The sequence below is a fragment of the Allorhizobium sonneratiae genome, assembly GCF_023700755.1.
GTDB lineage: Bacteria > Pseudomonadota > Alphaproteobacteria > Rhizobiales > Rhizobiaceae > Allorhizobium > Allorhizobium sonneratiae.
In genome coordinates, this window is sequence record NZ_JAMKOJ010000001.1 from 343,746 (window position 1) to 400,965 (window position 57,220).

The 57,220-nt window shown below is 58.1% G+C and carries 53 protein-coding genes and 1 pseudogene (1 of these 54 running past the window's edge); 31 read left to right on the plus strand and 23 right to left on the minus strand.

Annotated features, from left to right (window positions below):
• Positions 1–367: the 5' portion of a response regulator transcription factor CtrA gene (ctrA, locus tag NAC44_RS01455; RefSeq protein WP_250937108.1), read on the minus strand. It extends 335 nt beyond the left edge of the window; only the first 367 of its 702 coding nucleotides appear in the window; it begins with the start codon at positions 365–367; the stop codon falls past the left edge of the window.
• Positions 368–813: 446 nt separating this feature from the next.
• On the opposite strand from ctrA, the gene NAC44_RS01460 reads away from it, so the two are divergent.
• Complete coding sequence (locus NAC44_RS01460; protein ID WP_250937109.1) at positions 814–1,164, plus strand: flagellar export protein FliJ; 351 nt, start codon at positions 814–816, stop codon at positions 1,162–1,164.
• 836 nt (positions 1,165–2,000) lie between these two features.
• On the opposite strand, the gene sciP is transcribed toward NAC44_RS01460, so the two are convergent.
• The 5 genes and pseudogenes from sciP to cysC all read right to left on the minus strand — a co-directional run.
• The gene (gene sciP / locus NAC44_RS01465) at positions 2,001–2,276 is read right to left on the minus strand and encodes a CtrA inhibitor SciP (RefSeq protein WP_250937111.1); all 276 of its coding nucleotides are present in this window, start codon (positions 2,274–2,276) and stop codon (positions 2,001–2,003) included.
• A 719-nt stretch (positions 2,277–2,995) separates the two neighbouring features.
• Positions 2,996–3,676: a sugar transferase gene (locus tag NAC44_RS01470; protein ID WP_338022046.1), complete on the minus strand. Its 681-nt coding sequence runs from the start codon at positions 3,674–3,676 to the stop codon at positions 2,996–2,998.
• 278 nt (positions 3,677–3,954) lie between these two features.
• Positions 3,955–4,992 carry a DUF2793 domain-containing protein gene (locus tag NAC44_RS01475; protein WP_250937114.1) on the minus strand — a complete coding sequence of 346 codons (1,038 nt, stop codon included), beginning with the start codon at positions 4,990–4,992 and terminating at the stop codon, positions 3,955–3,957.
• 130 nt (positions 4,993–5,122) lie between these two features.
• The gene (cysQ, locus tag NAC44_RS01480) at positions 5,123–5,905 is read right to left on the minus strand and encodes a 3'(2'),5'-bisphosphate nucleotidase CysQ (RefSeq protein WP_250937115.1); all 783 of its coding nucleotides are present in this window, start codon (positions 5,903–5,905) and stop codon (positions 5,123–5,125) included.
• 160 nt (positions 5,906–6,065) lie between these two features.
• A pseudogene (gene cysC, locus NAC44_RS01485) lies at positions 6,066–6,647 on the minus strand (adenylyl-sulfate kinase); the annotation flags it as partial.
• Between the two features lie 428 nt (positions 6,648–7,075).
• On the opposite strand from cysC, the gene NAC44_RS01490 reads away from it, so the two are divergent.
• The 9 genes from NAC44_RS01490 (at position 7,076) to minE (ending at position 15,184) form a co-directional block, all read left to right on the plus strand.
• On the plus strand, positions 7,076–7,978 hold the full coding sequence (locus NAC44_RS01490; RefSeq protein ID WP_250937117.1) for a branched-chain amino acid ABC transporter permease: 903 nt from the start codon (positions 7,076–7,078) through the stop codon (positions 7,976–7,978).
• Between the two features lie 3 nt (positions 7,979–7,981).
• Positions 7,982–9,397: a high-affinity branched-chain amino acid ABC transporter permease LivM gene (gene livM, locus NAC44_RS01495; RefSeq protein ID WP_250937119.1), complete on the plus strand. Its 1,416-nt coding sequence runs from the start codon at positions 7,982–7,984 to the stop codon at positions 9,395–9,397.
• Positions 9,397–10,272, plus strand: a complete 876-nt coding sequence (locus NAC44_RS01500) for an ABC transporter ATP-binding protein (protein ID WP_250937120.1) — start codon at positions 9,397–9,399, stop codon at positions 10,270–10,272. Before livM ends, NAC44_RS01500 begins: the two co-directional genes overlap by 1 nt.
• The gene (locus NAC44_RS01505) at positions 10,272–11,000 is read left to right on the plus strand and encodes an ABC transporter ATP-binding protein (RefSeq protein WP_250937122.1); all 729 of its coding nucleotides are present in this window, start codon (positions 10,272–10,274) and stop codon (positions 10,998–11,000) included. Before NAC44_RS01500 ends, NAC44_RS01505 begins: the two co-directional genes overlap by 1 nt.
• A gap of 10 nt (positions 11,001–11,010) precedes the next feature.
• Complete coding sequence (locus NAC44_RS01510; RefSeq protein ID WP_250937124.1) at positions 11,011–11,364, plus strand: DUF6867 family protein; 354 nt, start codon at positions 11,011–11,013, stop codon at positions 11,362–11,364.
• Positions 11,365–11,589: 225 nt separating this feature from the next.
• The gene (locus NAC44_RS01515) at positions 11,590–12,708 is read left to right on the plus strand and encodes a branched-chain amino acid ABC transporter substrate-binding protein (protein ID WP_250937125.1); all 1,119 of its coding nucleotides are present in this window, start codon (positions 11,590–11,592) and stop codon (positions 12,706–12,708) included.
• A 533-nt stretch (positions 12,709–13,241) separates the two neighbouring features.
• Positions 13,242–14,012, plus strand: a complete 771-nt coding sequence (gene minC, locus NAC44_RS01520) for a septum site-determining protein MinC (RefSeq protein WP_250937126.1) — start codon at positions 13,242–13,244, stop codon at positions 14,010–14,012.
• 99 nt (positions 14,013–14,111) lie between these two features.
• Positions 14,112–14,927 carry a septum site-determining protein MinD gene (minD, locus tag NAC44_RS01525; protein ID WP_250937127.1) on the plus strand — a complete coding sequence of 272 codons (816 nt, stop codon included), beginning with the start codon at positions 14,112–14,114 and terminating at the stop codon, positions 14,925–14,927.
• A complete protein-coding gene (minE, locus tag NAC44_RS01530) occupies positions 14,924–15,184 on the plus strand; it encodes a cell division topological specificity factor MinE (protein ID WP_250937128.1) in 261 nt (86 codons plus the stop codon). Before minD ends, minE begins: the two co-directional genes overlap by 4 nt.
• Positions 15,185–15,250: 66 nt before the next feature.
• On the opposite strand, the gene NAC44_RS01535 is transcribed toward minE, so the two are convergent.
• Positions 15,251–15,676 carry a GFA family protein gene (locus tag NAC44_RS01535; protein WP_250937129.1) on the minus strand — a complete coding sequence of 142 codons (426 nt, stop codon included), beginning with the start codon at positions 15,674–15,676 and terminating at the stop codon, positions 15,251–15,253.
• A gap of 60 nt (positions 15,677–15,736) precedes the next feature.
• Here NAC44_RS01535 and NAC44_RS01540 point away from each other — a divergent pair, with 60 nt between their 5' ends.
• Positions 15,737–16,141 carry a nuclear transport factor 2 family protein gene (locus NAC44_RS01540; RefSeq protein WP_250937130.1) on the plus strand — a complete coding sequence of 135 codons (405 nt, stop codon included), beginning with the start codon at positions 15,737–15,739 and terminating at the stop codon, positions 16,139–16,141.
• Positions 16,142–16,150: 9 nt separating this feature from the next.
• On the opposite strand, the gene NAC44_RS01545 is transcribed toward NAC44_RS01540, so the two are convergent.
• Complete coding sequence (locus NAC44_RS01545; protein WP_250937131.1) at positions 16,151–17,071, minus strand: response regulator transcription factor; 921 nt, start codon at positions 17,069–17,071, stop codon at positions 16,151–16,153.
• Positions 17,064–20,429, minus strand: a complete 3,366-nt coding sequence (locus tag NAC44_RS01550) for a hybrid sensor histidine kinase/response regulator (RefSeq protein ID WP_250937134.1) — start codon at positions 20,427–20,429, stop codon at positions 17,064–17,066. The genes NAC44_RS01545 and NAC44_RS01550 overlap by 8 nt, the downstream gene beginning before the upstream one ends.
• Positions 20,430–20,786: 357 nt before the next feature.
• Here NAC44_RS01550 and olsC point away from each other — a divergent pair, with 357 nt between their 5' ends.
• Positions 20,787–21,617: an ornithine lipid ester-linked acyl 2-hydroxylase OlsC gene (gene olsC, locus NAC44_RS01555; protein ID WP_250937135.1), complete on the plus strand. Its 831-nt coding sequence runs from the start codon at positions 20,787–20,789 to the stop codon at positions 21,615–21,617.
• A gap of 133 nt (positions 21,618–21,750) precedes the next feature.
• Here the strand turns inward: olsC and NAC44_RS01560 are convergent, their stop codons facing one another.
• On the minus strand, positions 21,751–24,345 hold the full coding sequence (locus NAC44_RS01560; protein ID WP_250937136.1) for an HWE histidine kinase domain-containing protein: 2,595 nt from the start codon (positions 24,343–24,345) through the stop codon (positions 21,751–21,753).
• Positions 24,323–24,850 (minus strand): biliverdin-producing heme oxygenase, encoded by a 528-nt coding sequence (locus NAC44_RS01565; RefSeq protein ID WP_250937137.1) that lies wholly within the window; start codon positions 24,848–24,850, stop codon positions 24,323–24,325. Before NAC44_RS01565 ends, NAC44_RS01560 begins: the two co-directional genes overlap by 23 nt.
• A gap of 292 nt (positions 24,851–25,142) precedes the next feature.
• Between NAC44_RS01565 and urtA the strand changes: the two genes are divergently transcribed.
• The 6 genes from urtA to NAC44_RS01595 all read left to right on the plus strand — a co-directional run bounded on the left by urtA (position 25,143) and on the right by NAC44_RS01595 (position 32,468).
• A complete protein-coding gene (urtA, locus tag NAC44_RS01570) occupies positions 25,143–26,432 on the plus strand; it encodes an urea ABC transporter substrate-binding protein (protein WP_250937138.1) in 1,290 nt (429 codons plus the stop codon).
• 175 nt (positions 26,433–26,607) lie between these two features.
• A complete protein-coding gene (urtB, locus tag NAC44_RS01575; protein WP_420839852.1) occupies positions 26,608–28,206 on the plus strand; it encodes an urea ABC transporter permease subunit UrtB in 1,599 nt (532 codons plus the stop codon).
• Positions 28,203–29,351 (plus strand): urea ABC transporter permease subunit UrtC, encoded by a 1,149-nt coding sequence (urtC, locus tag NAC44_RS01580; RefSeq protein WP_250937140.1) that lies wholly within the window; start codon positions 28,203–28,205, stop codon positions 29,349–29,351. Before urtB ends, urtC begins: the two co-directional genes overlap by 4 nt.
• 3 nt (positions 29,352–29,354) lie before the next feature.
• Entirely contained in the window at positions 29,355–30,110 is a 756-nt protein-coding gene (urtD, locus tag NAC44_RS01585) for an urea ABC transporter ATP-binding protein UrtD (protein ID WP_250937141.1), read from the plus strand.
• A 2-nt stretch (positions 30,111–30,112) separates the two neighbouring features.
• Positions 30,113–30,808, plus strand: a complete 696-nt coding sequence (gene urtE, locus NAC44_RS01590) for an urea ABC transporter ATP-binding subunit UrtE (RefSeq protein WP_250937142.1) — start codon at positions 30,113–30,115, stop codon at positions 30,806–30,808.
• 427 nt (positions 30,809–31,235) lie between these two features.
• Entirely contained in the window at positions 31,236–32,468 is a 1,233-nt protein-coding gene (locus NAC44_RS01595) for a CE1 family esterase (protein ID WP_250937143.1), read from the plus strand.
• Positions 32,469–32,543: 75 nt separating this feature from the next.
• Here the strand turns inward: NAC44_RS01595 and NAC44_RS01600 are convergent, their stop codons facing one another.
• The 11 genes from NAC44_RS01600 to NAC44_RS01650 form a co-directional block, all read right to left on the minus strand.
• Positions 32,544–34,013, minus strand: a complete 1,470-nt coding sequence (locus tag NAC44_RS01600) for an NAD-dependent succinate-semialdehyde dehydrogenase (protein WP_250937145.1) — start codon at positions 34,011–34,013, stop codon at positions 32,544–32,546.
• The gene (locus tag NAC44_RS01605; RefSeq protein WP_250937146.1) at positions 34,010–34,780 is read right to left on the minus strand and encodes a sulfite exporter TauE/SafE family protein; all 771 of its coding nucleotides are present in this window, start codon (positions 34,778–34,780) and stop codon (positions 34,010–34,012) included. Before NAC44_RS01605 ends, NAC44_RS01600 begins: the two co-directional genes overlap by 4 nt.
• Positions 34,781–34,782: 2 nt before the next feature.
• Complete coding sequence (locus NAC44_RS01610; protein WP_250937148.1) at positions 34,783–36,774, minus strand: alpha-glucosidase; 1,992 nt, start codon at positions 36,772–36,774, stop codon at positions 34,783–34,785.
• 75 nt (positions 36,775–36,849) lie between these two features.
• Positions 36,850–37,614: an SDR family NAD(P)-dependent oxidoreductase gene (locus NAC44_RS01615; RefSeq protein ID WP_250937149.1), complete on the minus strand. Its 765-nt coding sequence runs from the start codon at positions 37,612–37,614 to the stop codon at positions 36,850–36,852.
• A gap of 11 nt (positions 37,615–37,625) precedes the next feature.
• A complete protein-coding gene (locus NAC44_RS01620; protein WP_250937151.1) occupies positions 37,626–38,510 on the minus strand; it encodes an SMP-30/gluconolactonase/LRE family protein in 885 nt (294 codons plus the stop codon).
• A gap of 11 nt (positions 38,511–38,521) precedes the next feature.
• Positions 38,522–39,322 carry an HpcH/HpaI aldolase family protein gene (locus NAC44_RS01625; RefSeq protein WP_250937152.1) on the minus strand — a complete coding sequence of 267 codons (801 nt, stop codon included), beginning with the start codon at positions 39,320–39,322 and terminating at the stop codon, positions 38,522–38,524.
• A gap of 113 nt (positions 39,323–39,435) precedes the next feature.
• Positions 39,436–41,181, minus strand: a complete 1,746-nt coding sequence (gene araD, locus NAC44_RS01630) for an L-arabinonate dehydratase (RefSeq protein WP_250937159.1) — start codon at positions 41,179–41,181, stop codon at positions 39,436–39,438.
• Positions 41,178–42,038 carry a carbohydrate ABC transporter permease gene (locus tag NAC44_RS01635; protein WP_250937161.1) on the minus strand — a complete coding sequence of 287 codons (861 nt, stop codon included), beginning with the start codon at positions 42,036–42,038 and terminating at the stop codon, positions 41,178–41,180. The genes araD and NAC44_RS01635 overlap by 4 nt, the downstream gene beginning before the upstream one ends.
• Entirely contained in the window at positions 42,035–42,973 is a 939-nt protein-coding gene (locus NAC44_RS01640) for a carbohydrate ABC transporter permease (RefSeq protein WP_420839853.1), read from the minus strand. Before NAC44_RS01640 ends, NAC44_RS01635 begins: the two co-directional genes overlap by 4 nt.
• An 83-nt stretch (positions 42,974–43,056) precedes the next feature.
• Positions 43,057–44,292: an ABC transporter substrate-binding protein gene (locus NAC44_RS01645; protein ID WP_420839833.1), complete on the minus strand. Its 1,236-nt coding sequence runs from the start codon at positions 44,290–44,292 to the stop codon at positions 43,057–43,059.
• A gap of 36 nt (positions 44,293–44,328) precedes the next feature.
• Positions 44,329–45,405, minus strand: coding sequence for an ABC transporter ATP-binding protein (locus NAC44_RS01650; RefSeq protein ID WP_250937164.1), 1,077 nt, complete (start codon positions 45,403–45,405; stop codon positions 44,329–44,331).
• Between the two features lie 240 nt (positions 45,406–45,645).
• Here NAC44_RS01650 and NAC44_RS01655 point away from each other — a divergent pair, with 240 nt between their 5' ends.
• The 13 genes from NAC44_RS01655 (at position 45,646) to ureG (ending at position 56,070) form a co-directional block, all read left to right on the plus strand.
• Positions 45,646–46,680 carry a LacI family DNA-binding transcriptional regulator gene (locus NAC44_RS01655; protein ID WP_250937165.1) on the plus strand — a complete coding sequence of 345 codons (1,035 nt, stop codon included), beginning with the start codon at positions 45,646–45,648 and terminating at the stop codon, positions 46,678–46,680.
• A gap of 418 nt (positions 46,681–47,098) precedes the next feature.
• Positions 47,099–47,932 carry an urease accessory protein UreD gene (locus tag NAC44_RS01660; protein ID WP_250937168.1) on the plus strand — a complete coding sequence of 278 codons (834 nt, stop codon included), beginning with the start codon at positions 47,099–47,101 and terminating at the stop codon, positions 47,930–47,932.
• 24 nt (positions 47,933–47,956) lie between these two features.
• Entirely contained in the window at positions 47,957–48,259 is a 303-nt protein-coding gene (locus NAC44_RS01665) for an urease subunit gamma (protein ID WP_250937169.1), read from the plus strand.
• A gap of 5 nt (positions 48,260–48,264) precedes the next feature.
• Positions 48,265–48,519 (plus strand): DUF1272 domain-containing protein, encoded by a 255-nt coding sequence (locus NAC44_RS01670; protein ID WP_250937170.1) that lies wholly within the window; start codon positions 48,265–48,267, stop codon positions 48,517–48,519.
• 15 nt (positions 48,520–48,534) lie between these two features.
• Positions 48,535–48,840, plus strand: a complete 306-nt coding sequence (locus NAC44_RS01675; protein ID WP_250937173.1) for an urease subunit beta — start codon at positions 48,535–48,537, stop codon at positions 48,838–48,840.
• Positions 48,837–49,268: a lysozyme inhibitor LprI family protein gene (locus NAC44_RS01680; RefSeq protein ID WP_250937174.1), complete on the plus strand. Its 432-nt coding sequence runs from the start codon at positions 48,837–48,839 to the stop codon at positions 49,266–49,268. Before NAC44_RS01675 ends, NAC44_RS01680 begins: the two co-directional genes overlap by 4 nt.
• Before the next feature lie 2 nt (positions 49,269–49,270).
• Positions 49,271–49,921: a Urease operon accessory protein gene (locus tag NAC44_RS01685; protein ID WP_250937176.1), complete on the plus strand. Its 651-nt coding sequence runs from the start codon at positions 49,271–49,273 to the stop codon at positions 49,919–49,921.
• 2 nt (positions 49,922–49,923) lie between these two features.
• Complete coding sequence (ureC, locus tag NAC44_RS01690) at positions 49,924–51,636, plus strand: urease subunit alpha (protein WP_250937178.1); 1,713 nt, start codon at positions 49,924–49,926, stop codon at positions 51,634–51,636.
• Positions 51,637–51,946: 310 nt separating this feature from the next.
• Positions 51,947–52,483: a peroxiredoxin gene (locus tag NAC44_RS01695; protein WP_250937609.1), complete on the plus strand. Its 537-nt coding sequence runs from the start codon at positions 51,947–51,949 to the stop codon at positions 52,481–52,483.
• A gap of 733 nt (positions 52,484–53,216) precedes the next feature.
• Positions 53,217–54,023 carry a GGDEF domain-containing protein gene (locus NAC44_RS01700; RefSeq protein ID WP_250937179.1) on the plus strand — a complete coding sequence of 269 codons (807 nt, stop codon included), beginning with the start codon at positions 53,217–53,219 and terminating at the stop codon, positions 54,021–54,023.
• A 197-nt stretch (positions 54,024–54,220) separates the two neighbouring features.
• Positions 54,221–54,724, plus strand: coding sequence for an urease accessory protein UreE (gene ureE / locus NAC44_RS01705; protein WP_250937181.1), 504 nt, complete (start codon positions 54,221–54,223; stop codon positions 54,722–54,724).
• Positions 54,725–54,731: 7 nt separating this feature from the next.
• Positions 54,732–55,403 carry an urease accessory protein UreF gene (locus NAC44_RS01710; protein WP_250937182.1) on the plus strand — a complete coding sequence of 224 codons (672 nt, stop codon included), beginning with the start codon at positions 54,732–54,734 and terminating at the stop codon, positions 55,401–55,403.
• A gap of 55 nt (positions 55,404–55,458) precedes the next feature.
• Positions 55,459–56,070, plus strand: a complete 612-nt coding sequence (ureG, locus tag NAC44_RS01715; RefSeq protein WP_250937189.1) for an urease accessory protein UreG — start codon at positions 55,459–55,461, stop codon at positions 56,068–56,070.
• Positions 56,071–56,142: 72 nt separating this feature from the next.
• Here the strand turns inward: ureG and NAC44_RS01720 are convergent, their stop codons facing one another.
• Positions 56,143–56,826, minus strand: coding sequence for a Crp/Fnr family transcriptional regulator (locus tag NAC44_RS01720; protein ID WP_420839834.1), 684 nt, complete (start codon positions 56,824–56,826; stop codon positions 56,143–56,145).
• Positions 56,827–57,220 lie beyond the last annotated feature (394 nt).

The following is a 57,220-nucleotide window of genomic DNA, read 5'->3' on the forward strand; positions in this document are numbered from 1 at the left end:
CATGCCCCTTGGAACGGCGTACGATCGCATGAATACGGGCAACGAGCTCGTCCTTGTGGAACGGCTTTGTCATGTAATCGTCAGCGCCGAAGCCGAGGCCGCGGACCTTGTCCTCGATGCCGGCCATGCCGGACAGAATGAGGATCGGAGTTTTCACCTTCGACAGGCGCAGGGTGCGCAGAACCTCATAACCCGACATGTCGGGCAGGTTCAGGTCGAGGAGAATGATATCATAGTCATAAAGCTTGCCGAGATCGACGCCTTCTTCGCCAAGATCCGTAGTGTAGACATTAAAGCTCTCGGACTTGAGCATCAACTCGATGCTCTGCGCCGTCGCGCTGTCGTCTTCGATGAGTAGAACCCGCATAATTATCCCCTTTACCGCCGCCGAAAGGTCAAGATGGCCCCCTACGCGATACGGATCCAGTCGTTGCCTGATTTGAAGGCTGCCATCAAATGGTTAACAAATTCTGATTCCCTCTGGCAAGGTCTATCGAATCTATTAAGTTTCATGGTGAACCTCCTGCTTCACTCTTTGGTTTCTCATCGCCACAGATGAATTCTTACGGAAAAAAGCCCCGGTAAGTGATTCATTTGACTTATCATTGTCGAAGTCCACGTTTTTGGACCCTGGCATTTACCGACCCTTAAATGATCCTCCTTATCATTAACGATGCCCGTAAACGAAAGGTTACCAAAGGTAGTTTTTTGTTAACGTCCTCAAGATTTTTTCGGGGTGATTCGTTTTAATGTCCGCGGGCGATGTCATTTTTAAGTGAAAGCGGGGCGTCTCGCATCACGGGAGTATTGCGTATGAAGTCGCGTGAGAGCCTGGTTCGCCTGAAGGCATTTCAGGTAACTGAGAAACGCCGTCAATTGCAGCAGTTGCAATTGATGATGGGCGAGTTTGAAAAAATGGCAAAAGAGCTGGAAAACCAGATTTTGCTGGAAGAGAAAAAAGCAGGGATTACCGATCCCGGCCATTTTGCCTATCCGACCTTTGCCAAGGCGGCGAGACAGCGCGCTGACAATCTTCAGACCTCCATCCGGGAACTGAAGATTCAACAGGACGCCGCCGAACTGGCCCTGGAGGAGGCGGTTGCCGATCACGCCAAGGCCGCAGCGCTTGAAGAGCGGGATGGCCAGCAGCGTCAACGGGCATGAGCCCTCAGGATTTTTAAGGTCTGCTGGATGATTTTGACCTGAGAGCGCGTTTCGATCAGATATGATCGGACCGGCGCGTTTGGCTTTTCTGTTTCAACGCAGGTCGTTATGGAAACCAACCCTAACAGTCTTGAAGACCAGGCTTTGTATTCAGAACGACCTACCGCATCTCTTCTCTATTTTATAAATCGTCTGATGCTGTAAAACTTATCGCGCAAACCTTATGAACGGGTTTGCCGTAAAGACATGTGACAAAACATGGACTGAAAGCACTATGATGGCGGCTGAGGAGTCAGAGCGCTTCTATACGAAGAAGACCGCCAGCATAGGATTGTGTTTTAAGCGAAATTCTGCTGGGCAGTGGGTGAGATAAGTTGCGCTGCGGTATCGGCAGATTGGATAAGTTTGGCACTCCAACAGCCTGACCGATGCAAAAAGGGGAGGGGCAGGGCTTCGATCCGACAAATACCGTTCGCTTATGAAAATCTATAAGGCTAAAGTACGCTGTGGTTTGTCAGCCTGATGCACGGTGCTTTAAATCTTTGATGTGTCGCATGTACGGTATCGTTTCATTGAGGGCAATGAAACGCAACGTGCTTTGGTGGTTTGATTATGAGATTTGCTAATCCATTTGCGGAACGCTGGAGAGCAATGTCAGGATCATGAAAGCCACGAGCAACTTTATGATGATTGTGGAATTCAAAGAATTCGATATTTGAGTGCGGCGCCTGAGGAAACCGGGACTCAATTGTTAAAGTCATTCTACAAGAGCATTGTCCCGATAAAAGCTCTCATGGCGACCGCCAGACCAGCGATCGCCTTCGTTTTTCGTCAGATCAATGACGATATTGCTGAATACGTGTTGTTCTGAGACCCGGCAGGCCATGGTCGTTAATCGAGGATTGCCATGAGAGAAATTCCTCGACTGTCAGCGTATAGCGCTCACAGGCTTCTTCAAGGCTGAGCAGGCCGCCGCGAACGGCAGCAACCACTTCAGCCTTGCGGCGAATGACCCAGCGGCGGGTATTGGCAGGCGGCAAATCAGCAATTGTCAAAGGGCTGCCATCGGGGCCGATGACATATTTTACACGCGGACGAATTGTTTCGGTCATTGGACTCTCTAATACATACTCAAGACCACAGACCCGAAATCTAACGCGGCACATTTAAAAATTACCTAAGCCCCAAGTAAGAATTTGATAAGAATTTTAGCTATTTGCCCCCGAAAACAAATTTTTTGCATGAAGCCGCCATTTTTATCGTCCTGCTCAGACGCTTCGGTGTGGGGTCTTTTCGAAAACCGGGCGCTTTATAGGCATTCCAGGAAAAATACGTAGCGATGATCGGCTAGAAATTCGTAAAAACAATAAATTAGTGCATCGTGCGATCAATGTGATGCATTCTGTTTGCTGAAACTTGCCGTCCCACAAGGCGGATGGCTGAGCGCGATGCTTTTGTCATCGGGCACGCCATCCAACGTAGTGGGGGGCAAGTTTCAGCAAACCCGAAGGGCCGCATGTCTTTACGTCCTGATCAAGATTTTTCCCTCGGACGTACCAAGCGGTATGCCCTTCAGCAAAAATCTTGATCAGCCCATAAATTCATTACGGCGGAATGCGTCATATTGATCGCACGGTGCTCTAAAGTCTTTCACTGTTTCCGTGAGTGCGGAAAGGCTTTTGAGTATGGTCTCAGTTTTTGTTGACGCATCGGATATATCCGAAAACCGGTTCACGCTTTTGGGCCGACGCTTTAGAAAAGTGTGTAGCGTTTCCTGTGAAGGCAATAAAAACAATAGCTTGAGATGCTGGCGGGACAATGACAGGGCTATTCAAAATCCCTTGCCATGCATCAACTCGGATTTGATTGTTCCGAACAGAATCTGCAGGTCGAGCCAGATGGAAAATGTCTCGATATAAAGAAGATCGTGATCAATTCTGGCTCTTGCCGTGACCGCATCATGGGTCGGACCGCGCAACCCATGCATTTGCGCAAGGCCGGTTAGGCCCGGTCGCATGCTGTGCCGGGCATGGTAATCGGGCACGAGTTGCTCATATTCTATGCCGCCAGCGAGCATACCAATGGCATGGCAGCGCGGGCCAATCAATGACATATCACCCCGTAAGACATTGAAAAGCTGCGGCAATTCATCGATATTACTACGGCGTAGCACTGCACCGACCGCGGTAATGCGCGGGTCTGAGGGAATGGTTTGCCGCACACCGCTTTCATCGCAGCTGTGAGAATACATGGTGCGAAACTTCAAGATCCGGATTTTCCGCTGATTTTTTCCCCAGCGTGTCTGGCGAAACAGCACGGGTCCGGGTGTTTCCAGTCTGATCAGCGCCGCTACGGCCAGCAGGAAAGGCAGAAGCATGACAAGTGTAGACGCTGCCAGAACGATATCCATGGCTCTCTTGAGCATCAGGTGCAGACGCCTTCTGCCATAGTCTGTCCGCTTTGTGCGCACGGTTGATGAAGTCGGATATTCATTCATTCGAAACATACCCATTCCATCCTCGCAGATGTTAAGGCCATGACGATCCCGTTTTTCGAGAGCAAGGACCGGTGCGATATGCGTGATGCGGAAGCAACGGCAGAGCTGCCTTTACTCTCGAGCCGGTCTCAGAGCCTATTTATGGACGCTTATGTAACGGTTATTTTGGCGAACGTCATTGTTTAACTTAATAAATGGTTAAGGTCCCGGAATGAAATGCTTCGTTATGGGAGATTGTTCTGTAACTGTTGTGTTTGGAATGTTTTGAAACAGTTTTTTCTCTATATTGAACGTCAAAGCCGGATCATCACCAAGCGTGCGCAGAGACTGCTATATCCAAAGCTTGCCGAACCGCTGTGTATTATCATCACTTCATCACCGGCGGTGAGTGAGCTTAGGCTGCTCTGTTCACTGGAGGTAAAGGAACTGACCGTGCCGAAAAACTGCCCTAGAAGCCCGCTACCATCGCTTTTAATCAGCTTGAGGCTGTAATTGCTGGAATTGGTAATGCGGATGTTCAGGGAAATAAGGTAGATGCCGCTTGCTGGAATTTTGATGGTGCTGCCATAGCCATTGGTGAGTGCCGTTGAGAGGGCGAAATTGCCCTGATTGAGATTGATCACATTGAAGCCTGTGGTCGTGCCCTCTGAAACGTTAAAGGTGGGAACGTTATACGATATTTGCGCATATGGTCTTTGCGGCTGGTCGATGATGCCGTCCGTCGAAATTTGCAGGGCAGATGTCCAGTTGCTGCCGTCGCCGCTGACCTTGATGCCCAGGCTGTCGCTGCCGGAAAGACCGATTTCGGCCCGGCCTGACCAGTTGGTCTGATAAAGCAGGGATGCGGTATCGGTTACGGCAGATTTGTTCAGTTTGAGTTGACACCCGTTGCCAGCATGATTGAACAAGGCTGCGTCCGACGAAACGGAGAAACGATTGGTGCTGTCAGGGCTGGCATTGACGCCGAGGGTGGAAAAAAGGCCTTCGGCGGGCAGCGGCAAATCAGACCATCTGCTGCCGTCAAAAACCAAAAATTTTCCACTGCTGGCCAGATAGGCACGCCAGCCAGTCAGAGGTTTGAGATAAGCCCAGGCGCCGTCTTGGTACACGGCGATCTTGCCATCTTGATTGACCCACTCTCCCGTTGCGCCTGACAGGACGCCGTAACAGGCGCCATCGACCGCAGAGGCTGGCGGCGCCGTGAGGGTCTCCGCCAAAACCAGTTGGGTCACGGCGTCCAGAACCTGCAGAGCCTCGTTGTGGGTCACATGTTTCTGGGCCTGCGATGGCAGGATGTAGGGAAGGGACAGTTTTGGTGTCGTGTCGCTCATCGGTGTCTCCATCGGGTTGAGATGGAAGTATCGCCGATGGCGGCAGCAGGGGAAAAACACCAGTCAATTTTGTTGTAAACATGGAGAAAAAGGCGATTTTTCTTCACAGGATCCAGGTGTTTTCCCGTGTTCAGGCAGCCTGTTCGCCCCATGCGATAAAGAAGGGGTTGGCAAAATCGCTGTCATGCGGCTGGTTGCGCTTGCCATAAAGCAGAGGTGTGCCTTCTATGGTTTCGGTCATGCCGCCGGCAGCGCGCAAAACCGCATCACCGGCTGCCGTATCCCATTCCATGGTGCGGCCAAACCGAGGGTAAACATCGGCATTTCCTTCTGCAATCAGGCAGAATTTCAGGGATGATCCGACAGACCGCGTATCGGTTATGCCTTTTTGCCTGAGAAAATCCTCTGTCTGCGGGCTCATATGCGAGCGGCTGGCAACGGCGACGGGTTCGCTTGTCTGACTGCGGACATGAATGGGTTGGCGATCTGTGACTGTAAAGGTGTTGTCAATGCTGAGCCGCATCGCCCCCGTTTCCGACCCGATATAGGCCTGTCCGCGGGCAGGGGCATAGACAATGCCCATCACCGGAGCACCATTGCGCACGAGGGCGATATTGACGGTAAAATCCTCACTCTTGCGGATAAATTCCTTGGTTCCATCCAGCGGATCGACAAGTATGAAGGGTTCGTCGGTGGTTGTCGGTATATTGCCTGCGGCAACGGCTTCTTCGGCAACGACCGGAATGTCGGGAAAGGCTTCCTTCAGCAGGGCGAGAATAATTTTTTCCGCCTGTTCATCCGCTTCGGTTACGGGAGAAAGGTCTTCCTTGGTGCGAATGTTTGGCCCCGAATGGTAAATTTTCATGATTTCGCGGCCTGCCAAAAGCGCGGCCTGTTCAAAAACAGCAATCACGCATCACGTCCTTTCCCATTCTTTGCCCGATTAAGGCACGGATATGGTAAAAGGATGAAGAATTTTATCGTCCTGGCTCGTCATTTTATCGTGAACCCGTTGGTTTTTTTGCCGGACTGAAGGCATCGGCCTGGTGATGCAAACAGGCTTGTGTTTGGGTTCAGGAGAGCTTGATGCCCATATGATGGGCAATCCTGGTTGCCATGTCATAGGCTGTTCCTTCTTCGGTGCGAAGATGGACTTCCGGTGCAAGTGGCATCTCATAGCTTGAGCTGATACCGGTAAATTTCTTGATCTCTCCGGCAAGTGCCTTGCGGTAAAGACCTTTTGGATCGCGCCGGATACATTCCTTGAGCGAAGTGTCGATGAAGACCTCGATAAATTCCCCGGGGCTCATCATCTTGCGCGCCATATCGCGATCGGCGCGAAAGGGGGAAATGAAGGAAACGATGACAATCAGGCCGGCATCGGCCATCAGTTTTGCCACCTCTGCCACCCGGCGGATATTTTCAACGCGGTCTTGGTCGGAAAAGCCCAGATCACTGTTCAGTCCGTGGCGGATATTGTCACCATCAAGGATATAGGTGTGGTAGCCAGCTTGGTGAAGCTGGGCTTCCAGGGCATTGGCGATGGTGGATTTTCCCGCACCCGAAAGTCCCGTCAGCCAGATGACACGCGGGCGCTGACCTTTGATGCTGGCGCGTTCCTGACGTGAAATCTGAAAGTCCTGCAGAACGATATTGTTGTTTTGCACGGCGCCTGCCAGTTCACTCGCATCGGGCATGGTGTGTGATCCGGTTGTCGCCGTCGAATCGGCGGATGTCGATAATATTGTTGTTCAACATAATGTGTAATGACGCATGTGCAAGCCTGTATGCGTCATGATGCTTACTTGTGATTGTCCATCCCCAGACTTTTTTCGTTCTCCGGGTGGACGCGCCCATCAGCGCAGACATGGCGTTCTTGCATAGCGTTTACGCAATCTTCTGCCGAAAATCGCGAAATAAGCACAGAAACTGCTCATGAAATATGCTTCTGGTAGAAAAATGTCCGCTGCAAAACTTTTGTGCTTCACATTTTTGCCGAAAACGATATCAATCGCCACAACACGAAGAACCCGAACGGGACAAGACAAGGAAGACACCAAAGGCGATCTTCCAGGGGATATATATGATATATTTCATCCAGCAACTTATAAACGGGCTGACGCTCGGTTCCATCTATGGTCTGATCGCGATTGGCTATACCATGGTGTATGGCATTATCGGCATGATCAACTTTGCCCATGGCGATGTGTTCATGCTTGGTATTTTCGCGGCCCTGATCGTGTATCTGCTTCTGATCAGTCTGTTTGCCGGTATTCCGGCGGCCATTGCGCTCTTCATCATGATGGTTGTCGCCATGCTGATGACCGGATTGTGGAACTGGGTCATCGAGCGTATCGCATACCGGCCTTTGCGTGGTTCTTTTCGCCTTGCGCCTTTGATTACGGCGATCGGCATGTCGATCACGCTGGAAAATTTCATTCAGGTGGCACAGGGTCCGCGTACCAAGTCCATCCCCGACCTGGTGAAGTCGCTTTACACCTTTGATAACATTACTATTTCATTGAAGCAGATCATCATCGCCGTGGTGACCATGGTTCTGCTGGCCGTCTTCTGGTATATCGTCAACAAGACACCGCTCGGTCGCGCCCAACGGGCGACGGAACAGGATCGCAAGATGGCGGCTCTGCTTGGCATCGACGTCGACCGCACCATTTCGATCACCTTCGTCATGGGGGCGGCGCTTGCTGCCGTGGCCGGAACGCTCTATCTGATGTATTATGGCAGCACCACTTTTATGGATGGCTTCATACCCGGTGTGAAGGCCTTTACCGCAGCCGTCCTTGGCGGCATCGGTTCGCTTCCGGGGGCTGTTATCGGTGGTGTATTGATCGGTCTGATCGAATCGCTCTGGTCGGCCTATTTCACCCTTGCCTACAAAGATGTCGCGACCTTCTCTCTCCTGGCCTTCGTGCTGATTTTCAAGCCGACCGGTCTTTTGGGCCGTCCCGAAGTCGAGAAGGTGTGATCCATGTCCGCAAGCAGTAAGTCTTCGACAGCAGACACCGGAACGTTTGCCCGCGCGCTTCGGGAAGGTATTTTCGCTGGTCTCGCCGCTCTTGGCATGTTCATCCTGTTCATCGGCATCAAGACCGATCAGGATATCAACAATCAGTTGATCTGGTTGCCGCGATTCGGGCTTCTGGCGATTTTCGTCGCCATTGCCGCAGTCGGCCGTTTTGCCATCGTTGCCTTTTATGGGCCGTGGGTGAAGGCACGAAAGGAAAAGGCGTCTGCTGTTCCCGTTCATGAGATCGAGGCGTCGCCCTCCTTCTTCAAACGGAATTTTCCGAAAATCGCCATCGTCTTTCTGATTTTCTATCCGGTGATTGTTCTGGCGTTGATGTATGCATCGAGCGGTACGCTGCGTGGTGCGTTGCAGGGCTCGCTGAAATATGTCGATAATTTTGGCATTCAGATCCTGATTTATGTGATGCTGGGCTGGGGTCTGAATATCGTTGTCGGCCTGGCCGGCCTTCTCGATCTCGGCTATGTCGCCTTTTATGCGGTCGGGGCCTATTCCTATGCGCTTCTGTCGCAGGATTTTGGTCTGTCCTTCTGGGAACTGTTGCCGGTGTCGGGCATTCTGGCCGCGCTTTGGGGCATTATTCTCGGTTTTCCGGTCCTGCGTCTGCGCGGTGACTATCTGGCCATCGTTACGCTGGCCTTCGGCGAAATCATCCGTTTGGTGTTGATCAACTGGTCGGATGTGACGCGCGGCACCTTCGGTGTTTCGGGTATTCCCAAGGCAACGCTCTTCGGCATGGAATTCGATGCCTCTGCGCATGGCTTTGCCAAGACCTTTGGCCTGCCTATGTCTTCGGCCTATTACAAGATCTTCCTGTTCTATCTGATCCTGGCGCTCTGCCTTTTGACCGCCTATGTGACGATCCGGCTGCGCCGCATGCCGATCGGACGGGCCTGGGAAGCACTGCGCGAGGATGAGATCGCTTGCCGGTCGCTGGGTATCAATACGGTGGCAACGAAGCTGACGGCTTTTGCCACGGGTGCGATGTTTGCCGGCTTTGCCGGGTCGTTCTTCGCCGTACGTCAGGGCTTTGTCTCGCCGGAAAGCTTCGTTTTTCTCGAATCGGCGATTATCCTGGCCATCGTCGTTCTCGGCGGCATGGGTTCGCTGACGGGGATCGCGATTGCAGCGGTCGTGATGATCGGCGGAACGGAACTGTTGCGCGATATGGACTTCCTCAAGGTGATCTTCGGTCCCGATTTCACCCCGGAACTCTATCGTATGCTGATTTTCGGCCTTGCCATGGTGATCGTCATGCTGTTCAAGCCGCGCGGTTTTGTCGGCAGCCGTGAACCCACCGCCTTCCTCAAGGAACGCAAGGCCGTTTCGGGCAGCTTTACCAAGGAGGGTCATGGCTGATGACCTCCGGAACCAACACGATGAACAAAGATGCAATCCTGAAGGTCGATCACCTGTCGATGAAATTCGGCGGCCTGATGGCGATCAACGATTTCTCCTTCGAGGCTGTCCGCGGCGAGATTACCGCTCTGATCGGTCCGAACGGAGCCGGAAAAACCACAGTGTTCAACTGCATCACCGGCTTTTACAAGCCGACCATGGGCATGTTGACACTGACGCAGAAGTCGGGAAAGCCGTATCTTCTCGAACGGCTTTCCGATTTCGAGATCAACAAGAAGGCCAAGGTCGCCCGCACCTTCCAGAATATCCGGCTGTTTTCCGGCCTGACCGTACTGGAAAACCTGCTGGTGGCCCAGCACAACATGCTGATGCAGGCCTCCGGCTATACGATCCTCGGACTTCTGGGGTTGCCTGGTTACAAACGGGCGGCGGAAGAGGCGATCGAAAAGGCAAAAGTCTGGCTGGAAAAGGCGGACCTGATCGAGCGCGCCGACGATCCGGCCGGCGACCTGCCTTATGGTGCGCAAAGACGGCTGGAAATTGCCCGCGCCATGTGCACGGGCCCAGAGCTTCTGTGTCTCGATGAACCGGCGGCGGGTCTCAATCCGCGAGAATCGCTGGCGCTCAACACTTTGCTGAGAAACATTCGAGAGGAAACCGGGACGTCTATCCTGCTGATCGAACACGATATGTCGGTGGTTATGGAAATTTCCGACCATGTCGTGGTTCTTGAATATGGTCAGAAGATTTCCGATGGCACTCCGGATCATGTGAAGAACGACCCGAAGGTCATTGCGGCCTATCTCGGGGTTGAGGATGAAGAATTGAGTGAGGCGATTTCCGACGTGGAAGCGGTTGCCGGAGGCAATGTCTGATGGCTGGTGAAACGCTTTTGACAGTTGATGCCGTTGAAACCTATTACGGCAATATCCGGGCGCTGGCAGGCGTCAGTGTTGAGGTCAAGAAGGGTGAGATCGTCAGTCTGATCGGCGCCAACGGGGCTGGAAAATCCACCCTGATGATGACAATCTGCGGCAGCCCGCAAGCCCGACACGGCAAGGTTATCTTCGAGGGAGAGGATATTACCCGGCTTCCAACCCATCTGATCGCGCGCAAGCGCATTGCCCAGTCGCCTGAAGGCCGGCGGATTTTCCCACGCATGACCGTGCTAGAAAACCTGCAGATGGGAGCCGCCCTCGACAACCTGAAATATTTCCACGAGGATCTGGAAAAGATCTACACCATGTTTCCGCGCCTGAAGGAGCGGCAGAACCAGCGCGGCGGCACACTGTCGGGCGGTGAGCAGCAGATGTTGTCGATCGGTCGCGCGCTGATGGCGCGTCCCAAGCTGCTTCTGCTGGATGAGCCGTCGCTGGGACTTGCGCCTTTGATCGTCAAGGGCATTTTCGAGGCGATCAAGAAGCTTAACCAGGAAGAGGGGCTCACCGTATTTCTGGTCGAGCAGAATGCTTTTGCCGCCCTGAAACTGTCGGACCGGGCCTATGTCATGGTCAACGGGCAGGTGACGATGAGCGGTTCGGGCAAGGAATTGCTGGCCGATCCGCAGGTACGTGCGGCCTATCTCGAAGGCGGACGGCATTAAGGGGAGCGCCATGCAGGGACTTTTTTTCGATACTGATACCGAGGTCAGGATTGTTCTGCGCGTTTTGGTGATGCTGATCGGCTTCTGGACGGCCTGGCGCACCGGTCGCGCTGTGGCGGAAGGCTGGCAGACCTATTCCCGCGTTGTGGTCTACACGCTGTTGATTGCTGCTGGTATGCAGTTTCTCCACCATGCATTGTTCAATGGCAATGCCATCGATCCAGGGCTCTATCTGCTTGATCTGGTGACGCTGCTTGTGTTTTCCAGCCTTGGTTTCCGGCTCCGGCGCACGCAGCAGATGGTGACGAGCTACTATTGGCTTTATCAGCAGACTTCGCCTGTTTCGTGGAAGACAAAAGATTGACATCAAGGCTGTGCCCGCCGCAGATTATGATGAAAACAGCGGGATGGACCGTGAGATGATTTTCATGCGGCAAGTCTGAGGCCTGTGTCAAATGAAGGGTTGAAGAGTGCCTGTTGAGAGCGTCGAGGACAGGCAGATCTTTCAAAACGTTTCCGGCGTGTTCCTGGTGGGTGATGCGCGGGGGCTCACAATAAGGACCCACCCTCAAAAATTGGGAGTTACAGAATGAAGAAGTCGCTTCTTTCGGCTGTGGCGATTGCCGCCATGGTCGCTTTCAGCGGCAATGCATATGCCGATGTTCTCATCGGTATTGCAGGCCCGCTGACCGGCCCGAACGCTGCCTTCGGTGCGCAGCTGCAGAAGGGTGCCGAGCAGGCTGCCAAGGACATCAACGCCGCTGGCGGCATGAACGGCGAAAAGATCAAGACCGAGCTTGGCGACGACGTTTCGGATGCCAAGCAGGGCGTGTCGGTTGCCAACAACTTCGTGGCTGACGGCGTGCAATTCGTGGTGGGTCACTTCAACTCTGGCGTTTCCATCCCGGCTTCCGACGTGTATGCCGAAAATGGCATTCTGCAGATTACGCCGGCTTCGACCAACCCCAATTTCACCGAGCGCGGCCTGTGGAACACCTTCCGTACCTGTGGTCGCGACGACCAGCAGGGCGCTGTGGCCGGCAAATATATTGCCGATCATTTCAAGGGTGTGAAAGTTGCCATCGTGCACGACAAGACGCCTTACGGTAAGGGTCTTGCCGATGCCACCAAGGCAGTCATGAACAAGCTTGGTGTCAAGGAAGTCGTTTATGAAGGCATCGATCCGGGCCAGAAGGACTATTCGACGCTGATTTCCAAGATGAAACAGGCTGGCGTTGGCATGGTCTATTTCGGTGGTCTGCATCCGGAAGCTGGCCTGATCCTGCGTCAGATGAAGGATCAGGGCCTGAAGGCGACGATGATGTCCGGTGACGGCATCACCTCGAACGAACTGGCTACGATTGCCGGTGACGCTGTCGACGGCACTCTGATGACCTTCCCGCCGGATCCGCGCAACAACCCGAACGCCAAGGAAGTGGTCGCCAAGTTCCGCGCCGCCGGTTTCGAGCCGGAAGCCTACACGCTCTACTCCTATGCCGCCATGCAGATCATTGCCGATGGTGCCAAGGCTGCCCATAGCAACGACCCGCAGAAGGTTGCTGCGGCTCTCAAGGCCCATGGTCCGTTCAAGACCGTGATCGGTGATATTGGCTTTGATTCCAAGGGTGACATCACCCGCCCGGACTATGTCATGTACAAGTGGCAGAAGGGCCCGGACGGCAAATATACCTATCTCGAGATCAAGTAATCTCTCGTTATATCCTGTGAGAAAGCCCGGCCTTTGCGCCGGGCTTTTGTTTTGCCACGCTTTTGTTTCGTGGTGTGTCGGTTGCCGTTCGTGGCAGGCCGTCGGTTCTACTGCATCATTCCTGAAATCGGGAGAGATTGAAGGTGAAAATGATGCAGCAGATGAAACGTGTTACAGCGACCTTTGTGTGCGATATTGGTCGCATGGCGCTATAGAGCATTGTCCCGAGAAAAGGGCATAGCGGTTTTCCCTGCGGAAATGCGTAAAAATGGTGAGTTAAAGCATCTCATTGTTTCCGTGAACCGATAACGTCCATGCGACACATCAAAGACTGAGAGCACCGTGCGATCAATATGACGCATGAGGCTGATAAGCGCGCGACATGCTGTATGGATCAGAATTTGCTGTTGCAGTGCAAAAGTCGCAAGCTTCACGTAACGTCTTATCGTTAACGTATTGATAGGCTTTGATGCTGCGTTAACCATTTGTTAACCAAATCAGCCCTAAATGATCTCAACGATTTGTTTACACAGATGACCGAAGTGCTAACAGAACCACGCTCCATCAGGATCAAAGGCCGCTCTTTTCTGGCCGTCGTTTTGTCGCCGGACCTGCCGCTGGACCAATGGCTGGCGCGGCTCGACGATCTGGCCTCGCGCTCGGCCGGCTTTTTTCTTGGCCGTCCGGTCGTGCTCGATGTGCACGATCTGCCGCTCAATCGGGAGGAGTTGAAGGGCCTTATTGCCGAACTTGCCACGCGCAATGTCAGCATTATGGGGCTGGAAGGTGCAAAGCCCTCAATGGTCGAACGCGGTATGCCGCCCATTCTCAAGGGTGGCAAGCCGGTTGCAGATATTGATGTGCCGAAGACGGAAGTGGCGGCTGGGCCTGCCGAGGCGGCGGAAACGCCGGAGGAAGAGGCTGACGGTGTGCCTGTGCTGAAGGCAGCACCCGCGCCGGAAGCCCGTCCGGGCGTGAATTCGCTGGTGGTGGCGGAGCCGGTTCGCTCCGGTCAGTCGGTGGTGTTTACCGAAGGCGACGTGACGGTGATCGGCTCGGTCGCGTCCGGTGCTGAAATTATTGCCGGAGGTTCGGTCCATATTTACGGCGCCCTGCGTGGTCGTGTCATGGCGGGCTGTCTCGGCAATATGTCGGCGCGCATCTTCTGCCGCAAGCTGGAGGCGGAGCTGCTCGCCATAGATGGGATCTACAAGATGGCAGAGGATATCGAGCCGGATATGCTGGGTCATCCGGCACAGTTCTGGCTGGAAGACGATGCCATCCATGCGGAAAAGATTGCCTGACCGAACCAGGCCGATGACATCAGACGGTTCCTGATGGGGCCGTGTGCACAAGAATAAAAGTTAAAATGCGCCGCTGCAGGCCAGAAACAGGAGATGAACATGGGGAAGGTTATCGTCGTAACCTCAGGTAAAGGTGGGGTGGGCAAGACCACATCTACCGCTGCTTTGGGCGCGGCCCTGGCCCAGCGGAACGAGAAGGTTGTCGTCGTGGATTTCGATGTCGGCCTGCGCAATCTGGACCTCGTCATGGGGGCAGAGCGCCGCGTGGTCTATGATATCGTCAATGTCATCCAGGGTGACGCCAAGCTGCCGCAGGCGCTGATCCGCGACAAGCGCATTGATACGCTGTTCCTGCTGCCCGCTTCCCAGACGCGCGACAAGGACGCCCTGACGCCGGAAGGTGTGCAATGGGTGATCACCGAGCTGAAGCGGCATTTCGACTGGGTTATCTGCGACAGCCCCGCCGGCATTGAGCGTGGTGCAACGCTGGCCATGCGCCATGCGGATGTGGCCGTGGTTGTCACCAATCCGGAAGTCTCTTCGGTGCGCGACAGCGACCGGATCATCGGTCTTCTCGATTCCAAGACCGTCAAGGCCGAGCGCGGCGAGCGCATGGAAAAGCATCTGCTGCTCACCCGCTATGACAATGCCCGCGCCGAGCGCGGCGACATGCTCAAGGTCGAGGATGTGCTGGAAATCCTGTCGATCCCGCTGATCGGTATCATTCCGGAAAGTCAGGATGTGCTCAAGGCCTCGAATGTCGGTGCACCGGTGACCTTGGCCGACCCGAAAAGCACGCCCGCCCAGGCCTATTTCGAGGCCTCGCGACGTCTGGCCGGAGAAAACCTGCCGGTCTCTGTTCCTGAAGAAAAACGCAGCCTGTTGGGCAAGATCTTCTCACGGAGGGCCGCATGAGCATATTCGACCTTTTCCGCAAACAGCAATCCGCGCCGACGGCGCGGGAGCGGCTTCAGGTGCTGCTCGCGCATGAGCGGGCGACGCTGGACAACGATCTGGTGATCGTGCTGCGCGAGGAAATTCTCGCCGTGCTCGCCCGCCATGTCGAAATCGACAGCGACAAGGTGCGCATCACCGTCGATCGCGACGACCGGGTCTCGATCCTTGAAATCGACGTGGAAATTCCCCGCGATAACGAGCTGAAAGCAGCCTGAAGCCAGCCTGTTATTCAAAAAAAAGCGCGGGATGGCAACATTCCGCGCTTTTTATATGGGATTTGCTCAATTGGCCGGTTCAAACCTCAAGATGCCGGCCACGCGTGAGGTGCCGCCGGTGTCGTTGGGATGGGATACGCCATCCATCACCTTGATTTCAGTGAGATCAAAGGGGCTTTTGCCCTCGATACAGGCGAGATTGATGCCGAATTGCTGAGGGTTGGAGCGGCGCTGGTGATGGGTATAGATGCCGCAAGTCTTGCAGAAATAATGTTTCGCCGTGCCGGTATTGAACTGGTAGAGCGTCAGATTGTCTTCACCCTCGATGAACTCGATATCGGACAGACTGGCGGAAACGGCAACGGCTCCGCGCATCCGGCAATAAGAACAGGTGCAGCGCCGCGCCGTGTTCAATTCATCACTCAGCCGGACACGGAATTTCACCGCGCCACAATGGCAGGCGGCGTTATGCTGTGGTCTTGTCTCGGTCATGATCGCTCTTCCTTGATTGTTCTCAAAAGGAGTAGCAAGGATCAAAGATGGCGGCAATCGGTGCTGGTAGCCGAATGTTTGTTAGTCTTTAAACGCGATGTTGAGGTTCTTGGGATGCTGGATATTGCTCTGCCGGTTCAGAAACAGCTTGAGGCTTATAATGCCCGTGACATTGACGCCTTCATGCCGTGGTGGGCCGATGATTGCCACTATTATGCGTTTCCGTGCACCTTACTGGCAAAAGGCGCGGCAGAGATCAGGGAGCGCCATGTCGAGCGCTTTCGGGAACCCGATCTTCATGGAAGGCTTTTAACAAGGATCGTCGTTGACAATGTCGTCATCGATCATGAAACGGTAACGCGCACTTTTCCGGAGGGAAAAGGCGAAATTGATGTCGTCTGTTTCTACGAAATCGAAAATGGCAAGATCGCCAGAGCATGGTTGGGAGAAAGGCGGATTTTTTGAAGAAAAGCCTCACCCCTCGTGTAGAACTGCCGCAGCCTTGACCGCTGCTGACGCCCTGTTTTCCACCCCGAGTTTCACATAGATCTGTTCCAGATGTTTGTTCACCGTGCGGGCTGAGAGGCCGAGAATCTCGGCGATGTCGCGGTTGGCCTTGCCGCGGGCGATCCACAGTAGCACTTCCGCCTCGCGATTGGTCAGGTTGAAGGCATGGCGCAGCGCCTCGTCCTCACGCCGTGTGCTGGCGCTCATCAGGCGGAAGAGGATTTCGTCCGTGCCCATAGCGCCGAGATAGGTGATCTGCAGGCTGGGGGCGGTTTCGGGAAAGCTGAAAACAGCGCCATGGGTCATGCCTTGTTCGGCTTTGGCCGCCATCCAGCCGGAAATGGCGTGGGTGAGGCTTTCCGGTCCGTTTTCGGCGCCAAGCGTGTTCATCACCAGTCGGCTGGCCTGCGGCGTGGACCAGAGCAGGCTGCCATCAGCTCTGAGCGCCATCAAATGGCGACCTGCCGCGTCCAGCGCCACGCGGGCACTTTGGGCGTTGCGGGCATTGGTGAGATGCACGCGGATTCGGGCGCGCAATTCGTCGAGATTGATCGGTTTGGTCAGATAATCGACGCCACCCGCGCCCAGCGCATGGACCACATGTTCGGTTTCGGTCAGCCCGGTCATGAAGATCACCGGCACCTGCGTCACGCTGGCCTGTGTTTTCAACTGGCGGCAGGTGTCGAAACCGTCCATCTCCGGCATCACCGCATCAAGCAGGATGAGGTCGGGCGTGATGCGCTCGACAATGCCGAGGGCAGCCTTGCCCGAGGTGGCAACCAGCACCGCATAGCCGGATTGCTCCAGCGCATCGGTGAGAAAACCCAGCGTTTCCGGGCTGTCGTCGATGATCAGCAGCATGTCGCGCGGTTGCGCCAGTTCAGCCATTGTCAGCCCTATCTCCCATGACGGTGTGCAGCTTTTGGATCAGCCCGGCCATATCGAAAGACTGGATATAAGGCCGCAGCATTTCGGTAAAGGCCAGATAGGCCGGGTCGCGGGCAAGTCCGGCAAGCTTGCTGTCGATGCCGCGAATATAGCCGATTTCCGCCAGCCCCTTGAGATCGGCAAGATCGGCAGCGGGCGGTATGACAAGCCCAGGCGGGGCTGGAGGGGGAGGCGGCGCTTCGTCGGCATAGCGCCAGACGAGTTTCAGATGCCGGGCCAGCTTGTCGCGCAGCACCTTCACATCGACAGGCTTGGCAATGGCGTCGTTATGGCCGCTCGATCCCGGCTCGCGCACAGCACCGTCACCGAGATTGGCCGAGAGCATCAGGATCGGTGCGCTCTGGCCGAGATTGCGCAGCCGCTCCACCAACTGCCAGCCATTCATCACCGGCATGGAAATGTCGACGAGGAAGAGGTCCGGTTCGACACCCTCAATCAGCGTCAGGCATTCCGGGCCGCTGGCCGCTGTCAGCACGATGAAGTCGAGGGGCGTGAGTGCTTCGCGCATCAGATCACGGTGATCCTCATTGTCATCCACCACGACAAGGGTGCGGCGCGGGCCGTCATAGCCGGCAATGCGCCGCTCCGGCGTTGGTGCGGTGCTGGGCCGGTCGACGGTAGAGAGCATCAGACGCACGCGAAACACCGTGCCCTTGCCCTTTTCGCTGGTGACGGCAATGTCGCCGCCGAGCGTATTGGTCAAAAGCCGGGTAATGGTCAGGCCGAGACCGAGGCCGGGTAGCGGGCGAATGCTGTCGGCCTCGCCGCGCTGGAACGGTTCGAAAATCCGGGTGAGATCCTTTTCGGCAATGCCGCGCCCTGTATCGGCGATGGTGAAGCTTGCCACCTGGCTGCGATAGGTCAGGGTAAAGCTGACGGACCCCTCATCGGTGAATTTGACCGCGTTGGAGAGGATGTTGACCAATATCTGTCTCAGTCGCCGCTCATCGGTACGGACATAATGCGGCAGGTTTTCAGGACGTTCATGCAGAAAGCGCAACCCCTTGGCTTCGGCCTGCGGACGAATCATGGCGACGATCTGGTCGAGAAAATCGGCAAGCGCCAGTTCCGCCGGAAAGACCTGAAGCCGGCCCGCCTCGATCTTGGAAATGTCGAGCAGCCCGTCGATCAGGCCGGAGAGATGGTCGGCAGAGCGGCGAATGACCTTGATCGCCGCCTGGCGGGGAGCGGGAATGGTCTCGTCATGTTCGAGCAGTTGCGCATAGCCGAGCACAGCATTGAGCGGCGTGCGCAATTCATGGGTCAGCCCGACGACATAGCGGCTCTTGGCCCGGTTGGCGGCTTCAGCGGCCTCCTTGGCGGCCTGAAGTGCAGCATCGGTCTTCTTGTGGGCGGCGATTTCCTTGAGCAGCAGGCTGTTCTGGCGGGAGGATTCCTCTTCCGCCACCACCCGGCTGTCATGGGCCAGCACATAGAACCAGGCGGCAATGCAGGCGGTGATGGAAAAGACGAAGAAAACGATCAGGATCGCGCCATTCACCGCCGTTGAGGTTTCAGGCTTCACGGCAGCGACCTGATGGGCAATCAGCCCGAGAACAAGGCCGATCAGCGAGACGGCGGCAAGGCTGGTCAGGCCGTAGCGGCCAAGGCGGCTTGCCAGCGCATCGGTCAGCCGATCCGGCAGGAGGTGCCGTGCCACGGTGGCGACCTGACTGTTGAGCGCCGCATGCGGTTTACACATGTCGTGGCAGCGGCTGTCCAGCGAGCAGCAGAGCGAGCAGATCGGCGCGGCATAGGCCGGGCACCAGGCCATGTCTTCCGGCTCGAACGGATGTTCGCAGATCGAGCAGGTGATGGCGTTCAGATTTTTCCAGCTGTGGCGCGGCTTGCGGGCCAGATAATAGCGGCCTTTTGTGGCGGCGGCGAGGGCAGGGGCTATGACGAAGGCCGAAAGCGTGACGAAGGTGGAGAGTGCCGTGAGGCTTGCGCCGAAAAGCCCCGCATGGGCGGCAATCGCCAGACCAGAGGATAAAACCAGCGTGCCGCAACCGACCGGATTGACGTCGTAGAGATGAGCGCGCTTGAACTCAATGCCCGGCGGCGACAGGCCAAGGCGTTTGTTGATGAAAAGATCGGCGGAGATGGTGCAGAGCCAGGCCATGGCGATGATGGAGAAGATGCCGAGCGTTTCCTCTAGCAGCCGGTAGATACCGAGCTCCATCAAAAGCAATGCGATGGCGACATTGAACACCAGCCAAACCACCCGGCCCGGATGGCTGTGGGTGAGGCGGGAAAAGAAATTCGACCAGGCCAGAGACCCGGCATAGGCATTCATCACATTGATCTTCAATTGCGAGACCATGACGAAGGCCACCATCAGCACCAAGGGCATCACAGGGCCAGGCGCGATATAGCTGAAGGCGGTGAGATACATATGGGCGGGATCGGCGGCGCGCTCGATGGCCACGCCCTCGGAGAGGGTCAGCACGGCGAGAAAGGAACCGGCCAGAAGCTTCGGCACGCCGAGCGCCACCCAGCCGGAACCGGCGAGAAATACGGCAAGGCGGTGGCGCTTCTTCTGCGCGCCTTCCGGCGGCAGGAAGCGGAGAAAGTCAACCTGCTCGCCAATTTGCGGCATCAGCGCCAGAATGACGGCGCAGGCGCCGCCGAAATCGGCCAGCCGGAAGGCGGCAGTCTGGCCGGAAATGAGGCCGGGAAAGGCGCGCCAGAGGTCGAATTTCGACCAGTCGGTGAGCGCGATGAACAGGAAAGGCGCAATGTTCAGCACGATCCAGACCGGCTGGGTCAGAAGCTGGAAGCGCGAGATCAGCCTGACCCCGTAGGTGACCAGCGGAATGACCACCACGGCGGACACGATATAGCCGATCGCCGGAGGCAGGGAAAAGGCAAGCTCGAGCGCCCCGGTCATGATCGAGGCTTCGATGGCAAACAGCATGAAGGTGAAGCTGGCATAGATCAGCGAGGTCACGGTGGAGCCGATATAGCCAAAGCCCGCGCCGCGGGTGAGAAGATCGATATCCACGCCTTCGCGGATGGCGTAGCGGCTGATCGGCAGGCCGATCAACAACATCAGGATGGCAGCGGTTAAAATGGCGAAAAAGGCGTTGACCGTGCCATAGGAGAGCGTGATGGCGCCGCCGATTGCCTCCAGCGCCAGAAAAGAGATCGCGCCAATCGCTGTTTGCGAAATCCGGCTGGAGGAAAAGCGCCGTGCGCTTTTGGCGGTAAAGCGCAGGGCATAATCTTCCAGCGTCTGGTCGGCGACCCAGCGGTTATACTGGCGTCTTACGGGAATGATGCGTTGGCGTGCGGCCATTCGGTTTTCTTGAAGGTTGGCGCGGTGTGGTGCCGTCAGATTTGACGGTTTCTTGGCTTTTGGCAAGAGCAGTTGGCGGAAGGAGATTAATGAAGTGACGGAAGTGGATAAGGATCACGATTTCTCTTTCATCCTGCCGGTTTTGTCGTAATTTATCCTTAATGGTGACGAAACGATTGTGCTTCGACAGTGTTGGAAGCGATGACGGTTCGCTGACCGCAGACCATGATAACGAATATGTGTGAGATCAGTGGCGTTAAGGCCTTGGCATGGCTGACCGCTGCTCTTGATCCTGATAAAAGAAAACCCAGTTCCATCGGGTGGGATACGACCCGGGCAGAATAGAAAGTAACGGCCATGGATACGACAGGACTAGCAACGGCTCAGGCGCAGAACCAGGGACAGGATTTTGGTACGCAGGGCATCGCGCCGATGGATCGACCGAGCCGGATCACCCGGTTTTTCATGGGCATCGTCTCCTGGGCGGAGCGGCTGAATTTCAAATATGCCAAGCTTGGCAATCCGCCGGTCTATGACAATGCCACCTTTCCCTGGGTGGCAGAGGTGGAAAAGGCCTATCCGGCCATTCGCGCCGAGCTTGACACAATCCTGAAGCGCAAGGATGAGCTGCCAAGCTTTCAGGACATTTCCACCGATGTGAAGACCATCTCCAGCGACAACAACTGGAAGACCTTCTTCCTGCTCGGTTTCGGGGTGAAGTCCGAGGCCAATATCAAGGCCTGCCCGGAAACCTGGAAGGCCATGCAGAATATCCCGGGTCTGACCACGGTGATGTTCTCGATTTTTGAGCCGGGCAAGCATCTTCCGGCCCATCGCGGTCCTTATAACGGCGTGCTTCGCCTGCATCTCGGCATGATCGTGCCGGAGCCGCGTGAAAAGATCGCCATTCGCGTCAAGGACCAGATCTGCCATTGGGACGAAGGCAAGGTGCTGATCTTCGACGATGCCTATGAGCATGAGGCCTGGAACCATTCCGACAAGACCCGCGTCGTTCTCTTCGTCGATTTCGTCAAGCCGTTGAAGTTCCCGGCGCGGCTGGTCAACTGGTGCCTGATGAATCTGGCAATCTTCACGCCCTTCATTCGCGAGGGGCTGGACAACCATAATGAGTGGGAAAAGAAGTTCTACGCCGAAGCGGAAAAGCTCAGAAACAGCAAGCCGGCCTGAGGGCCTGCTGCCAACCGTTAGAGCTTTTCAATGTTTCACGAAAACACTGAAAAGCTCTAACCCTTTGTTCTCCCGCATTTTCAGACGGAAAACCTCTACGCACTCTTCCTGAAAATGCTCTAGGCCTGTTCGTTCAGGCCTTTTCGTTCAGGGCGGTTTTGATCGCGCCGATCAGGCTTGACGGATCATAGGGCTTGTTGACGATGGCGATCGCGGAAAAATGCGGTGGAATGGTATTGCGCTCGGCATAGCCGGTGGCAAAGACGAAGGGAATGCCACGCCGGTAAAGCTCTTCGGCCACCGGCAGCGATGTGTGATCGCCGAGATTGATGTCGACAATGGCCACTGTCGGTCGGCGAGGTCCAAGCTTGTGCAGCGCTTCCGCCGCCGAGCGGGCGGTGATGACATCGCTAAAACCGGCATCGTTGAGCATCATTTCGGCATCCATGGCAATCAGCATCTGATCTTCGACGATGAGCACCGTTCCCGACACATCGAGCGGACGTGCCTGCATTTGCGGTGGGCGGGGAACGGGCTTCTGGCTTTGAAGGTGCTTTTCCATCGGCTTGCCGGAGATGAACCGGCCAGGAATGAGCAATTCCGCCGTCAGGCCATCGGCATCGTAGTGCAGGCTGCTCTTTCCAGAGAGATCGTAGGGAATGCTGCGCTCGATCAGCGCCGAACCGAAGCCGCGTCTGCCGGGCGGTTTGACGGGTGGTCCACCGCGTTCGGCCCAGATGATTGCGCAATCATTCGTTTCTGTCCACGCCCATGTCACTGAAAGCTGTCCACCGGGCCGTGACAGGGCGCCATATTTGGCGGCATTGGTGGACAGTTCATGGATAACGAGCGCGGTCACTGCATAGGCCCGGCTTTCCAGCACCATCAAAGGTCCGTCCAGCGTGATCATGGTGTTTTCGCTGCGATAGGGGCTGAGTTCGGCCTCCAGCAGATCGGTGATCAGGCCGGTGCCGCTGCCGCGAATGACCTGATCATGGGCAAAGGCCAGCGCCTGTATGCGGCCCTTGAGCGTGGTGACGTAATCGACGATGCTGTCGCTGGGAGCGGACGGCACGCCGACCAGAGACTTGATCACCGAGAGGATGTTCTTCACCCGATGGTTGAGTTCCTCATTCAGCAGGCGCTGACGCAGATCGGCCTTGGCCCGTTCTTCCTGCATCAGTTCGTTGTGACGCAGGATGATTTCCACGGTCACGGCGCGCATGGCTTCGGCAATGTCGAGATCGCTGTCGCTCCAGGCCTCGGCTTCGCAGCGCACGGTCTCCTTCCAGATGGAAAAACTCTTGCGCGGGGTCAGCCGGTCGCCCAGAGGCCCGGTTTCATAGGATTTTTCCGGATTTCCTGCCCAGTTGAGCGTTTGCAGCCGCTCCTTGCGGAACACCAGAAGATAGTCATTGGGGATTTGCGACAAAGGAATGGCCATGACGCCGGAGACCGCCTCGACATAGGCTGTTGCCGGGGCAAAATCCCGGGAAAGCTGGTGTGTTGACCAGATGCGTCCATCCGCAACCGAGGGGATAAAGCGCAAAAGCGGCTCGACTGCCTCATCGGGCGGGACGGAACCGGAGGCAGTCCACACGCCATTCATCCACAGGCCCAGTCCCTCACAGGCAAAGAGCTGGCGAAATTCCGGCAGGGAGGCGGTAAACAGCTCTTCGAGATTGGCATAATGGGCAGATTGATGCAGAAACCGGTCCAGTGAGCGGCGCGCGTCATTGGCCAGTTCCAGCTTGCGTTTCTGCTTCAGCGCCAGAAGATGAAGCGAAAAGAATTCGCCAAACAGTTCGGCGGCCATGCGCTCGGTCAGTGACAGGGTTTTCGGCTCATAATGATGGCAGGCGATCAGACCCCAGAGCGCATCATTGTTGAGCACGGAAATCGACATCGAGGCGGCAACGCCCATATTGCGCAGATATTCCAGATGAATGGGCGAGACGCTGCGCAGATGGGCAAAGGAGAGATCGATCGGCTCTTTGGCCTCATCGTCTACGGGAACAAGCGGTACACGCGCGCCACGCGCATCGGAAATCACCCGGATCGGATTTTGCAGATAAAGCCTGCGGGCCTGTTCGGGAATGTCGCTTGCGGGAAAGTACTGGCCGAGAAAGCTTTCGAGATCGCCGCGCCTGGCTTCCGCCACCACCTTGCCTGCACCGTCATGCTCCAGCCGGTAGATCATCACCCGGTCATAGCCGAGAACCGCACGCACCAGTTTCGCTGTACTGGCGATCAGATGGTCGACGTCATTGATGTCCTTGATGCGGCCGATCATCTCGCGGGCCATCAGCAGAGGCTGCAAGCTGCCTTTCGAGGGCTCAAGTTCGACGATGACGACACCGTTATGGCTGTGCACGGCAATATCGCAAACCTCACCCGAGGCAAGCGTGGTATGGGTAACCACGCCGGACCGGGTGGGGTTGCTCGATAAAGACAGCGCGTTGCGCAGATCATGGGTGACGGCGGCGCCAAGAAGATCGGCCAGCGACTTTCCCGCAAGAGTTTGGCCCGCAAGAGTTTGGCCAGCAAGAGTGTGACCAGCAAGCCCGTCTTCGATCCCGAGAAAGGCTGCTGCATTGGCCGAATGACGCAGAATGGTCGTCATGGCGGCATCGGTGACCAGAAGACAGCCATGCGGTTGGATGCTTCCGGGAATATGGATCGGCTCGCGGTCGCAATTGCTCAGGTCAACAGGCTGGGGTGGAGACATTCGATGCGCTTTCAAAAGCTGCTTGGGCCAGGGCGAAGGTTGCCTTTGCCGAGGCGATCATAGGCCGTTCATCGATCTCCTCCGCCTGTTCGAGGAGGGCTCCCAACCGATGCCAATTGGAGAGACTGTCAGTTTGGCGATGAAGATGGGCAGCGCCGGTTTCGGCTGTCAGGCCAAGGGTTGCGGCGCGGCGCACGAGCAATCTTGCCCCAAGGCAGGCACCCTCCAGCACATAGCCCATGCCAAGCCAGCCTGCGCGGCTGACCGGTGCTGCCATCACAGGAAACGCGCCAATCTCGGCGGACAGCGCTACAAGATCGCGCCCGAGATCCTGACCGAGTAAGGTGGGGCGCCAGTCCTGCAGCCGGTTCACGCGCCACAGGCTTTCCGCGCTAAGGCGAAACCGCGCCATGCCGATGACATAGCGCTGATAGCTTTCGCGACAATCAAAATTCCCGACGAGCCTGTCCAGCTCGGAATGAATGGTGGCTGTCTGTTCTCTCAAACGCCACCTGCGTGGTGAATGGTTCATCAAGGTCCTGTTCGGATATCCCCATTCCCCGAGACACGGAGCCCATCCGTCTCTCACCTACCCGAAACAATACATAGAATTAGGTTTTGAAATTTGCAATCATCAAAAACGTTCTAATTTTATGATGTTGCCATACGCGCAAGCGCTTAGCGCGGCGCTCTTGATGATGTCTCTCTACGTCAATTGACGTATACGATTTCGCGGCGCAGCACGCCATAGTCCCCTCCATAGCTGACTTGTACCATAAAAGAGGGGTTCGGATCACATGAGATTGAAAACGCAGCTCGTTTCGGCGCTGATGGGCGCCATGCTGTCCACCACGGCTTTCCACGGGGCCTTTGCCGCCGACGATACGATCAAGGTCGGCATTCTGCATTCGCTCTCCGGCACCATGGCGATTTCGGAAACCACGCTGAAAGACGCCATGCTGATGCTGATCGACGAGCAGAACAAGAAGGGCGGCCTGCTCGGCAAGAAGCTCGAGCCGGTCGTGGTCGATCCGGCCTCCAACTGGCCGCTTTTTGCCGAAAAGGCCCGCGAACTGATCTCCAAGGACAAGGTCGCCGCGGTTTTCGGCTGCTGGACCTCGGTATCGCGCAAGTCGGTGCTGCCGGTGTTCAAGGAGCTTGACTCCATCCTGTTCTATCCGGTGCAGTTCGAAGGTGAGGAAAGCGAGCGCAACGTCTTCTATACCGGGGCGGCCCCCAACCAGCAGGCCATCCCCGCTGTCGATTATCTGATGAAGAATGAAGGTGTTGAGCGTTTCGTGCTGGAAGGCACCGATTACGTCTATCCGCGCACGACCAACAAGATCCTCGAAGCCTATCTGAAGTCCAAGGGTGTCAAGGCTGAGGACATCATGGTCAATTACACGCCTTTCGGCTTCTCCGACTGGCAGACGGAAGTGGCGAAGATCAAGAAATTCGGCTCTTCCGGCAAGAAGACCGCCGTCATCTCCACCATCAATGGCGATGCCAACGTGCCCTTCTACAAGGAGCTCGGCAATCAGGGCGTCAAGGCCGAGGATATTCCGGTCATCGCCTTCTCCGTTGGCGAAGAGGAACTGGCCGGTATCGATACCAAGCCGCTGGTCGGCCATCTTGCCGCCTGGAACTATTTCGAAAGCGTTGATACACCCGCCAATGCCGAATTCATCAAGGAATGGCACGCCTTCACCAAGAGCGACAAGCGTGTGACCAACGACCCGATGGAAGCTGCCTATATCGGCTTCAACATGTGGGTGAAGGCGGTTGAAAAGGCCGGCACCACCGATCAGGACAAGGTGATCAACGCGCTGGTCGGCGTGACCGTGCCGAACCTCACCGGCGGTTATGCCACCATGATGCCGAACCATTACATCACCAAGCCGGTGCTGATCGGCGAAATCCAGGAAAACGGCCAGTTCGACGTCGTTTCCCAGACGCCGGAAGTGGTGGGCGATGCCTGGTCCGATTATCTGCCGGACAGCAAGGATCTGATCGCCGATTGGCGCATGCCGATGAATTGCGGCAACTTCAACGTCAAGACCGGCAAGTGCGGCGGCAAGGGTAACTGAGTTCCCCAACCTGAGGCCGTGATGCCGGGCACGTCCCGCATCACGGCTGTCTTTTTCGTTGCCCCTGAAGAGGGGGGAGACAAGCATGTTTCGATCCCGCAGCCCATGGCTTTGCCGTTTCGCCGCCGACCTTTGCCTGGCCCTTGGTCTGGCCTTTGCGGCGGGTTGTCTGGTGATGCCCGCTCAAACGCGGGCAGCCGACAGCTCGGCGCAGCAGCCAGTTCAATCACCAGCCGAATCGCCAGCCCAGTTGATTGCCGCTCTGGCCAAAGCCAGTTTTCCCGAAGCCGCAAAGATCGTCGATCAGCTTGGCCAGACCGGGGATATCCGGCTGGTACCGGTGCTTGAGGCGCTCGGCAATGGCGATCTTTATTCCCGCAAGAGCGATGGCGCGGTGTTCATCGTCAAATCCAAGGGCGCAAAACTGACGCTGCTCGATCCCATCACCGGCAAGCCTGCCGGGGAAGAGGCGAAGGCGACGATGGAGCGCATTCGCATCAACAACAGTGTGCGCCGCGCCATCCGCTCAGCTGAAGGCGGGCTGACACTGAAAAGCCCGAACCGCGATGTGCGCCGCGAAGCGGTGGCCGCGCTGTTGAAATCACCGTCCGAAGATAATCTCGAGCTGATCGACAAGGCGCTTGCGACGGAGAAGGATGGCGATATCCGCCATCTGCTCGACGAAGCGCAGGCCGTGTCGATCCTTGCCTCGAACCAGGGGCTGGAGAGCAAACGGGCCGCGGTGAAAACCATCCGCGCCATGGGCGGACAGGAGGCGCTGTCCATTCTGTTGACGGCCAGCTACAGCGCCGATCCGGCGTTGAAGGGCGAGATCCAGTCTGCCATCGCCGCCATCCAGCATGAGCTGGCGCTCTGGAGCATGGCGCAGAATATTGCCTATGGCCTGTCGCTCGGCTCGGTGCTGCTTCTGGCGGCCATCGGCCTTGCCATCACCTTCGGGGTGATGGGCATCATCAACATGGCGCATGGCGAAATGGTCATGCTCGGGGCCTATTCCACCTTCGTCGTGCAGCAGGTGATCCGTCACCATGCGCCCTTTCTGTTCGAATGGTCGCTGGCGATTGCGCTGCCGGTTGCTTTCCTGGTCACGGCGGCGGTCGGGCTGGTGATCGAGCGCGGCGTCATCCGCCATCTTTATGGCCGCCCGCTGGAAACGCTGCTTGCCACATTTGGCATTTCGCTGATCCTGCAACAGGCGGTGCGCTCGCTGTTCGGCCCGACCAATCAGGATGTCGCCAATCCGGTGTGGATGTCGGGCGCATTTCAGGCAGGCGGGCTGACCATCACCTGGAACCGGCTGTGGATTCTCATCTTTTCGCTCACCGTCTTCTTTGCCCTTTTGACACTGTTGAAGCGCTCTTCCTTCGGCTTGCAGATGCGGGCGGTGACGCAGAACCGGCGCATGGCCGCTTCCATGGGCATTCGCACGCCCTTCGTCGATGCCTTCACCTTTGCGCTTGGCTCCGGCATTGCCGGCATGGCCGGGGTGGCGCTCTCGCAGATCGATAATGTCTCGCCCAATCTTGGCCAGAGCTACATTATCGACAGTTTCATGGTGGTGGTGTTCGGCGGTGTCGGCAATCTCTGGGGTACGCTGGTCGGTGCCTTTTCGCTCGGCATCGTCAATAAGCTGCTGGAGCCCTATGCGGGGGCGGTCATGGGCAAGATCCTCGTTCTCGTGCTGATCGTGCTGTTCATCCAGAAGCGGCCGCGCGGTCTCTTCGCACTCAAGGGAAGGGCGGTGGACGCATGATCTCCTCCTGGTTACTCCGTGGTTTCGACAGAAAAACGCTGATCACGCTCGCCCTTCTGGCCTTGGCGGCGGTGGCGGTGCCGGTCATGAACCTTGTCGTGCCGGCGGGCAGCGCCCTGCATATCCCCAATTACATGGTGGCGCTTCTCGGCAAATATCTCTGCTATGCCATGCTGGCGCTGGCGCTTGATCTGGTCTGGGGCTTTTGCGGCATTCTCTCGCTTGGCCATGGTGCATTTTTTGCGCTCGGCGGCTATGCCATGGGCATGTATCTGATGCGCCAGATCGGCCCGCGCGGCGTCTATGGCGATCCGATCCTGCCGGATTTCATGGTGTTTCTCAACTGGAAGCAATTGCCGTGGTTCTGGCATGGCTTCGACATGTTCTGGTTCGCCGCGCTGATGGCGCTTGCCGTGCCGGGTGTGCTGGCCTTCATCTTCGGCTGGTTTGCCTTCCGTTCGCGTGTTAACGGCGTTTATCTGTCGATCATCACCCAGGCGCTGACCTATGCGCTGATGCTGGCCTTTTTCCGCAATGACATGGGCTTTGGCGGCAATAACGGGCTGACCGATTTCAAGGATATTCTCGGCTTCGACATTCAGGCCGATGCGACGCGGGTGGTGCTGTTTTCCATCACCGCCGTCATGCTGGGGCTGATGCTGGTGATTGCCTCGGCGATCATCCGTTCAAAATACGGCAAGGTGCTGATCGGCGTGCGTGACGCCGAAAGCCGCACCCGCTTTCTCGGCTACCGGGTGGAAAACATGAAGCTCTTCGCCTTCACCGTTTCGGCGATGATGGCGGGTGTGGCAGGCGCGCTCTATGTGCCGCTGATCGGCATCATCAATCCCGGCGAATTTGCCCCGGCCAATTCCATCGAAGTGGTGATCTGGACGGCGGTGGGTGGGCGCGCCACGCTGATCGGCCCGATTCTTGGCGCGGTGCTGGTCAATGGCGGCAAGACGGTGTTCACCGGGGCCTTTCCCGATCAATGGCTGTTTGCGCTGGGCGGTCTCTTCGTCGCCGTCACTCTGTTTTTGCCCAAGGGCATTGTCGGCACGATCGGGCAAAAACTCGGCGAGCGAAAAGAGCGTCAGGCGCTGAGACGCAATGGCGCGGACAACACCATTCAGGCGGCGGAGTAAGAGATGAGCGAGAAAACCACCAGCAGTCTCTTGTATCTGAGCGGCGTAACCGTCTCCTTCGACGGGTTCAGGGCGCTGAATTCGCTGTCCTTCATCGTCGAGCCGGGCGAGCTTCGCGCCATTATCGGCCCGAATGGCGCCGGCAAGACGACGATGATGGACATCATCACCGGCAAGACCCGGCCGGATGCAGGCGAGGTGTTCTTCGACGGCGGCAAGATCGACCTGACGAAGAAGGACGAGGCGGAGATTGCTCAGCTCGGCATTGGCCGCAAGTTTCAAAAGCCGACCGTGTTTGAAAGCCATACGGTCTGGGACAATCTGGAACTCGCCCTGAACCGGCCGCGCGGGGTGTTCTCCACGCTGTTCTACCGGCTGACGGCAGAAGACCGGGAGCGGATCGAGACCATTCTGGAGACGGTGCGGCTGAGTGCGAGAAAAGACGATCTTGCCGCCAGTCTCTCCCACGGGCAGAAGCAATGGCTGGAAATCGGCATGTTGCTGGCGCAGGAGCCGAAACTGCTGCTGGTCGATGAGCCGGTGGCGGGCATGACCGATGCGGAAACCACTGAGACGGCAGTGCTTTTGAAAGAGATTGCAAAGACCCGTTCCGTCGTGGTGGTGGAACACGATATGGGCTTCATCCGCGATCTCGGGGTTAAAGTCACCTGTCTGGCGGAAGGATCGGTGCTGGCGGAAGGTTCGATCGACTTCGTCTCTTCCGATCCGAAGGTCATTGAAAACTATCTGGGGCGCTGATCATGCTGACTGTTGAAAACCTCAATCTGCATTATGGCGCCGCCCAGGCGCTCCGGGGCGTGAGCCTGACGGCGCCGATGGGGAAAATCACCTGTGTTCTGGGGCGAAATGGCGTGGGCAAGACCTCGCTACTGCGCGCCGTCACCGGCCAGCATCCGGTGTCTTCCGGCGACATCCGCTTCGACGACAAGAGCCTGAACGGTCTTGCCCCCTTCAACCGGGCGCGGCGTGGCGTGGGTTACGTGCCGCAGGGGCGGGAAATCTTTCCGCTCTTGACCGTCAAGGAAAATCTCGAAACCGGCTTTGCGCCGCTTTCGCACCGGGATCGCTTCATTCCCGACGACATTTTCAGCCTGTTTCCGGTGCTGCAATCCATGCTGTCGCGGCGCGGCGGCGATCTTTCCGGCGGCCAGCAGCAGCAGCTCGCCATTGGCCGGGCCATGGTGACGCGGCCGAAAATTCTGGTGCTGGACGAGCCGACTGAAGGCATCCAGCCGTCGATCATCAAGGATATCGGTCGGGCCATCCGTTATTTACGCGATTCAACCGGCATGGCTATCCTGCTGGTCGAGCAATATCTGGATTTCTGCCGGGAACTGGCTGACCATGTCTATATCATGGATCGTGGCGAGATTGTCCTCGACGGTGAAGCCGCGATTCTCGATACGCCCGAGGCAAGGCGGCATCTGACGGTGTGATGAGATCTAACAGGCTGCTGCAAAAGGCGAGCCGGGCTGAAAATGGTCTGTTTCGGTGATTGAAAAGCGCCAAAAAAGCGTTGAATATGGCCTGTATGCGCCGTTTACGGCACTTTTCCTCTCCAAAACATCCTCATTTTCAGCTCCACCTGACTTTTACAGCAGCCTGCTAGGTTCCCGAAAATTTTATGGGTTTTGCTTTGCCTGATTGATCCTGAACAAAAATTTGTTATTGTCGCGTTGCGGTAAAGCACCGGACACCGGGGCTTTCGACAGGGTGTGGGCGGTGTGGGCCGCTGCCGGGCGATATCGGAAATCTCTTAAAATCTGAGGATTTTTGATAACGCGGCCTTGCATCCAAATGAAGTATCACAGGTCTGTGATCGTCGAGCGCGTGATAATGGATTTCTTTTTCAGGGACATCGGGATGAAGCGGGGCGTCAGGCAGCGGAAGGCATCGGTGCGGGAGTGGGGAAGGGCCTGTGGTGCATGGGCGTTTCGCGCTTTGCCGGGTGTGTTTGTGTGGTTGATGCTTGTGCCTGTTTTGCTGCTCGTCGGCGGCAAGGCGCAGGCCGCTGGATGCGGACTGACGGTCAAGCCCGGTTTTCAGGATGTGGTTTTCTCCTCGGGTGGCCTTCAGCGCAAGGCAGTGATCTTCGTGCCGCCGGGCTATAGCGGCAAGCTCAAGGTGCCGGTCGTTTTCGACCTGCATGGATCGAACAGTTTTCCCCGCGACCAGTTCAGGCGCAGCCACTGGCCGGATATCGCGCGTCAGGAAGGTTTTATCGTCGTGGCGCCGCAAGGCGGGCTCGATGGCAAGCTGCCGGGCACCCATGCCTGGAATGTGCCGGGTGTGACGAGCGGCAACGGGCCGGACGATGTCGCCTATCTTCAGGCAACGCTTGATCTGGTGAAAGATCGCTTTTGCGTTGATCCGGACCGGATCTATGCCTCCGGCTATTCGGGCGGCGGTCGCATGCTGTCGCAGTTCATCTGCAACGGCAATGGTGATTTTTCCGCCGCTGCCTTTGTCATGAGCCTCAGGGCCGGAAAGCCGGTGGCGCGCGACGGCAAATGGTTGCCGGATCCCACAAGCTGCAAGCCGTCAAGGGCTTTGTCGATCATTGCCTTTTGGGGCATGAAGGATCACACCAATCCCTATGCCGGAGGTGGCCGGCCCTATTGGCAATATGGCGGCGAAACCGCGCTTTACCGCTGGGCCGAGCTCGATGGCTGCAAATCCGTGCCCAGCCTGACCAAGGGCGTGCGCATGTCGTCCATGGCTTTCGATCGCTGCCGGGGCGGGGTTCATATCCTGTCCTATACCATCGCCGATCAGACCCATGACTGGCCGGATGAAAGCGTCGGTTTTTCCATGGCCCCGCTTGCCTCCACTGCGGCGGCAGAACCCGTGCCTGCGGATCAACATGCGTCGTCGGTGCGCGCACAAAAGGCCATGTTTGCTGCTCGTCGCATGTGGGCTTTCTTCAGCGCAAGCGGCAAAACGATGGTGATGGCCAATGCACCAAAGGCTGACTGTACAGGCAAGCCAGCCGCGGGCATGGCGGATCAGATACCGGACGGCGTGTGCGCCGCCCCGCTCGATCCGAACGTCAAGCCTGCCGCCGTGGAAAGCCATGTCACGGCAGGCTCACTGTAAATCCCGGTTCTCAAAGGTTTGAGACCAGGCTTGCAGGCCACGACTTGAGAGCGTGACCTGCAAGAGCAATGGCTGTCAAAGCCCGCCGAGGCAGACATATTTGAGCTCAAGATAGCCTTCGATGCCGTATTTCGAACCTTCGCGGCCAAGGCCGGATTGTTTGACGCCGCCGAAGGGGGCGACCTCATTGGCGATCATGCCGGTATTGACCCCGACCATGCCCGACTGCAGCGCCTCCATCACCCGGATAATGCGGGCCATATTGCTGGCATAGAAATAGGAGGCGAGGCCAAATTCGCTGTCATTGGCCATGGCGATGGCGTCTGCCTCTGTTTCGAAGGCAATGATCGGCGCCAGCGGTGCGAAGGTTTCCTCATGCGCCAGCTTCATCGACTGGTTGACGCCGGTCATCACCGTCGGCTCGTAGAAAGTGCCGCCGAGAGCGCTGCGCTTGCCGCCGGTGCGCAGGGTCGCGCCCTTGGAAAGCGCATCGGCGACATGATCTTCCATCTTGGCCAGCGCCTTTGTATCGATCAGCGGACCTTGTGTGGTGCTCGCTTCGGTGCCGCGACCGAGTTTCAGACTGGCCACCTTGGCAAGAAGCTTGTCGGTAAAGGCTTCCACGACGCTTTTCTGTACATAGATGCGGTTGGCGCAAACGCAGGTCTGCCCGGCATTGCGGAATTTCGAGATCATCGCGCCTTCGACGGCGGCGTCGAGATCGGCATCGTCAAAGACGATGAAGGGCGCATTGCCGCCCAGCTCAAGGCTGAGCCGCTTGATGGTGTCGGCGGCCTCGCGCATCAGCCAGCGGCCGACGCCGGTGGAGCCGGTGAAGGTGATCTTGGCGATTTTCGGGTTCTTGCAGAATTCGGTGCCGATCGGTTCGGCATCGCCCGGCACGACGGAAAAGACGCCCGCCGGTACACCGGAACGCTCGGCCAGAAGTGCTAGCGACAGGGCTGAAAGCGGCGTCTGCGGGGCGGGTTTGAGCAGCATGGAGCAGCCGGCGGCCAGCGCCGGACCGGCCTTGCGGGTGATCATGCCATTGGGAAAATTCCACGGCGTGATGGCGGCGCAGACACCGACCGGCTGTTTCAGCACCATGATGCGCTGATGCGGATTGGAGCCGGGGATGATGTCGCCATCGATGCGCTTGGCCTCCTCGGCAAACCATTCGAGATAGGCGGCATTGGAGACGATCTCGCCCTTTGCCTCTGCGAGCGGCTTGCCCTGTTCAGCGGTGAGGATCAAAGCGAGATCCTCTGCATTGGCAAGGATCAGCTCATACCAGGCCTTCAGCACCTTGCCGCGTTCTTTGGCCGTGCGTCTGGCCCAGTCCTGTTGGGCTTTTTCGGCGGCATCGATCGCCGCATGCACCTCGTCACGTGACAGCGAGGCGACCTCGGCGATCAGCGAGCCGTCAAAGGGATCGGTGACGGCCATGGTCTTGCCGTCGCGGGCATCGACCCATTGGCCAGCGACGAAGGCCTTGGTGACGAGAAGCGACGGGTCCTTGAGGGTGGATGAAAGCGGATGGGTCATGACAGGCCTCCAGTCAGCGTGATCAGGGCAGGCGCGCCGAGCGACGCACCGGAGAGAAACAAAAGAACAAAGGCCAGACGGCGCAGCGCCACGGGCGAAATCGGTGGTGGCCAGCGTTTGGCGAGAAAGGTGAAGAGCATGACCACGGGAATGGTCAGGAGGCTCCACCAGAAATGCGGCGAGGGCATGTTGCCCGTTCCAGCCACGGTGGCAAGCCGGATAACGGCATTGATGGCAAAAATTGCTACCAGAGTTTCCCTTATGCTGGCGGGTTTCAGCGGCTGGCGGTAGAGGTGATAGACCAGCGGCGGTCCGGCGGTGGAAAACAGCCCGCTCATCAATCCGGCAATGGCGCCGAAAAAGACGAAGCTTGCGGTCGATGACAGTTTTGCCAGCGGCTCCGGCTTCATCAGCAATTGCAGGCTGGAGAGGATGATCACCACACCCAGAACCAGTTTCAGCCAGGTGAGCGAGGTTGATAGCATCAGCCCCAACAGCCAGTAACCGACAAAAAGACAGGCGAGGCTTGCAACAACGATCGGGACGAACTGGGCCATGGCAATGTCGCGCCAGCCTCGGCGCAATACCTGTACCGCATTGACGATGCCGAGCACGCTGACCAGATTGGCCGCATCGGCAAGCGGCAGGATGCCGGTGAGCCCGACCGCGCCCATGATGATCAGCCCCAGGGCAAAACCCGCCAGCGTCTGCATATAGGCGGCAAGGCCGGTGATCAGCATCAGCCCGGCAAGCGTGGTCATATCCATGGTCAAAGAGCCTTCAGCCCGTCAAACAAAGCCGTCCAATCAGATCCCTTGCGATAAAACACCGGCGGTTCGCCAAAAGGGGCGGCGACCGTCACCGTTTCACCGCCGGTAAAATGTGTGCCGGACCAGACATGCACCCAGTCCTCGCCTTTGGGCAGATAGGGTGTGTGTTCGCTTATCCCCGCCGCGCAGACGGGGGCGACAAGAAGATCGCGGCCAAAGAGATAGGCGTCCTGCACGGCATAGGTCGCCTTGTCATTCTCGTGATGCAGGAAAAGCGGGCGCTGCATCGGCAGGCCGGTTTCCACCGCCTCCTGCGACAGGGCCTTGAGATAGGGCGCAAGATGGACATGGATCGCCGTCATGCGGGCAAAATGCGCCAGAACCGCCTCATCCTCGTCGATCTGCAGATTGTCGCGCGGGCGGTTGCCCTCATGGCTGCGCATGACGGCGGTGAAGGCGGCCATTTCCGCCCAGCGCATCAAAAGCTCCGGCGTGCGCACATTGCCGAACAGGCTGGTATAACCGCCAATGTCGGAATGGTGATAGGCATTGCCGAGAAGACCGGAAGACAGCGCTGCCGAAATCACCGTGATCAGCCCGTCATGGCGGGAAAAATCCACCGACTGATCGCCGCCCCATAAAAGCGGGCAATGAGCCTGCACACCGGTAAAGCCTGCCCGCATGAAAAAAAGCGCATCCCCGGTCTTGCTCCGGCTTTTGACGGCGCGGTCATTGACCTCGGCCCACAGCACCGGCCAGGCATTGTGCATCAGCTTGGCATCGACGCCATTGTGCAGGAAAAGATCGATCGGCAGATATTCGCCGAAATCGGCCATCCAGCCGGAAAGGCCGAAATCCAGCATGTTCTTGCCGATCACCTCTTCGGCAAACCAGTCGGCGGCAGCGGGATTGGTGAAATCGACGACGCCGCAGTCGAATTCGCCGAAATCGACCAGCGCGGTCTTGCCTTCGGCCGTTTTGGCGAAATAGCCGTGTTGCTCTGCGATGGGAAAGAGCGGGCCATCGACGCAAAGATAGGGATTGACATAGCCTAAAAAGCGGATGCCCGCATCGTTCAGCTCGGCGATTTTCTGCCGCAGATGCGGATAGCGCGTCTCGCTGGCCTGCCAGTCCCAGAAGAGGCGGGCACCGAAGGAAGTATGGCGCAGCCCGACCCAGTCCTCGCACCAGAGCCCTGAGACGGACACGCCCGCGGCACGGATTTTGTCGAGCCGGACAAAGGAATTTTCACCATCCTTCAGCCCGATGATTGCGCCGTTATAAACCCAGTCGGGCAAAGGTGGCTGGCGCCCGAAACGGCTGGAGAGCTGGCTGACGAGATCGGTGAACTGCGAGGCGGCGAAAAATTCCAGCCGCTCCGGCACAGCCCAGATTTCGATCTCGTGAAAACCGTCATTGCGGAAGTCGAAGACGGAATAGGCGGTAGTTTCGACATGAAGGGCATAGCGGCGCGACGACAGATAGGTCGGCTGCGGATAATTGGTATGGTAATAATCCCCGCCCGCCTTGCCGGTGACATCGGAGCGCCAGGTGATTTCGGTGGACTTGTCGCGCCCGACGCCGGGCTCCGAGGTCCAGAGCGGGAAACGGCGGCCGCGCATGTCGAAATAGGACATCTGTTCGCCGCCGCCCCAGACATGTTCCGCCGTTTCCGCCACGATGCGGATAAAGACGCGGTTGATCGCCGGATCGGCCTCTGCCACGACCAGATGGTTGCCATCCAGGCGCAGCGTCAGACGCGGCTTACCTTCTTTGGTGGAGGAGAGGCGAATGGTGTCACCGTCAATCTCGGCATGGGCAAGCGCGACACGCTCGACGAGATAATCCTCGATGGCAAAATTGCCGCGATACATCTCCATGCGCTCCTGCCCGCGCCCGACGAAAATGGCCGGTTCTACCGTGCTGTGGCGGATGATGATCCTGCCATCGAGATGAAGGGCAAAACCATCGGCAAGGGGGGAAAGCTGCATGGAGGATCTCAGGTCAGGGTTTTGGGTGGGGACATTCCAGGCTTGCTGGGTCTGGGCCAGTTAGTTCTGGGCCAGTCAATTCTGAGTAAGACCGGCATCGATGACGAAATTCGCCCCGGTGCAGCCATTGCTTTCATCGGAGCCTAAAAACAGCGCCAGCCGGGCGACATGGCTGGCATCGAGGCGGAATTTCAGCGCCTGTAGATCGATGAAGCGCTGGTTCTGCTCCGGCGTGGTCCAGAGTTTCAATTGCCGCTCGGTGACGATGGCCCCCGGTACGATGCAGTTGACCCGGATGCCGGAGGGGCCAAGCTCGCGGGCGAGCGTGCGGGTCAGCCCGTTGATCGCTGCCTTGGAGGTGGTGTAGCCGACCATGCCCGGCATGCCACGCATCCACGACACCGAACTGAACATGATGACCGAGCCGCCGCCCTTGGCCGCCATGCCTTTGGCCACGGCCTGGGTGGCGAAAAACTGATGGTCGAGATTGAGCGACAGCGCGCGACGCCAGTATTCCGGCTCGACCGTGTCCATGACATGGCGGTCGTCCTTACCGGCATTGTTGACCAGAATGTCGATGCCGCCATGCTCGGCTTCGATGGTTGCAACTGCGGTTCTTAGCGCTGCGATATCGGTGACGTCACAAGGCAGAAAGCGTGCCCCGGTCTCCTCCGCTGTTTTTTTGCCAGCCTCTTCGTCGATATCGACGAAGACGACATTCACGCCCTGGGCGCAATAGGCCTTGACGATATCCGCACCGATGCCCGAGGCACCGCCGGTGACCAGCGCGATGCGGTTTTCCAAGGAATGATAACGGACGGTCTCATAAGGGGAGGACATGACAGGCTCTCTCAGATCTCTGGATTGAACAGGGGTTTTGCCAGACCCGGCACGTCGGTGCGCAGGGCAAAGATGCCGCCGGAGAGCGGGTAGGCCTTCAGCTCTTCCTCCGGGCGGCCCGCACGGGCGCTGGTCAGATAAAGTGTCTTCATGTCTGCGCCACCAAAGGCGACCATGGTCGGGCATTTGACCGGAACAGGATAGGTGGCGATCAATGCGCCATCGGGAGAAAAGCGGCAGACGCGCCCGCCTTCGTAAAGTGCTGACCAGTAGCAGCCCTCGGCATCGACTGCGCCGCCATCCGGGCGACCCTTATCGGTCTCAGAACCAAAACGGGCAAAGACCTGACGGTTTGTCGCCTCTCCGGTCTCAGGATCGTAATCATAGGTGTAGAGCGTGTAGGCGAGCGTATCGGAATGATAAAAGCGCTTGCCATCGGGGGAAAAGGCCGCACCATTCGAGGTCAGCAGACCCTCTTCCAGACGCACAAGCCCGCGCCGGTCGTAGCGGTAAAGGCTTGCCTGCCGCTTTTCCCGCGTCTCGTCCACGGTGCCAGTGATATAGCGGCCGGCGGGATCGACGCTGCCATCATTGAAGCGGCTGGTGCTTTGATCTTCCGGGTTATCGGCCAGCTTTTGCAGCAATTCGCCTTTGGGCGAGAGGAGCCAGAGGCCGGAGCGCAGACCGGCAATGAAGCCGCCTCCGTTGACCAGTCCGATGCAGCCGACCTCTTCCGGCAGGAACAGCGCCGAAAGCCGCCCGCTTGCCGGATCGAAACGATGGATGCGGCTCTGTTTGATGTCGACGAAATACAGCACCTGTTCGGCGACCGACCACAGCGGCGATTCACCGAGATCGGCGCGGGCATCGAGCGCGAGTTGGAACTGTTCTGTCATCATCTTCTCCTTCAATAGGCGGCAGTCGGGGTGGGGGCTGCCTGCTGTTCGCCCTTCATCGCCCCGAGCCAGTCTCTGGCGCGCCCGGTCATCATGGCGATGTCGGAGGCAATCGCGGCATAGTCATAGCCATAGGCGATGAAGCGTTTGACCATGTCCGGGTTGGGGCCGACGATGCCGATGGGCTTGCCGGCGGCATGAGCGTCCTTTGCCGCCTTTTCGATCAGCGCCTGCACCTCCGGATGTGCGATATTGCCGATATGGCCCATGGCGGCGGAGAGATCGCCGGGGCCGACGAAGAGCGCATCGATGCCCTCGACGCTGGCAATCTCCGGCAGCCGGGCAATGGCCTCCGGCGTTTCAAGCTGGACGATGGTGCAGATGTCGCGATTGGCGGTTTTCAGATAATCGGCTGTCGCGCCATAGCGGGAGCCGCGATGAACGGCGGCAACGCCGCGCACGCCGTCTGGCGGATAGCGGGTGAAGGATGCCGCTGCCTTGGCCTCTTCCGCGGTTTCGACAAAGGGCAGCATCACGGTTTTTGCGCCCGCATCGAGGCAGCGCTTGACCAGAACCTGATCGTTCCAGGCAAGCCGCACCACGGCATCGGCAGGGGTGCAGCCGATGGCGCGCAGGATATGGGCAAGATCGGAGACCTCGATCGGCACATGCTCCATATCGACCACGAGAAAATCAAAACCGCAAAAGCCCATGGCCTCGGCGGTTGCAGGGGCTGCTGCCATCAGCCAGGTGCCGAGCGGCGTTGCGCGGCTCTTGTCCGCCAGCCAGGATTTGAAAGGGTTGTTTGTCATGATAAGTCCTTAGAGCAGTATCCCGAGAAAAGTGTGAAACGATTTTCCGTCCGGAAATGCGAAAAAACAAAGAGTTAGAGCATTTCACTGTTGCTGTGAAACAGTGAGATTCTTTAGAAAATCACCGGGTCCGGCACCGGTTCCGTGCCGCTTAGAAAATCGAAATCGCAGCCCTGATCGGCCTGGCTGACATGGCGCTGGTAAAGGGCGGCGAAGGAGCGGTCATAGAGTTTGGCGGGCGGCGTCCATGCGGCCTTGCGCCGGAGAAGCTCGTCTTCGTCCACCTTCATGGTGAGTGTGCCTGCCGCCACATCGAGCTCGATCAGATCGCCGGTTTTCACCAGCGACAGCGGCCCGCCAATGGCCGCTTCCGGGGCGACATGCAGCACGCAGGTGCCGTAATGGGTGCCGCTCATACGGGCGTCGGAAATGCGTACCATGTCGCGCACCCCCTGTTGCAGAAGCTTCTTCGGGATCGGCAGATTGCCCCATTCCGGCATGCCCGGCGCGCCGACGGGACCGGCATTGCGCAGCACGATCACGCTATCCTCGGTAATGTCGAGGTCGGGATCGTCGAGCGTTTTGTTCATCGTCGCCGGATCGTCAAAAACGATGGCGGGGCCGATATGTTTCAGAAATTTTGCGCTGGCCGCAGAGGATTTCATCACCGCACCATTGGGGGCGAGGTTGCCGCGCAGCACTTCCAGCGTCTTGCCGCGCGCAAGCGGCATAACGGGATTTCCCTCATCGCGGATCACATCGTCATTCCAGCAGGCGGCATCGGCAATGTTGTCGCCCAGCGTTCTGCCGTTGACCGTCAGGCTGTCGAGATGCAAATGATGACTGAGCTTGTTCAAAAGCGCCGTCAGGCCACCGGCAAAATAAAAATCCTCCATCAGATATTCGCCGGAGGGGAAGACATTGGCAATCACCGGCACTTTCGCCGCCATAGCCGCCATATCGTCCAGCGTCAGGGCAATGCCGAGCCGCTTGGCCATGGCGATCAGATGCACGGCGGCATTGGTCGAGCCACCCAGCGCCATATAGGCAACGAGGCCGTTCATAAAGCTGTCGCGGGTGATCAGGCGTGAGGGTTTCAGATCCTCCCACACCATCTCGACAATGCGCGTGCCGCAGAGCGAGGCCATGCGCGGGTGGCCGGAATCGGTGGCGGGGATCGAGGAGGCGCCGGGCAGCATCAGCCCCATGGCATCGGCAATCGAGGTCATGGTCGTCGCCGTGCCGATGGTGTTGCAGGTGCCGGCAGAGCGCGTCATGCGGCTTTCGAGATCGATCCAGTCGTCCTTGGTGATAGAGCCAAGGCGAAGCTCGTCCCAGTATTTCTTCGTATGGGTTCCCGCTCCGGTTTTGACGCCGCGCCACTGGCCGTTCGACATCGGTCCGGCCGGACAATAGATCACCGGCAAATCCATGGAAAAGGCGCCCATCAACAGGGCAGGCGTGGATTTGTCGCAACCGCCCATCAGCACGGCCCCATCGATGGGATGGGAGCGCAGCAGTTCCTCGCATTCCATGGCGAGAAGATTGCGGTAGAGCATGGTGGTGGGTTTCACCATCACCTCGCCGACGGAAAGGGCGGGCAATTCCACCGGATAGCCGCCCGCCTGCCACACGCCGCGTTTGACAGCCTCTGCCCGCTCGCGCAGATGCGCATGGCAGGGGCTCATCTCGCTCCAGGTGTTGATGATGGCAATGACCGGACGGCCCATGAATTCCTCGCGGCGCATGCCCATCTGCTGGGTGCGCTGGCGATGGGCAAAGCCGCGAATGTCGTCGGAGGCGAACCAGCGCTGGCTGCGCAGCTCGGCAAGCGGGCGTTTGTTGTGGTTCTCTGTCATCCCTTGATCCCTCCAGTGGTCAGGCCCGATACGACGCGTTCCTGGAAAATGACGATCAGGATCGCCACCGGCACGATGCCGACCACAAGGGCGGCGGAAATCACCGGCCAGGGAAAGGCGAACTCGCCCTGATAAAGCTGAATGCCAACCGGCAGCGTGCGCAACTCCGGGCTCGAATTGAAGGAAAGCGCCAGCAGGAATTCATCCCAGGCATTGACGAAGGCGATGATGCCCGCCGTAAATACGCCCGGTGCCGAAAGCGGCACCACCACCTTGAACAGTGCGCCAAGCCTTGTGCAGCCATCGATCATCGCGGCATTTTCTAGATCGCGCGGGATGCCCTCGAAGAAGGAGGTGAGCATCAGCGTGCAGACCGGCAAGGACAGGACCGTGTAGGGCAGAACCAGCGCCGTCCAGCTGTTCAGGAGATTGAGCGCCCGCATGATCTCGAACAGCGGCACCAGCAGCGTCACGAGAGGAAAGGTCGAGACGGCAATGATGGTTGACAGGATCAGGCCGCGGAATGTGAGCTCCAGCCTTGCCAGCGCATAGGCCGCCAGCACCGAGATCAGCAGCGTCAGACAGGTGGAAAGCAGCGCCACCATGAAACTGTTGAATAAAAAGAGCTGCAGGGGCTGATCGGAAAAGGCGCGGATATAATTGGCCAAAGTCGGTGCATGCGGCAGCCAGGTGATCGGTTTGACCGTCAGTTCCGCCTCTGTCTTGAAGGAGGTGAACAGGATCCAGATCGCCGGAAACAGGCCGTTGACGATCAGCATGAAGGCGGCAATCAGTCTTAGCGGCTTGCCGGCCAGAAGCGATGTTCCGGCAAGCGCCGAAGTGATGTTGCGGCTCATCGGCTTTCTCCCTTGCCCTGGCTGACCTTGAGATAGATCGCCGTGACCCCCATGGAGAGGGCAAACATCACCATGGCCAGCGCCGAGCCATAGCCGAGATCAAGGAAGGATACGGTGTTCTGGTGGATATACATGGCCAAAGTCTGGGTGGAGGTGCCCGGCCCGCCGCCGGTCATCATATAAGGGATATCGAAGGTTTGGAGCGCGGTGATGGTACGGAAGATCAGCCCGACCATGATCGATGGCTTCAAAAGCGGCAGTGTAATCTCGAAAAACTGTCTTATGCGGCCTGCGCCATCGACATCGGCGGCCTCATAAAGCGAGCGCGGAATGGTCTGCAGGCCCGCCAGAATGATCAGCGCCATGAAAGACGAGCTTTTCCAGATGATGGCAAAACAGATGGCCGCCATTGCCCAGCCGGGGGAATTGAACCAGATGACGCCGGGAAGACCGACGCGGTTCAGGACATCATTGACGACGCCGTAATCGGAATTGAAGAACCAGGCAAAGATCAGACCGGCGAAAGAGAGCGGCAGCGCCCAGGGGATCAGCAGCGACAGCCTGACCGGCCATTTCGTGCGAAACGGCAGATTGGCCAGCAGCGCCAGAATGAGCCCGGCCACCAGCGCGCCCGGCACGGTGACGACGGTGATCAGCAGCGTGTTCCACGTCGTGTCCCAGAAAACGGGATCGCTCCACATCAGCCGGAAATTGTCGAAACCGACAAATTCCGCTGGCAGACCCGAGGTCAGGGACAGGTTCATCAGGCTGGTATAGGCAAGCCTCAGCACCGGATAGACGATGATCAGCGCAAGCAGCAGGGCGGTGGGCGACAGGAGCAGCACGGCCAGCGCCCGGTCGCTCATATCCAGATAGCGCTGCCAGACCGGCGGGCGGCGCTCTGAAACGGCAGTGTTCGGCAGGGGGGAGGTCATGGCCATGAAGACTCGTTTCAACAGCGGGGATCATCGCGGAAGAGGCGGCGGGATGGCCCGCCGCCTGCCTGTATGCATCCGGTTCAGCGGATGATGCGTCTCAGCCGCGCGCCGATCTGGGCGGCGCCATCCTTGGGCGACATCACGCCTGCGAGCACGCCATTGACCGTGGTGCGGATCACTTCGCTCACCTCGTTATAGCGTGGGGTGACAGGGCGGGCGCGCGCTGTTTCCACCACGCTCAAGGCATCGGCAAACCAGGGCGCAGCTTTCAGCACCTCAGGGTCCTTGTAGAGATCGGCATAGGTCGGCAGCAGCGAGGCATGGACCGCCATATATTTCGACTGGTCGTGGGCGGAGAGGAATTCCACCAGTTTCTTTGCCTCATCCTTATGGGTGGAATAGGCCGATACACCCCATTCCCAGCCGCCGAGGCAGGAGGCGGGCTTGCCGCCCTCGACGGCGGGAAGCGTGGCGACGCTGACCTTGCCGACCACGGCGGAGCCTGGGCCTTGCGTCTGCGACCACACATAAGACCAGTTGACCGCGAAGATCACGTGACCGGCCTGAAACTCCTTGCGGGTGTCGTCGGTCGCCACTTCGGCGATGTTTTTCTTGGCGACACCATCGGTGACGAAGCTCTTCCACAGCTCCAGCGATTTGGTTGCCGCTGTCTGATCATAGGTCAGCTTGCCGTTTTGAATGAGGTTCTTGCCTTCGCTCCAATAGGGCAGAAGGAAGGTGCAGACTGCGCCTTCGATTGCCTTGCCCTGGAAGGACAGGCCCTGCAGTTCGGGGTCTTTTTCGCCCGCCATGATCGTCTTTGCTTCGGCTTTCAGCTCATCCCAGGTTTTCGGCGGTTTCAGCCCGTATTTGTCGAGCAGGTCCTTGCGATAATAGAGAAACATCGCATCGGCAAAAGCGGGCAGGGCCACCACCTTGCCGTTCACCGTATTGGCTTCGGCATAGGCTGGCAGATAGGCCTTCATGTCCTGACCGCTGAAATCGGTGGTCCAGCCGGCGGCGGCAAATTGCGCCGGGCGGATGACATCGAGGATCAGCACATCGAGCGAGGTGTCCCTGGCCGACATGACGGTGTTGAGATATTGGGCCTGGGCATCCGACGTGTTGCCGCCGGTTTCCATCGTGATTTTGATACCCGGATGTTTTGCTTCATACTGGTCCAGAAGCTGGCGCCAGATTTCGGGCCGGTGCTGGCTGGAGACGAAGATTTTCAGATTGGTGTCGGCAATGGCCGGCGTGACAAAAGCAAACCCTGTGCTGAACATGCAAAGGGTGGCGGCAAGCTTCAATCTCATGGTTTCCTCCCGTTCAAACCTGAAACCGGCATGGGCTCAATGGATCACTTTCTCGCTGACGGTATCGAAAAGATGCAGGCGCGCCGGGTCGATGCCGATGCGCAGTTCATCACCAGCCTGCGGGCGCGTATCGGGGGCCATCCGTGCCGTCAGCATCTGGCCGTCAATGGTGAAATGTACCAGCGTGTCGGCGCCAAGCGGTTCGACCACCTGCACCTTTGCCGTCAGCGCCATTGCCGGGTCGCCGCCTGCAGTGAAATGTTCCGGCCTTATGCCGACAATGATCTTCAAGCCTTCCATGGCAGCGGTTTTGCCACGGTGAACCGCTGCCAGCGACAGACGGTCGCCATTGGCGAAAACGAGCGCATCGCCCTGGACGACGGCGCTGGCGAAATTCATCGCCGGGGAGCCGACAAAGCCGCCGACAAAGACGCTGTGCGGCGTATGATAGACCTCGTCCGGTGTGCCGACCTGCTCGATCTCGCCGCCGCGCAGAATGACGATGCGGTCGGCCAGCGTCATCGCCTCGACCTGATCATGGGTGACATAGATGATGGTGGCGCCAAGGGTCTGGTGCAGGCGTTTGATTTCCGTGCGGACCTGACCGCGCAGCTTGGCGTCGAGATTGGACAGCGGCTCGTCGAAGAGAAAGACCTGCGGACGGCGCACGATGGCGCGGCCCATGGCAACACGCTGGCGCTGCCCCCCGGACAACTGGCCGGGGCGGCGGTCGAGCAGGTGGGAAATGCCGAGCATGTCGGCGGCGTCCTGAATGCGTTTTTCCGCCTCACGCTTGTCGATGCCGCGCACCTTCAGGCTGAAGCCCATATTGTCGCGCACGCTCTTGTGCGGGTAGAGCGCATAATCCTGAAACACCATGGCGATGTCACGCTCGCGTGGCGCAAGCGTGTTGACCGTCCGCTCGCCGATCCTCACTTCCCCACCACTGATGGTTTCAAGCCCGGCCACCATGCGCAGCGTGGTGGATTTGCCGCAGCCGGAGGGGCCGACGAAGACGACGAATTCCCCGTCGGCAATATCGAGATCAATGCCTTTGACGATCTTGGCGGCGCCATAGCTCTTTTCCAGGGCTCTGAGACTGACGGATGCCATTTCTTCTCCTTTTCGAGGATTGGCACGATCATGACGGGGCATCATAGCGCTGCGAAAACAGGACGCAAGTCAGAATCTATCAATTCAACTAAATTTCACAATGGATGAAATGGACTGGCAGTTTCGCTCTAAAATACGTCCAGAAAAGGAGAAATTCTGGTTGTCATTGTGCTGGCACATTGCTGTTGGCAGTGGGTGCTGCTATAAGAATTATCGCAGCGCTACGAAAGTGATGATGTCATGATGGATAAGCCAGCAAGAAGCCGTCGCAAGATGCAAAGCGTGACCATGTCCGATGTTGCGGCAAAGGCCGGTGTGTCTCCCTCCACCGTGTCGCTTTATCTGCGCCGTCCGCAATCGGTTTCGGTCGCAGCAGGGCGGATGATTGCCGCCGCCATCGAGGCGTTGAATTATGTGCCGAATTTTGTGGCTGGCGGGCTTGCAGCAGCCTCGTCGCGGGCCGTTTCGGTCATCGTGCCTTCTGTGCGCAATGCCTTTTTTGCTGAAACGGTGTCGGCGCTGCAATCGGCGCTTAGGCGCGAGCGTCTTCAGGTCATCCTCAGCCATACCGAATATGACGAGCGTGAGGAGGAGGATCTGGTGCGCATGGCGCTTTCCTGGGCGCCGGCGGCCATCGTCCTGACCGGGCTTTCGCACTCGGTTGGAACGCGACGGATGCTGGCATCGTCGCCGGTGCCGGTCATTGAGATATGGGAGCTGGGCGCGGAGCAGATCGATGCGGCGGTTGGTTTCCATCATGATCAGGTGGGGGAGGCGGCGGCAGACCATCTTGTGGCGCAGGGACGGCGGCATCTGGCGTTTCTCGGCGCCCGGATGCATGAGGATCGCCGTGCCCGGCTGCGTTGCGACGGGTTTGTCGCGGCTGCGCAGCGAAAGGGAGTAACGGTTGCCGTCGTGGAACATGCCGCGCCGGCTTCCGCCGAAGTGGGGTCGATGATGCTGGCGCAGGCGCTGCAACAACATCCAGACATCGATGGCATTGCCTGTTCCAACGATCATGTCGCGCTCGGTGTGCTGTTTGCCTGCGAGCGAGCCAGAATTGTCGTGCCGGAAAAGCTGGCGCTCATCGGTTTCGGTGATCTCGGCTTCACCGCTGCCTGCAATCCACCGCTCACCACCATTCGCCCCTCCGGCGATCTGATCGGGCGCGAAGCCGCCCGCCTCATTCTCGACCGGCGTCTCGGCAAGCCTTGGGAAGGTGGGCGGATCTCCATTGATACACGCTTTACACTTCTGCATCGCCATAGCAGCTGAAAGAGGCGCCTTGTCTCTTTCTCTTCTCCTGAAGGTCAGCTCAAATGGCCATCGGCGCCTGTCGCCATCCGGCTTGGTCTTGCAGCCCTTGGCCTTGCTGGTCTGTTCACCTCGGCAGAACCTTCGGTGACGAAGGCCGGCGCGATCGCAAAGACCGTCTATGGCGATTGCGTCGACAATCGCCGGATCGTCTCCTATATGCTCGACAATGTCGGGCATGCCTGGCCGGAAAGCACGGCTTTGCTGCGCATCAAAAGATTGTCGGTCCGGTCTCCTTTGAAATCAACGCCACGGATACGATCTGGGATTTCTTTTCCAAAACAGCACGGTAAGATCGTCACTCTGACGGTTGAGGTTGCCAACAGGGCCGCCGCATGTGCGGGTGCCCCTGTCTTGAAGCATTGCAGGATGAAGACGCATGGACAAAGCCGTGTCGGTACGGGCGCAGCGCGCCGAGGGTGAGGGGCGGCTTGTCACGAAAGCGCTTCATGCGCGCACGCGCCTTGATGCGCTTTATCAGCAGGGCTGCGCCAAGATTCGCATTCCCGAAAGTTTCGACGGGCGCATGGAGGCGGTGCTGATCAATTCCTCCGGCGGGCTGACCGGCGGTGATCGTCTTGCCTGGGATTTTTCAGCCGCGCCTGAAACGCATCTGACGCTGACCACGCAGGCCTGTGAAAAGATTTACAAAGCCGCAGCCGATACGGCGGCGGTGTCGACGCGCATATCCGTGGCGAAAGGGGCGGCAGTGCATTGGCTGCCGCAGGAATCGATCCTCTTCGATCAGGCGTCTCTGACCCGTCGTCTCGAGGTCGATCTGGAGGAGGGGGCGGAGTTTCTGGCGGTTGAGGCGGTGCTTTTGGGACGAAAAGCGCGCGGCGAGACGATGCGCGAGGGGCTGGTGCGCGACCGCTGGCGTATCCGTCGCGGCGGCGAGCTTGTTCATGCCGAAGATCTGGCCCTGCCGGGCAGGGAGGCCGGGGCGGTTGCCGAGGTGGCTGGGAGGGCGGCAAGTCTTGCCGGACAGGCTGCCTTCGCCACGCTGCTTTATATCGGGCCGGATACGGAGAGCCGCTTCAACACCATCCGGCGGCTCCTTGAGGATGAGGTCATGGCGGGGGTCAGTGAGTGGAATGGCAAGCTTCTTGCCCGCTTTGCGTGTGAAGACGGTTTTTCTCTGCGAAAACTGCTGATCCCGGTGATTTCCGTCTTGCGCGGCGGCGCAACTTTGCCAAAAGTCTGGACTTTGTGATCAATCCCGATCTGGGGAACCGCTATGAATCTCAGCCCGAGAGAAAAAGACAAACTGCTGATCTCCATGGCCGCCATGGTGGCGCGCCGCAGACTGGAGCGCGGCGTCAAGCTGAACTATCCCGAAGCCATCGCGCTGATCACCGATTTCGTCGTTGAAGGCGCGCGCGACGGTCGCGCCGTGGCCGAACTGATGGAGGCGGGTGCCCATGTCATTTCCCGCGCGCAGGTGATGGAAGGCGTCGCCGAAATGATCCATGACGTGCAGGTGGAAGCGACCTTTCCCGATGGCACGAAGCTCGTCACCGTGCATGAACCGATACGGTGATCAATATGTTGGCGCTCAGACCCAATTGCGAATGCTGTGATCGTGACTTGTCACCGGCAAGCCGGCAAGCCTTCATCTGCAGTTTTGAATGCACCTTCTGTGCCGATTGCGTTGAAGGCACATTGAAGGGCATTTGCCCGAATTGCGGCGGGGAACTGGTGCGCCGTCCCATCCGGCCTGAGGCCAAACTCATCCATAACCCGGCTTCGACCCTTCGCGTCTTCAAGGCGGAAGGCTGCTTACCGAAAAACGCTGCCTGATCCAAGGAGGACAAGATGATCCCCGGTGAACTCATTGCCGCCGAAGGCGAGATCGAACTCAATGCCGGTCTTGAGACCGTGACCATCGAGGTGGCCAATTCCGGCGACCGTCCGGTGCAGGTGGGCAGCCATTATCATTTCTTCGAGACCAATGCAGGGCTGGTGTTCGAGCGCGACAAGGCGCGCGGCATGCGGCTCGATATCCCTGCTGGTACGGCGGTGCGCTTTGAGCCGGGGCAGAAGCGGCTGGTGACCCTCATTCCGCTTGCGGGCAAGCGCGAGGTCTATGGTTTCCGCCAGCATGTCATGGGCAAGCTGTGAAGCGGGCCTTGCCGGCTGCCGCCGGTTTTGTCCTGTTGGGCTTTTCTCTGCCGACGGGTGCCGCAGCACAGCAGCCGGTGTTCAATTGTGACAATCCTGAACAGCAGCAGGCAATGAATTATTGCGCTGGCGTAGCGTATGGCAGGGCCGACAGGGAGCTGAACCGCGTTTACCGGCAGGCCATGGCCTGGGCGCGTGAGCAGGATGCTGACTGGCAAGACACCGATGAGGGCAAGGTGGGGGCGGTCACAGCGCTCAAGAAGGCGCAGCGCGGCTGGATCGATTATCGCGACGGCCAATGCGATGCCTATGGCTTTCAGGCCCGCGGCGGTTCGATGGAGCCGCAACTGGTGGCCGACTGCATGACCGACCTGACAAAAAAGCGCACGGAAGAGCTTCATGCTCTTTTTGAGGATAAGGGGCGCTGACGGTGGGTTCGGCACGGCGGATCATGATTGTCGGCAATGGCGATGTGGCAGATGAGGCCGCAGCGGTTATCGACCGTTGCGATGTCGTCATCCGTTTCAATGGCTGTCGCAATTTCGGTGTGGCCGGCTGTCGAACCGATGTCATTGCGCTTTGCAATACCGGCCGCCCGGCAAAGGCGCTTCTGGACAGCGAGAGCTGGCGGGACAGCGCGCCGGTCAAGGCTGCGCAGGCATTGTGGATGGTGCGCGACCCGGCGAAGTTTGCCAGCCTTCAGGCGGATATTCTGGCCGATTACCCCGAACTTGATGATTTTTTTGATGATTATACCGGCGATTTTGCCGATTTCTGTGCCGCGCGCGGCAAGCAGCACCGGGTTCTCGCTGCTGCGGTGCATGAGGCGGCGGACCATGCGCTTTCGGAGTTTTCGCCCGCACCTTACGTCGTGCCAAGCAGCGGCATGATCGTGATTTCCCACATGCTGGACCAGCCTGAGCATCGGCAGGACGATATTGTGCTGGTCGGCTTTTCCCATACCGGATGGGATGGCCATCCCTTTGCCGCTGAAGAGCGGCTGATCAATCGCTATATTGCCGAAGGCCGGTTATCGCGCTTCGGTGTCGCCCCTTCCTCCACCTCCCAGGGAGATGTTTGACCATGCCTTATAAAATGTCCCGCGCTGCCTATGCCTCGATGTTCGGCCCCACCACCGGCGACCGTCTGCGTCTGGCCGATACAGAACTCTTCATCGAGGTGGAAAAGGATTACACCCATTACGGCGACGAGGTGAAATTCGGCGGCGGCAAGGTGATCCGCGACGGTATGGGCCAGAGCCAGGTGACGCGGGCCGCTGGCGCTGTCGATACCGTGATCACCAATGCGCTGATCCTCGATCACTGGGGCATCGTCAAGGCCGATATCGGCCTGAAAGATGGCCGCATTGTTGCCATCGGCAAGGCGGGCAATCCGGATACGCAGCCGGGCGTGGACATCATTGTCGGCCCGGGCACGGAGGCGATTGCGGGCGAGGGCAAGATCGTCACCGCTGGCGGCATGGATGCCCATATCCATTTCATCTGCCCGCAGCAGATCGAGGAAGCGCTGATGAGCGGCCTCACCTGCATGTTGGGTGGCGGTACGGGCCCCGCGCATGGCACGCTTGCCACCACCTGCACCCCCGGTCCCTGGCATATTGCCCGGATGATCGAGGCCGCAGACGCCTTTCCGATGAACCTTGCCTTTGCCGGCAAGGGCAATGCCTCGCTGCCGGGTGCGCTGGAAGAAATGGTGCTGGGCGGCGCCTCCTCGCTGAAACTGCATGAGGACTGGGGCACGACACCGGGCGCTATCGATTGCTGCTTGTCGGTGGCCGATCAGTATGACGTGCAGGTGATGATCCACACCGATACGCTGAACGAAAGCGGTTTCGTTGAGGATACGGTTGGCGCCATCAAGGGCCGCACCATTCACGCTTTCCACACCGAAGGGGCGGGCGGCGGTCACGCGCCGGACATTATCAAGATCTGCGGTCAGCCGAATGTCATTCCCTCATCCACCAATCCGACGCGGCCCTATACGGTCAACACGCTGGCCGAACATCTCGACATGCTGATGGTCTGCCATCACCTGTCGCCATCCATCCCGGAAGATATCGCCTTTGCCGAAAGCCGAATCCGCAAGGAAACCATCGCGGCGGAAGATATTCTCCACGATATCGGCGCGTTTTCGATCATCTCCTCCGACAGTCAGGCCATGGGCCGCGTCGGGGAAGTGGCGATCCGCACCTGGCAGACGGCAGACAAGATGAAGCGCCAGCGCGGTCGGCTGCCGAGTGAAACCGGCGAAAATGACAATGTCCGCGTCAAGCGCTATATCGCCAAATATACGATCAACCCGGCGATTGCCCATGGCCTCAGCCATGAGATCGGCTCGGTGGAAGTGGGCAAGCGCGCCGATCTGGTGATCTGGAACCCGGCCTTTTTCGGCGTCAAACCGGACATGGTGCTGCTGGGTGGCGTGATTGCCGCAGCCCCGATGGGCGACCCCAATGCCTCGATCCCCACGCCGCAGCCGGTGCATTACCGGCCGATGTTCGGCGCTTACGGCAAGGCGCGGACCAATTCCTCCGTCACCTTCGTCTCGCAGGCGGCGCTTGATGCCGGGCTTGCCCAGCGTCTCGGCGTCTCCAAGCAATTGCTGGCGGTGAAAAACACACGCGGCGGCATTTCGAAAAAATCCATGATCCACAACGACCTGATGCCGCATATCGAAGTGGACCCGGAAACCTATGAAGTGCGTGCCGATGGCGAGCTTCTGACCTGCGAACCGGCGACGGTTCTGCCCATGGCGCAGCGGTATTTCCTGTTTTGATGGCTGCAATGCTGCCATGCAGTATTTGCATGGCAGATTTTTCTCCGTAAAATATTGATTTCAATATTTTTTTATTGTTTTCCCTTTTGTTCCTCGCTCCCTCAGGAAAAAGCTGGGGCGTGGTGTGCTGCGTTGCGGCATGGATTGCGTTACACTGGCAATGTTGCGGCTTCGGGCCGTATACCCCGTTTATCTCATCCTGGTTCGTTGCCGTGAACGTCACTCGAGAGGTGATTGTGTCGCTGTCGTAACGAAGCGGGAAAGATCGTGTCTGACTCGTGTTGGACGATTATCACAGGAGTTTATCATGCTGATCGGCAGAAAAGTGCCTCACGTTACCTTCCGCACCCGCGTTCGCGATGAAGCCGTTGGCGGGCCGAATCCGTTCCGCTGGCAGGATGTGACCTCTGACGACTATTTCAAAGGCAAGCGCGTCGTGTTGTTTTCGCTGCCTGGCGCGTTCACGCCCACCTGTTCCACCTATCAGTTGCCCGATTTCGAGAAGCTTTACAGCGAGTTTCAGGCGGAAGGCATTGACGCAATCTACTGCGTTTCCGTCAATGATGCCTTCGTCATGAATGCCTGGGGCAAGAGCCAGAATCTCGAACATGTGACGCTCATTCCCGATGGCTCCGGCGAGTTTACCCGCAAGATGGGCATGCTGGTGCACAAGGACAATCTCGGCTTCGGTATGCGCTCCTGGCGCTATGCCGCCGTGATCAATAACGGTGTTGTTGAGCAGTGGTTCGAGGAAGAAGGCTACTCGGACAATTGCGATAGCGATCCTTACGGTATTTCCTCGCCGCAGAACATTCTTGAACATCTGCGCGCCCCCAAGGCCGCCTGATCCGGTTTTGAGCATGACCAGGAAAAGGTCCTCGCGGTTTTCCTGGTTATGAATCCGAAAAACGAGTGAGAGTGCCATGCGGTCTGGATATCGCATGGCGCTGATCAATGTCCCGTTTCGGGACACGATTTTGCATGCCTCAATAAAATCGTCGTGCGGTTTGTAAAACGCAGAAGAGAGGCTGCGATAATTCATATGTCTGCGTCATTCTGCCTCTAATGCCATCCAGATTTAAAGGATTTCGCAGTCATTCATCGTATAAAATTACGAAACAGGCGCGATATGCGCATTTTTTATTTGAGAACCGGATTTTCGAAAATCAACTCTCATTTTGTCGGTTGTTACACGTTATCCGGTCTGGATTTTGTGTCCAAAGATGTATGTCTTGTCGAGATGCACTCTCAGGATTTTCATTAATATTTTTGTAAGCATATCAAGGATTGTAAATATGTAATCTCGTGCTGATGCTGGCCTTTGTTAAGCATGATCGTCATGAAAAGGATGGTGCTGCCAGGAGAGGCGCAGGATAATCGCTGCAAAATTTCTATCGTTTTTGATCGCCGGTATTTTCTCTGCAGGAACTTCTAACTTTTACCTTCAAAATTTGGGGGTAAAGCGAATTTTAGGGTGCTGAAGCTTCGTGAAGATAATGTTTAAATTTTTACCGATCACTTTAGCGAACAAAAAACATCTCGGGCCTATCCCAAACAGTCATTACAGATGGGAGCGGCACGTGATTCGTTTGGTGGAGTGGCTTTCGCTGCGGCGCGGCATTGATGATCTCTGTCGGCGTGGGCAGGTGTTCAGCTTTGTCATGAGGCTCATGTTCACGGCGATCTGCCTGTCGCTGTTTCTGCAGATGCTGGCCCTGCCGATCTGCCGGGAGCTTGGCCTTCTGCCATTTTCGGCAGGTCAGACCATTCAGCTTGGGGTGGCGATGAGCTGGCTTCTCGTCGGGTCGGTTGCGGCGGTCATCGGCCCGGTACTGGGGCGGGAGATTCGCAGCCTTGCCATTGCCAAGGCGAAGTATGAACATTTGAGCCGGGTGGATGCGCTCTCCGGCCTGCTCAACCGCCGCGCCTTTACCGAGGCGCTGGACGAGACGGAGGAGGGGCTGCTTGCCATTCTCGATCTCGACCGGTTCAAGCTGATCAATGACAGCCACGGGCATGGTGCTGGCGATGTGGTGATCCGCGCCATTGCCGACATGTTGCTGGAGACAGCGGGCTCGCAGCATGTCGTTGCCCGGCTTGGCGGCGAGGAATTCGGTATTATCCTGCATGGCAAAGACCATGCCCGGCAAATGGAGCTGATCGAAACGATCCGCCGTCAGGTGGCGGCCCTGCCGGTCTATGTCGAGGGCAAACGGATCGTCACCACCACCTCTGTCGGGGTGGCCCGAATTGCGCCGGACAGGCGGCGGGAGGCTGTGTATGCCGCGGCCGACCGGGCGCTTTATCAGGCCAAATCCATGGGGCGCAATTGCCTGATGCGCGAAGAGGCCTTGTCGGAGGTGGTGCGAGCGCAAGTCGCGTCCTGACCCTCTTGCCGATGCGTAACACTTGTGCAAAATGCAGTTTTGCATGTTTTCAGTGCAGTGTAAGACGCAAAGAAAGGTCCGAACCGTCCTCTGAATAAGAGGTGGTCATCTTCCGATAGCCTTGCTGACAGGCGCCCCTTTCTGGGGGCGGGCATGGTTGTCTTCGGATGTGCGGAGAGGACGAAGAGGAGAGGCAGATGCAGCGCGCCATCTCAGTGCTTGCCGCAACGGCAGCCGGGCAGGCCCCGGTGGCCACGGTGTTTCTACCGCATGATCAGCGGCATTTCCGGCGCAAACTGCTGCATCTGAGCGATGGCGGCATGGTGATGCTAGACCTGAAGGAGGCCGTTGCCCTCGCCGATGGCGACCGGCTGGTGCTGGACAATGGCGATCAGGTCGAAGTGAAAGCGGCGGACGAAAAGCTTTATGCCATTCATCCGCGTGATCGTCTGCATCTCATCGAACTGGCCTGGCATCTCGGAAACCGGCACTTGCCCGCCCAGATCGAGGAGGAGCGGATCGTGATCCTGCGCGATCCGGTGATCCGCGCGATGCTGGAAGGGCTGGGCGCTGGCGTCGAAGAGGTCGAGGAGAGATTTCAGCCGGTGCGCGGTGCTTATCACCATCACGCCGGTCATGGTCATGCTCACCCTGCATCGGCGGCTATGCCGCCTGCCGCAGAAAACAATAAGGCAGGGTGATCCCGACATGGTGCAGAGCACGACCCAGGCGCTGCTGCGCTTGATGGCTTGGCTGTCGCCGGCGTTTCCGGTGGGCGGATTTGCCTATTCCGGTGGGCTGGAGGCGGCCGTCAGCCATGGCGCGGTGAGAGATAAGGATGGTCTTGCGCACTGGCTTGAAACACTTATGGCCCATGGTGTTTTCTGGAACGATGCCGTGTTGATGGCGGAAGCCTGCCGGGTGAGCCGCAACGACCCTGAGGGGCTTCAGGCTCTTGCCGCCCTGGCTTCGGCGCTCTGCGGCAGCCGGGAACGCTATCAGGAAAGCATGGCGCTGGGGGACGCCTTTCTCTCTGCCGCCCGGCAATGGCCGCATCCGGTGTTTGACTGTCTGGATGGCAAGATCGCCTATCCGGTGGCGGTTGGCGCGGTGGCGGCGGCCCATGGCATCGAGGCGGAGGCAGTGATTGCCGCCTATCTGCATGCCAGCCTCTCGCAACAGGTTTCCGCCGCCATTCGCCTTGGCGTGCTCGGCCAGACGGATGGTGTCGGCCTTGTTGCGGGGCTGGAAGATGATGTGATGGCTATAGCGCATCGTGCCGCAACAAGCAGCCTTGACGATCTCGGCAGTGCCGCCATTCTGGCGGAGATTGCATCGATCCGGCATGAAACATTACGGACACGGCTGTTCCGTTCGTGACGGTGGCCTGGTTCGACAGGCGGCTTTTCTCACAAGATCAGAAAAAGGAAGCAAGATGAAATCCGAACATGGCCCGCTCAGGGTCGGCATTGGCGGACCGGTCGGCTCGGGCAAGACGGCGCTGACGGCAAGCCTCTGCAAGGCGCTGAAAAACGATTATTCCGTCGCTGTCGTCACCAATGATATCTATACCCGTGAGGATGCCGAGGCGCTGGTTAGAATGCAGGCGCTGTCGTCTGACCGGGTGGTGGGTGTGGAAACCGGCGGCTGTCCGCACACGGCCATCCGCGAAGATGCTTCGATCAATCTTCAGGCGATTGCCGGGCTGAACGAGCGTTTTCCCGATCTTGACCTCGTGCTGATCGAATCGGGCGGTGATAATCTCGCGGCAACCTTTTCACCGGACCTGGCCGATCTGACGATTTACGTGATTTCCGTCTGTCAGGGCGAGGAAATTCCGCGCAAGGGCGGGCCGGGCATTACCCGCTCCGATCTTCTGGTGATCAACAAGAAGGATCTTGCCCCTTATGTCGAGGTTGATCTCGATGTCATGGACAAGGATGCCAGACGGATGCGCGAAGGTCGCCCGCATGTGTTTTCCGACCTGAAGCGCGGCGCCGGCGTTGACGATATCGTGCACTTCATCCGTGAGGCGGGCGGCTTGTGATCGATCAGGATCAGTGCCGGACCTTTGAGACAACACCCGGCACGGTCAATGCCTCAGACGGTTGGGTGAGGTTTACACCTCGCTCAACGCCTTGACGTCGCTGATGTCGATGCGCCGGCCCCGGACGTTGACGCCGAGAGGGCGCAGTGCCGAAAAGGCGCGCGACAGCGCTTCCGGCGCAAGGCCGAGCTTGCCAGCGAGCAGGCTTTTCTGGAAGGGCAGGCGAATGGCAGCAGCAGGCCCCTTGTCCTGACATTGGCTCAAAAGATAATGGGCAACCCGCTGGGTGGCGGTTTGCAGGCGATCATTGGCCACCATGGTCATGGTGCTGACCAGATTGCCCGACAGGCTGCGGATGATGGCGCGGGCGACATCGGTGTTCAACTGGCTGAGCATCCGCACCCGTTCGATGTCGAAGCGTACGACGATGGCGCTTTCCGCCACCTGGGCGTTATAGGGGTAATCGCCGCCGAGGGCGACAAGGCACTCGCCAAAAGTCTCTCCAGCGCCGCAGACACGGATATCGGCTTCGCGGCCATCCTTGTTCAGGCGATAAAGCCGGACAAAGCCAGAGAGTACACAGTAGAAGAACTCCGCCTTGTCGCTTTCCTGAAACAGAATGTCACGGGTTTCATAATGGAGAACCGACGACAGTTCCAGCATCTGCGCCAGAGAGGCGGGGCTAAGATCCGTCATCAGCGGCACCATGGCCAAAGAGGTCCGGTCCCGATTGTTCAACGTCAAGGTCTTGTTCACGATCTCCTGCTCCTTTGATGCCTGCATGACTGGCCTGGCGAGGCCCGGCTGATGACGATGATAGTCGAACGATGCTCTTTGCATTCCGGTCATTCCGCTCGTGGCTGCACAGCACCGTGCTTTATGCTCTACGCACAAAAGATGCCGTGACATTTTGTTTCGGGTGCATGACGCCTCCGATCTCAAAGATTGATGGCGTTTGCAGGCATCCGGCTCTGTAACCGTCAACCGCTTCGCCCCACAGGCAGCAGCCATTGGCCGGATGCCGTCCGGTGAGCGTGACAACGTGCTTTCCCGTCGAGAGACAGGAACCATGCTGCAAGCCGGGTTACATCGTCTTCAGTCTTCACGATAAACTATGGGTGCATTTTAAGGCGGCGATCCGGAAATCCGT

Bases quoted from the DNA above. Each gene is read 5' to 3' on its own strand.
- NAC44_RS01550 (WP_250937134.1), bottom strand. From the start codon at position 20,429: ATGGCCGCACGCCAACGCATCATTCCCGTAAGACGCCAGTATAACCGC.
- NAC44_RS01620 (WP_250937151.1), bottom strand. From the start codon at position 38,510: ATGACAGAACAGTTCCAACTCGCGCTCGATGCCCGCGCCGATCTCGGT.
- NAC44_RS01610 (WP_250937148.1), bottom strand. From the start codon at position 36,774: ATGCAGCTTTCCCCCCTTGCCGATGGTTTTGCCCTTCATCTCGATGGC.
- sciP (WP_250937111.1), bottom strand. From the start codon at position 2,276: ATGACCGAAACAATTCGTCCGCGTGTAAAATATGTCATCGGCCCCGAT.
- NAC44_RS01515 (WP_250937125.1), top strand. From the start codon at position 11,590: ATGAAGAAGTCGCTTCTTTCGGCTGTGGCGATTGCCGCCATGGTCGCT.
- NAC44_RS01665 (WP_250937169.1), top strand. From the start codon at position 47,957: ATGAATCTCAGCCCGAGAGAAAAAGACAAACTGCTGATCTCCATGGCC.
- NAC44_RS01615 (WP_250937149.1), bottom strand. From the start codon at position 37,614: ATGTCCTCCCCTTATGAGACCGTCCGTTATCATTCCTTGGAAAACCGC.
- ureC (WP_250937178.1), top strand. From the start codon at position 49,924: ATGCCTTATAAAATGTCCCGCGCTGCCTATGCCTCGATGTTCGGCCCC.
- araD (WP_250937159.1), bottom strand. From the start codon at position 41,181: ATGACAGAGAACCACAACAAACGCCCGCTTGCCGAGCTGCGCAGCCAG.
- NAC44_RS01640 (WP_420839853.1), bottom strand. From the start codon at position 42,973: ATGACCTCCCCCCTGCCGAACACTGCCGTTTCAGAGCGCCGCCCGCCG.
- NAC44_RS01505 (WP_250937122.1), top strand. From the start codon at position 10,272: ATGGCTGGTGAAACGCTTTTGACAGTTGATGCCGTTGAAACCTATTAC.
- ureE (WP_250937181.1), top strand. From the start codon at position 54,221: ATGCAGCGCGCCATCTCAGTGCTTGCCGCAACGGCAGCCGGGCAGGCC.
- NAC44_RS01710 (WP_250937182.1), top strand. From the start codon at position 54,732: ATGGTGCAGAGCACGACCCAGGCGCTGCTGCGCTTGATGGCTTGGCTG.
- NAC44_RS01635 (WP_250937161.1), bottom strand. From the start codon at position 42,038: ATGAGCCGCAACATCACTTCGGCGCTTGCCGGAACATCGCTTCTGGCC.
- urtA (WP_250937138.1), top strand. From the start codon at position 25,143: ATGAGATTGAAAACGCAGCTCGTTTCGGCGCTGATGGGCGCCATGCTG.
- NAC44_RS01670 (WP_250937170.1), top strand. From the start codon at position 48,265: ATGTTGGCGCTCAGACCCAATTGCGAATGCTGTGATCGTGACTTGTCA.
- NAC44_RS01560 (WP_250937136.1), bottom strand. From the start codon at position 24,345: ATGTCTCCACCCCAGCCTGTTGACCTGAGCAATTGCGACCGCGAGCCG.
- urtB (WP_420839852.1), top strand. From the start codon at position 26,608: ATGCCCGCTCAAACGCGGGCAGCCGACAGCTCGGCGCAGCAGCCAGTT.
- NAC44_RS01605 (WP_250937146.1), bottom strand. From the start codon at position 34,780: ATGGATATGACCACGCTTGCCGGGCTGATGCTGATCACCGGCCTTGCC.
- NAC44_RS01490 (WP_250937117.1), top strand. From the start codon at position 7,076: ATGATATATTTCATCCAGCAACTTATAAACGGGCTGACGCTCGGTTCC.
- NAC44_RS01600 (WP_250937145.1), bottom strand. From the start codon at position 34,013: ATGACCCATCCGCTTTCATCCACCCTCAAGGACCCGTCGCTTCTCGTC.
- NAC44_RS01475 (WP_250937114.1), bottom strand. From the start codon at position 4,992: ATGAGCGACACGACACCAAAACTGTCCCTTCCCTACATCCTGCCATCG.
- minC (WP_250937126.1), top strand. From the start codon at position 13,242: ATGACCGAAGTGCTAACAGAACCACGCTCCATCAGGATCAAAGGCCGC.
- NAC44_RS01500 (WP_250937120.1), top strand. From the start codon at position 9,397: ATGACCTCCGGAACCAACACGATGAACAAAGATGCAATCCTGAAGGTC.
- urtE (WP_250937142.1), top strand. From the start codon at position 30,113: ATGCTGACTGTTGAAAACCTCAATCTGCATTATGGCGCCGCCCAGGCG.
- NAC44_RS01645 (WP_420839833.1), bottom strand. From the start codon at position 44,292: ATGAGATTGAAGCTTGCCGCCACCCTTTGCATGTTCAGCACAGGGTTT.
- NAC44_RS01545 (WP_250937131.1), bottom strand. From the start codon at position 17,071: ATGGCTGAACTGGCGCAACCGCGCGACATGCTGCTGATCATCGACGAC.
- olsC (WP_250937135.1), top strand. From the start codon at position 20,787: ATGGATACGACAGGACTAGCAACGGCTCAGGCGCAGAACCAGGGACAG.
- NAC44_RS01510 (WP_250937124.1), top strand. From the start codon at position 11,011: ATGCAGGGACTTTTTTTCGATACTGATACCGAGGTCAGGATTGTTCTG.
- NAC44_RS01595 (WP_250937143.1), top strand. From the start codon at position 31,236: ATGAAGCGGGGCGTCAGGCAGCGGAAGGCATCGGTGCGGGAGTGGGGA.
- livM (WP_250937119.1), top strand. From the start codon at position 7,982: ATGTCCGCAAGCAGTAAGTCTTCGACAGCAGACACCGGAACGTTTGCC.
- minE (WP_250937128.1), top strand. From the start codon at position 14,924: ATGAGCATATTCGACCTTTTCCGCAAACAGCAATCCGCGCCGACGGCG.
- urtC (WP_250937140.1), top strand. From the start codon at position 28,203: ATGATCTCCTCCTGGTTACTCCGTGGTTTCGACAGAAAAACGCTGATC.
- minD (WP_250937127.1), top strand. From the start codon at position 14,112: ATGGGGAAGGTTATCGTCGTAACCTCAGGTAAAGGTGGGGTGGGCAAG.
- NAC44_RS01660 (WP_250937168.1), top strand. From the start codon at position 47,099: ATGGACAAAGCCGTGTCGGTACGGGCGCAGCGCGCCGAGGGTGAGGGG.
- urtD (WP_250937141.1), top strand. From the start codon at position 29,355: ATGAGCGAGAAAACCACCAGCAGTCTCTTGTATCTGAGCGGCGTAACC.
- ureG (WP_250937189.1), top strand. From the start codon at position 55,459: ATGAAATCCGAACATGGCCCGCTCAGGGTCGGCATTGGCGGACCGGTC.
- NAC44_RS01650 (WP_250937164.1), bottom strand. From the start codon at position 45,405: ATGGCATCCGTCAGTCTCAGAGCCCTGGAAAAGAGCTATGGCGCCGCC.
- NAC44_RS01470 (WP_338022046.1), bottom strand. From the start codon at position 3,676: ATGGGTATGTTTCGAATGAATGAATATCCGACTTCATCAACCGTGCGC.
- NAC44_RS01655 (WP_250937165.1), top strand. From the start codon at position 45,646: ATGATGGATAAGCCAGCAAGAAGCCGTCGCAAGATGCAAAGCGTGACC.
- NAC44_RS01460 (WP_250937109.1), top strand. From the start codon at position 814: ATGAAGTCGCGTGAGAGCCTGGTTCGCCTGAAGGCATTTCAGGTAACT.
- NAC44_RS01535 (WP_250937129.1), bottom strand. From the start codon at position 15,676: ATGACCGAGACAAGACCACAGCATAACGCCGCCTGCCATTGTGGCGCG.
- NAC44_RS01675 (WP_250937173.1), top strand. From the start codon at position 48,535: ATGATCCCCGGTGAACTCATTGCCGCCGAAGGCGAGATCGAACTCAAT.
- NAC44_RS01625 (WP_250937152.1), bottom strand. From the start codon at position 39,322: ATGACAAACAACCCTTTCAAATCCTGGCTGGCGGACAAGAGCCGCGCA.